The organism is Synechococcus sp. PCC 7336 (genome assembly GCF_000332275.1).
Taxonomy (GTDB): Bacteria; Cyanobacteriota; Cyanobacteriia; order Thermostichales; family PCC-7336; genus PCC-7336.
The window spans coordinates 3,930,055-3,987,725 of record NZ_CM001776.1 but is presented as its reverse complement, the minus strand read 5'-3'; the positions used below and the strand labels follow the sequence as shown (position 1 = coordinate 3,987,725).

The 57,671-nt window shown below is 55.5% G+C and carries 44 protein-coding genes and 2 CRISPR repeat arrays (2 of these 46 only partly in view); of the genes, 37 read left to right on the top strand and 7 right to left on the bottom strand.

The features are described 5' to 3' along the window. The 3 genes from SYN7336_RS18900 to SYN7336_RS18890 all read right to left on the bottom strand — a co-directional run. Positions 1 to 805 carry the 5' portion of a S1C family serine protease gene (locus SYN7336_RS18900; protein WP_202951119.1) on the bottom strand. 158 nt of this gene lie to the left of the window's left edge, so only the first 805 of its 963 coding nucleotides appear in the window; it begins with the start codon at positions 803 to 805; its stop codon lies off the left edge, out of view. Positions 806 to 988: 183 nt separating this feature from the next. Continuing rightward, positions 989 to 2,383 carry a 30S ribosomal protein S12 methylthiotransferase RimO gene (rimO, locus tag SYN7336_RS18895; protein WP_017327500.1) on the bottom strand — a complete coding sequence of 465 codons (1,395 nt, stop codon included), beginning with the start codon at positions 2,381 to 2,383 and terminating at the stop codon, positions 989 to 991. 55 nt (positions 2,384 to 2,438) lie between these two features. Continuing rightward, positions 2,439 to 3,161 (bottom strand): hypothetical protein, encoded by a 723-nt coding sequence (locus SYN7336_RS18890; protein WP_017327499.1) that lies wholly within the window; start codon positions 3,159 to 3,161, stop codon positions 2,439 to 2,441. Between the two features lie 124 nt (positions 3,162 to 3,285). On the opposite strand from SYN7336_RS18890, the gene SYN7336_RS18885 reads away from it, so the two are divergent. The 8 genes from SYN7336_RS18885 to SYN7336_RS18850 all read left to right on the top strand — a co-directional run bounded on the left by SYN7336_RS18885 (position 3,286) and on the right by SYN7336_RS18850 (position 15,186). Beyond that, a complete protein-coding gene (locus SYN7336_RS18885) occupies positions 3,286 to 4,041 on the top strand; it encodes a precorrin-2 C(20)-methyltransferase (protein ID WP_017327498.1) in 756 nt (251 codons plus the stop codon). Positions 4,042 to 4,071: 30 nt separating this feature from the next. Continuing rightward, positions 4,072 to 5,151, top strand: coding sequence for a hypothetical protein (locus tag SYN7336_RS18880; protein ID WP_017327497.1), 1,080 nt, complete (start codon positions 4,072 to 4,074; stop codon positions 5,149 to 5,151). 5 nt (positions 5,152 to 5,156) lie between these two features. Then, a complete protein-coding gene (locus tag SYN7336_RS18875) occupies positions 5,157 to 6,140 on the top strand; it encodes a glycosyltransferase family 2 protein (RefSeq protein WP_038027311.1) in 984 nt (327 codons plus the stop codon). 9 nt (positions 6,141 to 6,149) lie between these two features. Continuing rightward, entirely contained in the window at positions 6,150 to 6,887 is a 738-nt protein-coding gene (locus SYN7336_RS28285; protein WP_017327495.1) for a bifunctional 2-polyprenyl-6-hydroxyphenol methylase/3-demethylubiquinol 3-O-methyltransferase UbiG, read from the top strand. Positions 6,888 to 6,902: 15 nt separating this feature from the next. Then, complete coding sequence (locus tag SYN7336_RS18865; RefSeq protein WP_017327494.1) at positions 6,903 to 8,765, top strand: 6-pyruvoyl-tetrahydropterin synthase-related protein; 1,863 nt, start codon at positions 6,903 to 6,905, stop codon at positions 8,763 to 8,765. A 230-nt stretch (positions 8,766 to 8,995) separates the two neighbouring features. After that, positions 8,996 to 10,018, top strand: a complete 1,023-nt coding sequence (locus tag SYN7336_RS31200) for a calcium-binding protein (protein ID WP_017327493.1) — start codon at positions 8,996 to 8,998, stop codon at positions 10,016 to 10,018. Positions 10,019 to 10,067: 49 nt separating this feature from the next. Beyond that, positions 10,068 to 11,324 carry a hypothetical protein gene (locus tag SYN7336_RS26740; protein WP_017327492.1) on the top strand — a complete coding sequence of 419 codons (1,257 nt, stop codon included), beginning with the start codon at positions 10,068 to 10,070 and terminating at the stop codon, positions 11,322 to 11,324. An 82-nt stretch (positions 11,325 to 11,406) separates the two neighbouring features. Further along, positions 11,407 to 15,186 carry a hypothetical protein gene (locus SYN7336_RS18850; protein ID WP_017327491.1) on the top strand — a complete coding sequence of 1,260 codons (3,780 nt, stop codon included), beginning with the start codon at positions 11,407 to 11,409 and terminating at the stop codon, positions 15,184 to 15,186. A 14-nt stretch (positions 15,187 to 15,200) separates the two neighbouring features. Here the strand turns inward: SYN7336_RS18850 and SYN7336_RS18845 are convergent, their stop codons facing one another. The 4 genes from SYN7336_RS18845 to SYN7336_RS18830 all read right to left on the bottom strand — a co-directional run bounded on the left by SYN7336_RS18845 (position 15,201) and on the right by SYN7336_RS18830 (position 17,764). Further along, complete coding sequence (locus SYN7336_RS18845; protein WP_017327490.1) at positions 15,201 to 15,866, bottom strand: Uma2 family endonuclease; 666 nt, start codon at positions 15,864 to 15,866, stop codon at positions 15,201 to 15,203. Positions 15,867 to 15,895: 29 nt separating this feature from the next. Next, on the bottom strand, positions 15,896 to 16,105 hold the full coding sequence (locus SYN7336_RS26735) for a hypothetical protein (protein WP_017327489.1): 210 nt from the start codon (positions 16,103 to 16,105) through the stop codon (positions 15,896 to 15,898). Further along, positions 16,102 to 16,983 (bottom strand): 16S rRNA (adenine(1518)-N(6)/adenine(1519)-N(6))-dimethyltransferase RsmA, encoded by an 882-nt coding sequence (rsmA, locus tag SYN7336_RS18835; RefSeq protein ID WP_017327488.1) that lies wholly within the window; start codon positions 16,981 to 16,983, stop codon positions 16,102 to 16,104. Before rsmA ends, SYN7336_RS26735 begins: the two co-directional genes overlap by 4 nt. A 103-nt stretch (positions 16,984 to 17,086) precedes the next feature. Continuing rightward, complete coding sequence (locus SYN7336_RS18830) at positions 17,087 to 17,764, bottom strand: metallophosphoesterase (protein ID WP_156820406.1); 678 nt, start codon at positions 17,762 to 17,764, stop codon at positions 17,087 to 17,089. A 59-nt stretch (positions 17,765 to 17,823) separates the two neighbouring features. On the opposite strand from SYN7336_RS18830, the gene SYN7336_RS31565 reads away from it, so the two are divergent. The 29 genes from SYN7336_RS31565 to SYN7336_RS18645 all read left to right on the top strand — a co-directional run. Further along, a complete protein-coding gene (locus SYN7336_RS31565; RefSeq protein ID WP_162139122.1) occupies positions 17,824 to 18,009 on the top strand; it encodes a hypothetical protein in 186 nt (61 codons plus the stop codon). Further along, entirely contained in the window at positions 17,954 to 19,228 is a 1,275-nt protein-coding gene (locus SYN7336_RS18825; protein ID WP_017327486.1) for an esterase-like activity of phytase family protein, read from the top strand. Before SYN7336_RS31565 ends, SYN7336_RS18825 begins: the two co-directional genes overlap by 56 nt. Before the next feature lie 526 nt (positions 19,229 to 19,754). Next, entirely contained in the window at positions 19,755 to 19,916 is a 162-nt protein-coding gene (locus tag SYN7336_RS31195) for a hypothetical protein (RefSeq protein WP_156820226.1), read from the top strand. 212 nt (positions 19,917 to 20,128) lie between these two features. Further along, positions 20,129 to 21,337 carry a glycosyltransferase gene (locus tag SYN7336_RS18810; RefSeq protein ID WP_051039935.1) on the top strand — a complete coding sequence of 403 codons (1,209 nt, stop codon included), beginning with the start codon at positions 20,129 to 20,131 and terminating at the stop codon, positions 21,335 to 21,337. 38 nt (positions 21,338 to 21,375) lie between these two features. After that, positions 21,376 to 22,374 (top strand): glycosyltransferase family 2 protein, encoded by a 999-nt coding sequence (locus SYN7336_RS18805; RefSeq protein ID WP_026101143.1) that lies wholly within the window; start codon positions 21,376 to 21,378, stop codon positions 22,372 to 22,374. Between the two features lie 52 nt (positions 22,375 to 22,426). Then, positions 22,427 to 23,809 (top strand): oligosaccharide flippase family protein, encoded by a 1,383-nt coding sequence (locus tag SYN7336_RS18800; RefSeq protein WP_202951118.1) that lies wholly within the window; start codon positions 22,427 to 22,429, stop codon positions 23,807 to 23,809. Positions 23,810 to 23,854: 45 nt separating this feature from the next. Continuing rightward, positions 23,855 to 24,739 (top strand): polysaccharide pyruvyl transferase family protein, encoded by an 885-nt coding sequence (locus SYN7336_RS28280; RefSeq protein ID WP_017327480.1) that lies wholly within the window; start codon positions 23,855 to 23,857, stop codon positions 24,737 to 24,739. Positions 24,740 to 24,753: 14 nt separating this feature from the next. Beyond that, positions 24,754 to 25,800, top strand: coding sequence for a glycosyltransferase family 2 protein (locus tag SYN7336_RS18790; protein ID WP_017327479.1), 1,047 nt, complete (start codon positions 24,754 to 24,756; stop codon positions 25,798 to 25,800). A gap of 56 nt (positions 25,801 to 25,856) precedes the next feature. Further along, on the top strand, positions 25,857 to 26,936 hold the full coding sequence (locus SYN7336_RS18785; RefSeq protein WP_017327478.1) for an NAD(P)-dependent oxidoreductase: 1,080 nt from the start codon (positions 25,857 to 25,859) through the stop codon (positions 26,934 to 26,936). A gap of 9 nt (positions 26,937 to 26,945) precedes the next feature. Continuing rightward, the gene (locus tag SYN7336_RS18780) at positions 26,946 to 28,220 is read left to right on the top strand and encodes a glycosyltransferase (protein ID WP_017327477.1); all 1,275 of its coding nucleotides are present in this window, start codon (positions 26,946 to 26,948) and stop codon (positions 28,218 to 28,220) included. 940 nt (positions 28,221 to 29,160) lie between these two features. Continuing rightward, the gene (locus SYN7336_RS18775; protein WP_017327476.1) at positions 29,161 to 30,360 is read left to right on the top strand and encodes a WecB/TagA/CpsF family glycosyltransferase; all 1,200 of its coding nucleotides are present in this window, start codon (positions 29,161 to 29,163) and stop codon (positions 30,358 to 30,360) included. A 39-nt stretch (positions 30,361 to 30,399) separates the two neighbouring features. Then, positions 30,400 to 31,113, top strand: coding sequence for a sugar transferase (locus SYN7336_RS26725; protein ID WP_083885812.1), 714 nt, complete (start codon positions 30,400 to 30,402; stop codon positions 31,111 to 31,113). A 326-nt stretch (positions 31,114 to 31,439) separates the two neighbouring features. Continuing rightward, positions 31,440 to 33,671, top strand: a complete 2,232-nt coding sequence (locus SYN7336_RS26720; protein ID WP_071590907.1) for a polysaccharide biosynthesis tyrosine autokinase — start codon at positions 31,440 to 31,442, stop codon at positions 33,669 to 33,671. 10 nt (positions 33,672 to 33,681) lie between these two features. Further along, positions 33,682 to 34,731, top strand: a complete 1,050-nt coding sequence (locus SYN7336_RS18760; protein WP_162139121.1) for a sulfotransferase domain-containing protein — start codon at positions 33,682 to 33,684, stop codon at positions 34,729 to 34,731. Between the two features lie 63 nt (positions 34,732 to 34,794). Further along, a complete protein-coding gene (locus SYN7336_RS18755) occupies positions 34,795 to 35,697 on the top strand; it encodes a sulfotransferase (RefSeq protein ID WP_026101141.1) in 903 nt (300 codons plus the stop codon). Between the two features lie 45 nt (positions 35,698 to 35,742). Next, positions 35,743 to 36,945 carry a Gfo/Idh/MocA family protein gene (locus tag SYN7336_RS18750; RefSeq protein ID WP_017327471.1) on the top strand — a complete coding sequence of 401 codons (1,203 nt, stop codon included), beginning with the start codon at positions 35,743 to 35,745 and terminating at the stop codon, positions 36,943 to 36,945. Between the two features lie 53 nt (positions 36,946 to 36,998). Then, positions 36,999 to 37,643, top strand: a complete 645-nt coding sequence (locus SYN7336_RS18745; protein ID WP_156820225.1) for a sulfotransferase family protein — start codon at positions 36,999 to 37,001, stop codon at positions 37,641 to 37,643. 176 nt (positions 37,644 to 37,819) lie between these two features. Next, complete coding sequence (gene galE / locus SYN7336_RS18740) at positions 37,820 to 38,860, top strand: UDP-glucose 4-epimerase GalE (RefSeq protein ID WP_017327469.1); 1,041 nt, start codon at positions 37,820 to 37,822, stop codon at positions 38,858 to 38,860. Then, complete coding sequence (locus SYN7336_RS18735; protein WP_017327468.1) at positions 38,860 to 41,280, top strand: glycoside hydrolase family 9 protein; 2,421 nt, start codon at positions 38,860 to 38,862, stop codon at positions 41,278 to 41,280. The genes galE and SYN7336_RS18735 overlap by 1 nt, the downstream gene beginning before the upstream one ends. Further along, on the top strand, positions 41,277 to 42,596 hold the full coding sequence (locus SYN7336_RS26715; RefSeq protein WP_017327467.1) for an O-antigen ligase: 1,320 nt from the start codon (positions 41,277 to 41,279) through the stop codon (positions 42,594 to 42,596). Before SYN7336_RS18735 ends, SYN7336_RS26715 begins: the two co-directional genes overlap by 4 nt. A gap of 2,382 nt (positions 42,597 to 44,978) precedes the next feature. Next, positions 44,979 to 45,300: direct repeats of the CRISPR family, unit length 35 nt; unit sequence TTTCCAACTAATCCGATCGCAAAGAATCGGTGAGA. A 216-nt stretch (positions 45,301 to 45,516) separates the two neighbouring features. Continuing rightward, entirely contained in the window at positions 45,517 to 45,885 is a 369-nt protein-coding gene (locus SYN7336_RS18690) for a hypothetical protein (protein WP_017327461.1), read from the top strand. Positions 45,886 to 46,053: 168 nt separating this feature from the next. Continuing rightward, a complete protein-coding gene (locus SYN7336_RS18685) occupies positions 46,054 to 47,856 on the top strand; it encodes a type III-B CRISPR-associated protein Cas10/Cmr2 (RefSeq protein ID WP_017327460.1) in 1,803 nt (600 codons plus the stop codon). Next, positions 47,847 to 48,959: a hypothetical protein gene (locus SYN7336_RS18680; protein ID WP_017327459.1), complete on the top strand. Its 1,113-nt coding sequence runs from the start codon at positions 47,847 to 47,849 to the stop codon at positions 48,957 to 48,959. Before SYN7336_RS18685 ends, SYN7336_RS18680 begins: the two co-directional genes overlap by 10 nt. Before the next feature lie 99 nt (positions 48,960 to 49,058). Beyond that, a complete protein-coding gene (locus SYN7336_RS18675) occupies positions 49,059 to 49,913 on the top strand; it encodes an RAMP superfamily CRISPR-associated protein (RefSeq protein ID WP_017327458.1) in 855 nt (284 codons plus the stop codon). A 3-nt stretch (positions 49,914 to 49,916) separates the two neighbouring features. Continuing rightward, a complete protein-coding gene (locus SYN7336_RS18670) occupies positions 49,917 to 50,309 on the top strand; it encodes a hypothetical protein (RefSeq protein ID WP_017327457.1) in 393 nt (130 codons plus the stop codon). A gap of 51 nt (positions 50,310 to 50,360) precedes the next feature. Further along, a complete protein-coding gene (locus tag SYN7336_RS18665; protein WP_017327456.1) occupies positions 50,361 to 52,046 on the top strand; it encodes a hypothetical protein in 1,686 nt (561 codons plus the stop codon). 222 nt (positions 52,047 to 52,268) lie between these two features. Beyond that, positions 52,269 to 53,456: a CRISPR direct-repeat array (repeat unit 36 nt; unit sequence GTTTCCAACTAATCCATTCCAACGAATGGGAAAAGG). Positions 53,457 to 53,731: 275 nt separating this feature from the next. After that, the gene (locus SYN7336_RS18655) at positions 53,732 to 54,592 is read left to right on the top strand and encodes an Rpn family recombination-promoting nuclease/putative transposase (protein WP_017327454.1); all 861 of its coding nucleotides are present in this window, start codon (positions 53,732 to 53,734) and stop codon (positions 54,590 to 54,592) included. A 241-nt stretch (positions 54,593 to 54,833) separates the two neighbouring features. Then, a complete protein-coding gene (locus SYN7336_RS31915) occupies positions 54,834 to 56,603 on the top strand; it encodes a porin (protein WP_156820224.1) in 1,770 nt (589 codons plus the stop codon). Beyond that, positions 56,596 to 57,671, top strand: the 5' portion of a protein-coding gene (locus tag SYN7336_RS18645; protein WP_156820223.1) for a tetratricopeptide repeat protein. Its footprint extends 1,081 nt past the window's final position; 1,076 of the gene's 2,157 nt are visible here — the first part of the coding sequence; it begins with the start codon at positions 56,596 to 56,598; its stop codon lies beyond the right edge, outside the window. The genes SYN7336_RS31915 and SYN7336_RS18645 overlap by 8 nt, the downstream gene beginning before the upstream one ends.

Sequence of the window (57,671 nt, the reverse complement as noted above, 5' to 3'; positions counted from 1 at the left end):
AATCGGCTAGCGATCCGGCTTGGACGTTTTGAACGGTGAGGGTGCGAGGGTCGAGGGTGACACCCAATCGCGGCGGCGGGCTGCCCGCACCCAAGCGGGGAGATGGCAGTGTGGATGGAGCCGATGGCGCAGCCGCTATAGCATTATTGGCTTGACCGATAAAGTTTTGAGCCACCAGAACGCTGGTGGCAAACCCAATCCCGATGTTGCCTCGGCCGCCGGGACTGAGAATGGCTTTATTGATGCCAATCAACTCGCCACGAGAATTGAGCAGCGGGCCGCCGGAATTGCCGGGGTTGATGGCGGCGTCGGTTTGCAGATCTCCATTGCGGCCCACGCGGCTGAGGATACCAGTCGTGAAAGTCCCCTCTAGACCGAAGGGATTGCCGATCGCAAACACCTGCTGGCCCACTTGAATATTCTCCCGAGGGGCAAAGGGAATGCTGGGAAAGGTGCGGTTGGCGCTGACGCGCACTAGGGCGAGATCGTTGACGCGATCGAGCGCAATCACTTGACCGCGATAGCGACTGCCATCGAGCGTTCTCACCTCCACTTGGCCGGAGCCGCGCACCACATGTTCGTTGGTCAAGACAATGCCAGAGGGGTCCACAAAGCTGCCGGTGCCGGAGCCGCCGCGATTGCTGACTGTGACGACGGCAGGGCGAGCGCGGTTGTAGACATCGATCGCAATTTGCTCTTCTGCTCTAAATTGCGCGGCAGCCGGTGGGGCCGTCAGAGACAAGCTCGTGGCGCTGCCGAAGAGCAATAGCGGCAGTAAAGACAGCCCGAGGTACTTTGCGTTCACGAACAGTACTCCAGATAAGATTGCTGTGACAGAGAACATTGCTGTGACAGAGAATATTTCTCTGGCAGATAACATTTCTCTGATAGATAACATTTCGTGACTCGATCGTAGCTCGATTCCGAGGCACCCTCAGAGGTCAAGCCACCCAACTGATTGCGCAAAGTCGCACAATTGCGAGGCCATCTACTGCCGACCGGCCCAATTAAAACCTGCGGGTAATTCAGTCAAAATCTCCCCAAACAAGTCATAGGGCTCCGCCGCCGTAATCCGCACCGGCACCAGCCCCCCCAAACGCCCCCGACCGCGCACGTAGATGACGCCATCCACCTCCGGCGCAAACTGAGGCGATCGCCCAATAAACACCCCCGTACTGGGATTCTCTTGCTCCAGCAGCACCGGCACTACATTGCCCACCTGTGCCCGGTGCCGCTTAAACGAAATCCCCTGCTGCAAGGTCATGAGGCGATCGCGGCGATCGTCCATCACCGCCTGCTCTACCTGCCCCGGCATCTGGAAAGCAGGCGTCCCCTCTTCCGGCGAAAAGGTAAACGCCCCCACCCGATCGAACTGATGCCGTTCGACAAATGCGAGCAAATGCTGAAAATGCTCTTCTGTCTCGCCGGGGAATCCCACAATAAAGGTCGTCCGCAGCGTCGCACCGGGCAACAACTCCCGCATCTGCTCGATAATGCGATCGTTCACCTGTCCCTGCCAGGGACGATTCATCGACTTCAACACCTCGGGATGGCTGTGCTGCAATGGCAAATCGAGATAGGGCAAAAAGTTCGGCGTCTCGGCGATCGCCTGCAAGACTGGCTCCGTCAGTCCCGTCGGATAGGCATAATGCATCCGCACCCACGGAACTTCTACCTCTCCCAAGGCCCGAATCAACTCCGCCAACTGGGGCTTGCCGTACAAGTCCAGCCCGTAATTGGTCGTGATTTGAGAAATTAAGACCAGCTCCCGCACGCCTTCAGACGCGAGCTGCTTTGCTTCGGTCGCAATCGACTCAATCGAGCGCGATCGCTGGTTGCCGCGCAAATGCGGAATAATGCAAAAGGCGCAGCGATAATCGCACCCCTCTGCCACCCGCACGTAGGCAACCGCAGCATTGGTGGTGCGATAGCGAGGCACTGTCTCATCCGCAATGTAATTGAGATCTGAGGTGACGGCGTTGACCCGCTCGCCTCGCTCCACCCGCGCAATCACGTCGACAATATTGCGATAATCCCCCGTTCCCACCAACGCCACCGCCTCGGGCAGCTCGTCCAACAAATCCTGCTGAAAGTGTTGTGCCATACACCCGGCAATCACCACTTTTTTGCCTGCCTCTGCCAAATTCACCAGCGTGCGCACCGACTCCGCCCGCGCTTCTGCAATAAAGCTGCAGGTATTCACAATGGCGTAATCTGCCTCTTCTGCACTGACGCTAACGTCATATCCTGCCTGGGCCAATAACCCCAGCATGTGCTCGGTATCCACCCGATTCTTTTCGCAGCCGAGATGGGCGATCGCGATCGAGGGCTGATGGGCCGTTTGGGCAGCGGGAGAGTCAGGAGCAATCTGGGCAGAAGTCATGAAGAAATGTGTGCATAGCCTTACGATTTTAGCTCGGGATTCGACGCGCGCAGTTTTATCTCTTTTCTCTGCTCTGTGGCGGAATATCGAACAGCTCAAAATCGACGGCTAATTTGCGGTAGACCCACCAAGTGGGACGACCTCGATACTTCATGGTGTATGCAGCCGCTTGTCCCATGCCAAAGGCATTGCTGTGGTATCGATTGGAAAGCTTATTAACGATCCAAAGTTTGAGTTGTTCCAGCACCATCTCGGGGTACCAGTCTTCAGGCTGGCCCGGATATTTTTGCTTTAACTGTCCAATTAGCCGCTCTACCGATTGGCGATCGCCATCTAGCAACTCCAGGAGTTGATCGTAATTGGAGAGGGGTTGAACTGTTTGCGATTGGGATTTTTGCCATTGATGCCAGCGGCGTCTGAGGTGCAGCATCTGGAATCGCAATAGCGAGCCCGCCGCGAACAATATTCCTCTCAACGGGATCGCCAGAGATAGCAGGAGCATCTGGCAGTACCATTCTTCAGGCTCGTCAGGATACGTTTGCTTTAAGTGCTCGATCAATTTTGCAAGTGTTTGGCGATCGCCATTCAGCACGTCCAACAGTCGGTCGTAACTGGATAGACGCTGGCGGCGGGGTTGCTGCTGCACTTTGTACCGTTGCCGCCAGCCGCGAACCGCCTGCACGGCCACAAACCGCAGCAATGGCCAAGCCGCAAACCACAAGCCCACTACAGCAATGGTCAGCAACACCACAAAAACAACAACATTGTCTACCTGCATTACACTCGACAGGTGCAGCTCTCTCCATCTTGCCCGCTAAAGCGAATGTTCAGCAGCCATCGTGGCTACCAGATACCGGACTCAGCTTCGCATTATCGTTGATTGTCGAGATCGAGGAGATGGCATGGACAAATCGTTTGGAACGTTGTGGGGGGTCAGTGTGGGGCCGGGTCGTGCCGACTGGCTGACGATCGCCGCTCGGCACGTCTTAGAAGACGCGAACGCGATCGCCTGTCCCCAAGATCGCCAAGGCAATCCGGGCATGGCCTATCGGATTGTGCGGGAGTTTCTATCGGGCAATCGCAAGATTTTGGCCCTCGATATGCCCTTTGTGCAGGACTCAGCGACCTTGACAGCAGCTTGGGATCGGGCGGCCGCAGAATTGCTCGCAATTCTGAACTGTGGTGGCGATGTGGCGTTTATTGCCGAGGGGGATGTCAGTTTCTACAGTACGTTTACCCATTTAGCCCGAACCGTGAACGAGCGATCGCCCCACATTCCCATTGAGGTCATTCCGGGCGTGTGTTCGCCACTGGCGGCGGCGGCAGCGTTGAAAATGCCGCTGTCCACTTGGGATGAGAAGGTGGCAATTGTGCCTGCAATGCACGGCCTGGAGGAATTGGAGCGAGCTTTGGATTGGGCAGATGTGGTGGTGTTGATGAAGGTGGCCCCCGTCTTCGATCGCGTCTGGCAAATGTTGCGCGAGCGGGGTTTGCTGGCAGAGGCAGGGTTGGTGGAATGGCTGGGATGGCCGCGGCAAAAGGTGTTTGGCTCTTTGGCAGGGTTGCAGGACTATCGACCGCCCTATTTTTCCATGGTTATTGTGCGATCGCAGCCCATGCGTTTCGGCAGACTCGACCTCGACCTGCCAGTGCTGTAGGGTGAGTGAAACGTTTTGTTCGCCCGAGACATGACCTCACCCCGAGCAGACTTCGATACTCCCTGGAAAGAAGTGCTAGAGCGTTACTTCGAGCCCTGTCTGCAACTTTTCTTCCCTGCCACCCACGCCCAAATTGACTGGTCGCGTCCCTACGAGTTTCTCGATAAGGAATTACAGCAAGTCGTTCGCGATGCCGAACTGGGCCGTCGCTATGCAGACAAACTGGTCCGGGTCTGGCTGCTCGACGGACGGGATCTGTGGATTCTTATCCATATAGAAGTGCAGGGCAAGCCAGATGCCTCTTTCCCCGAGCGCATGTACATCTACAACACCCGCATTGCCGAGCGCTACGGTTGCCCGGTAGCGAGCTTGGCTATCCTCTGCGACACCAGCCCCAATTGGCATCCCAGCGAATTTGTTCGCGAGGTGCTGGGTTGTCGTTTAGAATTCCGCTTTCTCACAGCAAAATTGTTAGGCTACAGGCAAAGATGGGCCGAGTTGGAGGCCAGCAGCAATCCGTTTGCGACCATTGCGATGGCTCACCTACAAGCGCAAGCCACCCGTCGCGACGAGCGCGATCGCCTGCAGTGGAAGCTGCGGTTGGTTCGTCGACTGTACGAACGGGGCTTCGAGCGTGAAGATATTATCCAGCTATTCCATTTCATCGATTGGGTGATGGCATTGCCAGAGGAGTTAGAACAAGAGGTCTGGGAAGAGATTCGAGCTTACGAGCGGGAGCAGAGGATGCCTTACATCAGCAGTGTGGAAAGAATTGGTCTGGCAAAAGGACTCGAACAGGGGCTCGAACAGGGGCTCGAACAGGGGCTCGAACAGGGGCTCGAACAGGGGCTCGAACAGGGGCTCGAACGGGGGCGACAACAAGCGCTTCGCATGCTGCTTCGCTTAATAGAAAGTCGGTTTGGCTCAGTTCCGAGTTCACTTCAGACCCAACTTCAGGAGCTGACCGTAGTACAGCTAGAGGAGGTGCTCGATTTAGCCCTAGCCACTGACTCACTCGAACAACTTTCCGAAGACTTGACCCAAAGGTCCTCTGACCCGCAATCCTCAGACTTAGAGGGCGGCCTCCCCCACGAATCATTTGATGGATGACCTCTATGCCTGACTCTAGGCCCGTGCTTTCGATTGTGGTGCCCCTGTATAACGAGGCCGAAAATCTAGATTATTTGTTCGAACGCTTGGAACGAGTCTGCGATCGCCTGCAGGTCAGCTACGAAATCATTTGCATCGATGATGGCAGCCGAGACGGCACCCTCAATCAGCTGCGCGCCCATCACCATCGCAATCCCGCCATTAAAGTACTGGGGCTCTCCCGCAATTTCGGTAAAGAACTGGCTCTGTCGGCGGGGCTAGATTATGCCAGTGGCGATGCAGTGGTGCCGATTGATGCCGACTTGCAAGATCCGCCAGAGTTACTCGAACTGTTAATGGCAAAGTGGCGGCAGGGATACGATGTCGTGCTGGCTACGCGGCGATCGCGGGCGGGCGAATCCTGGTTGAAACGGCTTACAGCCAGCGGGTTTTACAAGACCATTGGTCGCATGAGCCCCATCTCTATTCCCTCCAATACCGGCGATTTTCGCTTGATGGATCGGCGGGTGGTGGAGGTCTTGCAACAGATGCCCGAACGCACTCGGTTTATGAAAGGTCTTTTTGCCTGGGTGGGGTTTCGACAAACGGCGGTGGAATACGATCGCCAGCCCCGCTATCGCGGTCGCACGTCTTGGAATTATTGGCGGCTGTGGAACTTTGCCGTCGATGGCCTGACCTCCTTCAGCCTGCTCCCCCTCAAGGTCTGGAGCTATGTCGGATTGCTCATCTCCGCGCTGGCGTTTTCCTATGCCACTTTTTTAGTGGTGCGAACGGTGTTGTTCGGAGTCGATCTGCCGGGATTCGCCTCAATTATGGTGGCCATTCTGTTTATCGGCGGCATTCAACTGATTAGCTTGGGGGTTTTGGGAGAATATTTAGGTCGAGTCTACGAAGAAGTGAAGGGACGCCCGCTGTATATTGTGAGAGACCGCTACGGTTTTGAGGGCGATCGCCTCCCTAGTGGTTTTAAGGATGATGTCTCTCGGTAATTTGTCCGCATGGAAACAGCTATTTATCGCAATAATTTCGAGCTGGAAACCAGCCATTGGTGGTTCCAGGGCCGCACGGCAATTGTGATGGGCCTGCTGGACAGATATTGCGACATTTCGCCAGGGGAGACTGCGATCGATATTGGCTGCGGTACGGGCATGATTTTGCAGCAGCTCAACCAGCGCTATCGGGCGATTGGCATCGACACCTCCCCGTTGGCCGTAGATTTTGCCAAGCAGCGGGGCAATCAGGAGGTGTTTTGCACCTCTTTGGAGGAGGCTGCAAACAAGGATTGGCAGCCTCGGGTCGCGTTGATGCTGGATGTTGTGGAACATATTCGCGATGATGCCAGTTTCCTCAGGCAGGTGTGGGAGGTGTTGCCCGAGGGCGGTCAGGTCTTAATTACGGTGCCCGCCTACCAATGGTTGTGGAGTGCCCACGATGTCATGCACCATCACTTCCGTCGCTATCGGGCGGAGCAGATGCGGGAGCTGTTGACCCAGACGGGCTTTGAACTGCAGAAATTAAGTTACTTCAATACACTGCTGTTCCTGCCTGCACTGCTACAAAAATTGTCTCAGCGCAACCGCGAACCTTCCCCTCAGGACAGTATTCCGACGGTACCGAGTTGGATGAATGCGATCTTGCAATCTATCTTTGCCTTCGAACGCTTTCTGTTGCCTTGGTTCGACTTTCCCTTTGGGATTTCGATTGTGGCGATCGCCCAAAAGAAACGGCCAATCTAGCTCCGGTCCCTTGCAATGCCCGGACGATTTCTCCTGCGAGGCAGTCTAGCAGCGGCGATCGCGGCAGGTCTGGCGGTTCTGCTGACCCTCCCGATGTTACAGCAGGGCTATCCCCTCACCCACTCCACCCATTTCAATTTGAGTTGGGCCTTTCAATACCAAGCCCAGATGGCTGGGGGACAGTGGTATCCCCGCTGGTTGGAATACTCGAATTTTGGCTTTGGCAACGCCACCTTCGCCTTTTATCCGCCTCTATGCATGGTGGCGACCGTGCTGTTTCGGGCCTTGGGTAGCGATCTGCCCCAATCGCTGATTGGCAGCATGGGGTTAGCCATCTTTGTTTTTGGCCTGGGGCTCTATCGCTACGGGCGTTGTTTTTATCCGCGCTGGATTGCCGCGATCGCCGCCACCCTCGCGATCGCCATGCCCTATTTCTTGGCAAACATTTACTGGCGAGGCAGTTTGGCAGAAACGTGGGGGATTGCCTTCCTCCCATGGGTGTTATGGGCATCTCAGCGGGTGGTGGATCGCCCTCGGGATTGGGGGAGAGTGGGGATGTTGGCACTTGCCTACGGGTGCTTGGCGCTCTCCCATCTGCCCACTTTATTGCTCTTTTCAATCGGATGGGTGATGTTTCCTTGGCTGGTCTCCCCTAGAAGTCAACGGCCTGAAGCGGTGCAGGGGAATTGTCTTGGGGGATTGCTGGCGGTGGCTTGGACGGCATTTTATCTATGGCCAGTGCTGCGCGATCGCCATTTCGTCCAGATCGATTGGGTGAATGCGCTGGCTGACTATCGCCCCCAAAACCGCTTGATGCTGAAAGGGCTACTCTCCCTGCAGCCCCAGTTTGCCGACCATTGGTTCGATCGGACATTACTGCCTTTTTGGGGAGTTGCTGTGGCGATTGTCCTCTTCGGGGCAGTCGTTTACTTCGGCACAGCCTTGCGATCTCGCCACCCCCATCGAGATCGCGCCGACCCTATCGATCGACACGGCAGAATTCAACGAGCTGCCCGCTACTGGTTGCTGCTGAGCGCGCTCGCCATCCTAATGACCACCGACCTGCTGAGCTGGACCTATGACTTTGCATTACCGCTGCAGCGAATTCAGTTTTCTTGGCGATGGCTGGTCTTGCTGTGCGTCACCCTGCCCATGTTGTTGGGATATGGCTTGGAGGTCGCTGCGGGGGCAGGCCAGTCTCGCGCCGTTACCGCAGTGTCGGGGAGCTTCGTTTTGCTATTGGCGATCGCCACCCTCTGGCAAGCAAAAGGCGTTATCGATACCGCCGCTTACGATGCCCAAACGATGCAACGCTTCGCCACCCTTGCCGCCGCCAAGCAGTTCCCGCAGGAACCCGGCCAACCTCCCGGGCAACCCTTTCTGTACTGGCACTGGATCTATGCCGACGGCATGGGCCTAGTGGATGTGTGGGAATATCGAGCCCAGCCCGTATCGATGTCCATGCCCCCCGATCGCTCCCATCCTCTGGTGGAATGGCAGGATGGCTCGACTGCTGGCCTTCAGACCGAACTCTGGGACTACGGCAGGCGCTCGGCGATCGCCCGCAACGCCACTGCTGTTCCCAAAGTCATGCTAGTCAGAACGTTTTACTATCCCGGCTGGCATGCGCGTTTGGATGGCGACCGAATTTCTACGGAAGCAACGGCTTTCGGTCAGATTCAAGTGACGATTCCAGCGGGCGTGCATCGGGTGGACTTAACTTATGCGGGCACAACAGCAGATGGGGTCGGACGAGCGATCTCTGCTGGCACGGTTGTGGCGATCGCAGCGGCCAAATTATTGGGATTGCGACGGCGACGGCGATCGCTACAGCCAGATCGTTCGACAATATCGATCGGTACCAACCCAGCCAGATAAGAGATCTAGTACAAAACTAAATACTTTTGACAGCCATCTCGTACTTTCACGGACGCAAAAAAGAATCAATTCGGACAATAATAGCGACAATTCTTACTCCTTACCATGCCGTCAAGCGGCTGTCACCATGCCGTGCCTCCCTTTGTTTCAGGCACTACTGGTATTCGAAGGGGGCGGTATCGGCAGACTCACGACCTGTAGTTCCATTGCAACGAGGCAAATTAACTTCCATGTTCTCATCCACGTTTCTTTATACGAGCGATCTTGCTGTCCTCGATGACCTCGACAGCATCACCTTGCTGGGTACCGCCGAGGCCGACACTCTGGTCGGCACTGCTGGCGAAGACGTTATCGCAGCCCTCGGCAGTCAGGATGTTATCTTTGCTGGCGAAGGCAGCGACCTTGCAGATGGTGGCGAAGGTAATGACGAACTCAGTGGCGGCGATGGTAGCGATACTCTGCTGGGGGGCGGCGGCCAAGATACGCTGTTTGCGGGTACTGGCGACGACTTAGTCTATGGCGGCACTGGTGACGATTCCCTCTTTGGCGCGCTGGGGAACGACACTCTGCTAGGCGGCACAGGTCAAGATGAGGCTTTCGGTGGCGATGGCGACGACCGGTTAGATGGTGGCGACGGTGACGATACCCTCAACGGCGGTCGAGACAATGACAGTTTGCTGGGCGGCCAGGGCCAAGATAGTTTGTTAGGCAGCACTGGGGGTGACACCCTCAGTGGCGGCGATGGCGACGACACGTTGCGCGGCGGCCACGATGCCGACCTCCTGTTTGGCGATGCGAATAACGATTCTCTCCGGGGCGGAACCGGCGACGATACCCTCATCGGCGGCAGCGGTGACGATTTTCTCATCGGCGGCGGCGGCAACGATCGCCTCATCGGTGTAGGAGAGGAACTCGGCCTCAGTTCCCGCGACACCTATAGGGGCAGTATTGGCGCAGACAGCTTCGTACTGGGCACCGCCAGCGACATTTTCTACGATGACGGCCAGCCCGAACTGAACGGGACGGGAGACTTTGCCGATATTACCGACTTCCTGTCCGGTGTGGATACGATCGAGTTGAATGGGTCGGTCAGCTACGTGCTGGGAAGTTCGCCTTTTGGTGGCGAAGTCGATGCGGGGCTGTATGTCGATAGCGACGGCAATGGCGCGATTGGGGTTAGCGACGAGTTTATTGCGGTGATTCGCGATGGCGCAGGCTTGAGCCTGGACAGCACTGATTTCACTTTCGTGTAGATATCTCCGAACTTGAATACCACTCAAAGGCTCCTCGAACGAGGGGCCTTTGCCGTTTGCCACAGCACAGCACCCGTGGCGTACCGCCATCGGCTATGCTCGGGTCAGTTTGCATCGGGTCGCCTCCATGCTCGATCGCCTCACCCACTGGTTTCCATCCAAATCCGCTCCCGCCACAGATCCATCTGTCGCCACCCCAATTCCCACAGGTATCGCCACTCAATTGCAGCAGAGCATCGATCGCCTACCCGTCCCCGAACCGTTTATCCTTGCTTTTCAAGACGCCCTCGCCGAGGCGATCGAGCGTTGGCGCGCAGAGCCCAATCGGACAAACGCTCTGATTGTCTCGGGCAGCCCAATCGATCCGCTTGACAATATCATTCGCAATAGTTTGGAAGCGAGTCTCAGTCTTGATGCGAGATCGCTCAAGATTCTCCACTGGCACGCTATTCCGGCCCGGCCCTCCGCTTTCGTCAGCGGTCTGCGCAAAGACATCTCCGAGCAACTCAAAACCGATGCCAAACCCTCCAAAGCGGTTCCCTTGCGGTTTAGTGCCGATGGCGTTCAACTGGATACCCAACCCCGCGCACAACGGACGGTCGTACTGCCCGACTTGACGCAATGCTTTGTCCGCTGCATTGAAGGCTTGGAAGGGGTTCTCTATCTGCGCAAAGAAATTCTCAAAGACCCAAACCGCTTCTGGATTGTGGGCTGCAACCATTGGGCCTGGGAATACCTCAGCTATGCCTGTCAATTAAACGCCTACTTCGATTGCTCTTTCTCGCTGCCCTTTCTCAGCGGGGCAGAATTACAAGCATGGCTCACTCCCACCCGCAAGCTTTTGACCCAACTGATGCCCCAGGTTACCCCCCCCGACGATCGCTTGGAAGAAGCATTTTTCGATAAACTGGCCTGCACGACGATGGGGCTGAGCTCTGTAGCGCCACAGCTCTGGTTGACGTCCTTGCAACTGGACGAGAGTAAACCTGCTGCTGAGGAGGAGGGTCAACCAACTGCTGCTCCAAAAATGACGTTTAGCCGCCCCTCGGCCCCCAAATTACCCTCTGTGGCACATGGCGATCGCTATTTGCTCTACTCCCTCCTCTTGCACAGCGGCCTGCAACTCCAGCATTTAGCCCTCAGTTTGGGAGAGTCAGAAGGTCTGATTCAGGCCCGAGTTAAAGAGCTATCGCGCGCTGGCCTGATAATACAGCGGCAGCGGGTCCTGCGCATTCATCCCTACTATTACCCCGCGCTCCGCTCCGATCTATCGGGCAATAATTTCCTGATTGGAAAAGACGGCTAGCTGAATTGAACGCGGCTGGCTCGGCAGCAAAATCCTCCACTCGGGTAATAAGCTGGGGTACATCCGGTTTAGTGCGTTACCGATGTCTTCCAACTACTCGCTCTGGCTCGAACTGGCCGTCGATCCGCAAACCTCGCCAGAGATTGTTTTCGTCGGTTTAGAGAAATGGCTGGAACTGGGGCTGATTGGCGATGCAGAAGTGCAGAGAATCTGTCGCGATACCTTGAGTTGTTCGCTGGCCGATGCCCCCGCTCCTATCCGAACTGACATTCCCGCTCGTTCGCCAGCCCCTCCACCTGCGGTCGAGCCCAGCAACCGCCAGCCGACTTCACTGGCACAGATAAGACAGTCACTCGCAACAGAATTGAGTCTGAACTGGCTGCTGGCTTTGGGGGTATTTGTGGTGGTGGTCTCTTCGGGAGCTCTAGCTGCCAGCCAGTGGCAGCGGGTTTCCAGCATCGGCCAATACTCGATTTTGTGGGCCTATACACTGGCGTTTTTGGGGGCGGGATTGTGGGCCGGACGTCAGGAAAAATTGCCACTGACCGGTCGGATGCTGCGATCGACGGCGGTTTTGCTCGTACCGATTAACTTTTGGGCGATCGACGGACTCAACCTCTGGAATAGTGGCCCGGGCTGGCTCGTAGCTGTTTTTGCAGGGATAAGTCTGACGCTGCTGACCAGCCGCTTCCTGCGTCCCGTGTTACCGGTATCGGCTTGGGTGTGTACGCTCTGTCTCAGTTGGCTGCACTGGGGCTGGGGCATTGCCGGTTGGCCGCTATTCGCCACCTATCTGGGCGCGATCGCCACAGCGGCCTGTCTGTTCTACAGCAATCGCAACGCATTCCGCCCCAATGCAGACCTGTCTGAAATCGAGCCCCTCCCACTGTCACTTTCGGCACAGGCGATCCTCGCCACCTGCGCCATGCTGCCGATCGCCAGAGCGTTGCTCGTCGTCGGAATTCCCATCCAGCAATTGGGACTGCTGTTGGGGGTGTTGGGCTGGCAACTGTGTTGGGTGGGGCGCTCTCGGGCAAAACCGGTTGGCTGGTTAGTGGTAGGAGGCGTGTTGCTGGTGGCGGGCTGGCGAGTGACGGTGACGGATCTTCCCCTACAGGCTCTCGCCATCAGCGGTCTAGCTACATGGATTTTGGCGGAGCGCCTGCAACGGCTCTGGCGCGTAGCAGAACTCTTGCTGCTGTTTGGCGTCGGCCTACAAGGCATGGGATTGCTGTGGCAATTAGTGCCAGCCGCCGCTCGGCAACAGATCGTCGTGCTGGCAACGGAAACATTCGGCGCGACGGGGATGCCTTGGGCTCTCGTAGCCCTTGGGTTGATGCCTTACCTATGGTGGGTGCTGGCGGGAACCGCATGGCTGCGAGCTCGACAACAGCCTCGATTGGCACTGCAGTTGGAAAGAATGGCGATGGTGTTGGGGGCCATCTCGACGCTGGCCGGTGCCATCAACCCGGGGGTGCGATCGCTGAGTTTATTCCTCACCGCTGGGACCTTAGCAATCGTCACCCGCAAACGATCGTCAGCGTCTCTTCCACTGATTTATCTCACCCACCTGTTTGGGGTCGCGGCAACGATCGCCGGGATCGATTTCGTCTTTCCAGGCATTGGCCTGTCGGGATGGGCGGCGATCGGCTTGGGGATGGCGATCGCCGAATGGAGCTTCACAAGCGCGTCCCCAAACTGGCCTCTTTGGCGGCAAAGTACTTGGTATGTAGGGCTGGGATTGGCGGGTCTGAGTTACATTGGCTTCCTGTTCGGGGTCATCGAACCGGGGGAGAATTGGGGCTGGCTGTGGTTGGCAACGCCCATTGCAGCAGCAGTCGCGGACTGGCGCGGCAGAGATCGCTTCCAGCTCGAACCCACTTGGATTGCGATCGGCGGACTGTTCCTCGCACAGGTTTTAACGGCAGCCTCGCCGATCTCGCGGCTGTTTAGCTTGGCAGTAGCAACAGCCTTAATGGCATGGCTGGCCGTTCGCAAACCCAATTCTGTCTGGTCTGCTCTGACGGTTGGATTTGGTCTCGCCCTCGTATTGACCGGTTTTTGGCAGCTTGCCCTCGTGCCATTGAATTGGGAATGGTGGATGGTGACAAGTGCCGCCCTTGCCCTGCTGCTGTGGTTGCTCCACCCTCAAGTGGCGAAGCGGGAAGGAGCATTAGCGGGCTCATTTGCGATCGCTGCAAACGGCTGGGCGATCGCGCTAGTTGTGCCGAATTTGTTGCTCTTATTCACATACAATCTGGAGCTTTACTGGACGGATAGTTTGTCCGCCAGTTCGTTGCCCATCGCTGCTGCGCTCCTGACCGTCACTGCAACCGCTTACCGGGCATGGCATCGACCGGCAAATCTGGAATTCTACGCTCTAGCATTCGGCCTGGAAATGGTGGGAGCGAGCGCGCTAGCGTTTGCGGAACAACCCTTCATTCCCTTAGCACTGTTCAACCTGGGCCTGGGATTGGCACTGCAGGTGGGGGGGGATTGGTGGGTTCGGCGAACCGGGCAGTCCTATCTCCTCAGTTGGCACGTCGTTCCTGCTGCCTATGCTTTACTGGGAGCTCTCCTACCGCTGGGAGAGTTCGCGGCGGTTAGCGGACTCTATACTTTGGCCTTCGCCTTCGTCTCGATCGGTTTGGGCCGCCGACACATCAGCTTGCGGCCATTCTCCTACGTCGGGCTGGCGGCGATCGCCGTTGCTGCTTATCAACTACTTGTCTACCAACTCCTGCAGGTGTCAGGAGGAGAGGTGGGCGATGGCGTCGGACTGCTGGCACTGCTAGCGGTGGCGATCGCCACGCTCTACCGCTTGTTTTCGAATTGGATTGCTGCCTATACCCGTTCCAGCGACAGGGCACTCGCAGCAATTGCCGACATTCATTGGGTTGGCTGCAGCCTGCTGCTATGGGTGGCGTTGATGCTTCCCGTCAGCTATCTCGGCCACTGGATTTGGTTGGTCGGTGCAATGACGGCAGCCCTTTACGGCGCGATGCGCGGACGAATTGAAGCGCCGATCGCTGGCGGAATCCAGCTGGATTTCTGGATCTATGGAGGAATGCTGTGGGGGGTGACGGCGATCGGGTACGGCTTGTACTGGACAGTTCCCGAGCCAACACTGTTGCTGCAGTGGGCGGGTGCCCTGGCTGCCGCACTATGCTTGCTCCTCTACCGTCTCCCTTGGGGTGTCTGGGGATGGTCGCCCCAACCCTGGCAGCGAGCGGCCCTAGTTTTGCCCGGACTGGTTGTGGGGGTGACCGCCCTGGGTGTCGGCTGGCAGAGCTTGCTGTCGGTGGCTGCTTTTTATGCCTCGATGGCGAGACTGACCCGTCGCGTCAGACTCAGTTATGGGGCTCTAGTGCTAGCTGACTGGGGGATCGTTCAGCTTTTGGAAGTGTGGGGATGGCTCGATTTTTTCTGGCTGGTATTGCTGCTGGGGGGCTCGGCCCTCTACGCCATTCAAGTGGAACCATCGCTGGCGTCAGCAACGCGGCGAGAAACCCGACACTGGTTGCGGTGTTTGGCGATCGCGCTAATCTGCGCAACTGCTCTGATTGAGGCGGAATCCGTCACTGGCGGAGGTTGGTTGGGGGTTGCGATTGGCTTGGCCGTGGCGATCGCCGGAGTGCTGTTGCGGACGCGGGCATTGTTATATGTGGGCACGCTGTCCTTTGCGATCGCCCTACTGCGAGAGACTTGGCTGGCGATCGCCACTTCTGCCGCCGCCCTGTGGAGCATTGGCATTCTGTTGGGCTTGACCCTCATCTGGGTTGCAGCCACCTTCGAATCTCGCCGGGGGCAAACGTTGCAGGGCATGCAAGCTTGGTCCGAGGCCCTGGAGGAATGGGAGTGACAGTTGAATGGCCATCAGCCCTTGCCTCCAGCGGCGAAAATCTCCAGCAACCAGCGGTTAATGGCACCATCATCCTCAGCTTGACTGCGTTTCAAAGCCTCTTCCAGCACAGAGATCTGCAATCCTGGCAGCACCCGAGACGCCTGAATGCGACCGCTACGCCCCTGCTCTGAAATCTCAAACGCAATCACTTCGCTCGCCTGCACGTCAACCACCCAATATTCCCGCACCCGCAACTGCTCGTAGAGCAGACGCTTTTGCCCTAAGTCGTCGTTGAGACTGGTTGACGCAATCTCGATCGCCAAAGTCGGCGGCTCTACCGCTGCCAAATCGATCGGTGCAGTTCCCCGAGCTGGAAACTCGACCTCGGCACCAATGTAATAAGCAATATCCGGCTGAAACTCAACCTCCCCAGTCTTTCTGAAACTTGCATTCCCTAGCTCTTTGAACCGCACATGATTTGCTGTTGCATATAAGCTCACCACTCTCGACACCACAGGATCGTCTTGGCCGTGGGAAGAACCGATGGGTGGCATCTCAATCCTCATCCGACCGCGATCGTAATAAAATCGCCCCCCTTCCAATGTGGGGCTATCGAACAAAGCTTCAAATTCAGCCCAACTCGCCCTCACCCACCGATCGGTCTGAATGATTGGCGGTTGGGGAGAAACACTCACCATTGCGGCTGACCTCCACAATCTCAGTGTATTCAAACTGAAGAGGATTTCCCTTGCAAGCGCCAGAGGATGGCCGCAACGGCGATCGCTGGCGTGACGATTATCCCGATCGCCACCGTCGGTCGCTCGGGAACGTGCAAGTAAGGGCCGCCATATTTCACAGCCACGGACAGCAAAATGCTGCCCAAAGCCAGTTTGAGGACATAAACAAGCGATCGCTTCAACGGGTCGGATTGAGTCACGAGATAGCAGATGGCGATGAATCAGAGGGTTGGCGCTCTCCAGTTGATTCGACAGCGCGCCTGGATAATAACGCATCGCTGAGCGCAATCCAATCGCTAACACTTAGGGCCTCGGCGCGACTGAGGGGATCGCGATCGATGCTTTCGAGTGCCGCGTAGATGGCGGGCTTGTCCGCTAAAGATTGGAGGGCGTTGGCTAAAGTCTTGCGGCGAGTGGCGAAGCCCTGTCGCACCAAAATGGAGAACCAATGGATATCGGCGGGCACCGTCGGGAAAGAACGGGGGGTCAGGCGAATAATGGCCGATTCGACTTTGGGAGGGGGTTTAAAAGCCGTGCGAGGGACAGACTGGAGGGTTTCGCAATTAGCCAGATAGCGCGATCGCACCGTCATTGCCCCATAGGCCTTAGTATTCGGTTCGGCAGAGAGGCGATCGGCCAGTTCTTTTTGGACTAGAAGGACAATGCGATCGAACTGCCCCACGGGATGTTCGGGAGAACCCAACACCCTATCCAATAGGGGGCTGGTGATGTTGTAGGGAATATTGGCCACAATGAATCGCGGCTCGGCGGGCAGCGGCAGTTGCAGGATGTCTCCTTCCAAGAGCGCAAACCGATCCTCATCCCCCAACAGTCGTCTGAGGCCGTCGCACAGATCGCGATCGAGTTCCACCCCAATGACCCGCGCCCCCGCTGCCAACAGCCGTCGCGTGAGCTGTCCGGTTCCCGGCCCAATTTCCAACACGCAAGGGGCAGCCTCTGGCAATGCCGCCTGCCCTGCCATCGCCTCTACATTCAATCCTGCTGCTGCAACCATTGCCCGATGCACGCTACTATCCTTGAGCCAATGTTGGCCAAAGCGCTTGCGGGGATAGGGCATACAGGGGTGTCTCCGTCAGGGATAGGGGAATCGGTGCGCGATCGGTCGCCATCGCGGATGCTCGCCGGATTGGCCGACTGGACGAAAGACAAAGCACGAGCACTTACCCTAACCCCAGATCTAGCTCGATCGCAAGATTGTGTTTGGCCGCATTCACAAAGGTCGTGCCATTTTTCGTCTCGGTTTGACCGCCATCGGCATGCATGTGACCGCAAAGATAATAGCGCGGGGACAGGGCTCGTACCACTGGCAGTAGAGTGGGGGTTTGGGCTCGATACCATTGTCCTCCTTCATCCAAGACGCCTTTGGGGGGAGCGTGGGTGACGAGCATATCCACATCTGTATCGCTGTAGATTTGGGTCACCTCTTCGACATGCTCGCGACTGAGGGACCAACACCAGCCACAGGGGGGCGTCCAGGGCACCACCAGCACTTGCAAGGGTCCCAACTGCATCAGTTCGGTTGCTAAACTGAGGCGGCCGTTTTGACAGCCCGATTTTTCGTACAGGCCAGCCAGCGTTGGGGCGGGAGGCTCGTGATTTCCCGGCACGAACAGCCACGGTTTTCCGATTGCGTCCAGCCGCTGCCAAAACTGTTGCAACTGGTCGAGTTCCCCCTCTCCCCGAGGATGGACCCCCAACCGCTTCGCCTCCGGCAAACGCCCTGCCTGAGTGCAAAAATCGCCGCAGTTAATGTACCAATCCACCTCTGGCAACAGAGCGATCGCTTCTGCCTGTAGTTGAGGATCGCAATGGTAATCCGATCCCACTAAGATTTTCATGGAGCCCTCTGCCAAACTGCCTCCATCATAAAGAGACTTCCTCTCAGACCTCGCACGAATTGCCAGCTCTTGCCGCAGGATCGCCCACAACCGAAGCGATCGCCGATTTTGCCTGTGCCTTCCGCTCGATGCAGGCTCGGTCGGTGGTGCAGGCGATCGGAAGGCAAATATTGATGGAGCCACAACCCTATGCCACGCTCGAAACTGATTGGCTTTACCTCGCTTCCGGCAGACACCTTTGCTGAAGGCCCCCAGTCTGGGGCAGACAACGGTAGCGGAAAACCCATTTCTGCCAACGGTCGCACGGGACCATTTGACGGCCAGCCCATACAAGGCTTTAGTGGGGTTCAGTTCTTTCCCGCTGAAGCAGGCTCTTTTTTGTTTCTGTCCGATAACGGTTTTGGCGCACAAATCAACAGTGCAGATTACCTGCTGCGTCTCTACCGAGTTGCTCCCAGCTTTGCTGGAATTGAAGGGGGAGACGGTGGTGTCGAAGTCCAAAGTTTCATCCAGCTCTCCGATCCCGACCATCTGATTCCCTTTGACATCGTTAACGAAGACACCGAAGATCGCCTTCTGACTGGCGCAGACTTCGACATCGAGTCTTTCATCATTGCCAACGACGGCAGCTTCTGGATTGGAGAAGAATTTGGGCCATTTTTACTACACTTCGACAGCAGTGGCAAGCTAATCGATGCCCCTATTCCCACCCCCAACATAAGCGCACTGGGGATGGCTGACGACTTCGTGCCCAACCTGCCCCAGTCGCGCGGTTACGAGGGCTTGGCCTTCAGCCCCGATCGCACCACCGCCTATCCGCTGTTAGAAGGAACGGTGGAGGGCGATCGGGCAGGAGCGCTGCGCATCTATGAATTTGACTTAATGGCTGGCAAGTTTGCGGACGAGCTGGCGGGCTTTTATCAACTGGCCGATCCCAGCCACGCGATCGGCGACTTCACTCCCATCAACGAGGACGAATTCCTCGTCATCGAGCGAGATGGGTTGCAAGGGGCTGCAGCCGAGTTCAAGAAGATCTTTAAAATTGACCTCTCCGAGGTTGACGATAACGGCTTTGTGGCCAAAGAGGAGCTGGTCGATCTGTTGAATCTCGACGATCCGAACGATCTAAATGGCGATGGCAGCACCCGCTTCGATTTCCCCTTTGTCACCATCGAGGCTGTTTTGGTCCTCGACAAGAACACCATTCTGGTGGCGAACGACAATAACTATCCTTTCTCCGTCGGTCGAGGTCCTGACATCGATGACACCGAAATTATTATGTTAGAGCTAGAGACCCCTCTCAATCTCGATCCTCGCTTGGGGACTGACGGAGAGATACCCCTGACAGTTCGTGGCAACAACGGCGCTGATGAGATTATCGCTAATCCTGAGTCAACCTTATTGATGCTGGTCGTGGCAGCGACATCAATCTACTGGAAGGCAATATTGGCGACGATGAATTAAGGCAGAGAGTTTGTAACTTATCGAAATTGTGCGAGAGACACATTCTCAAAACTACGGGTCTCTGCTTAGACGGGGGTTATCTAGGCGCACAGGCGATCGCAATTTATGCGATCGTACAGTCGATCTCCCGAAATCCCCCCGGTGAGTTTTTAGATTAGCAGCATTGGTTTCTCAGAGCTTCGGGCTCGAAGAGAAAACAAGAAAATCCCGCTGCCCCTGAAGGGGCTGGTCGATGGCGCTATCCTGCCACACCAGCCCTACAGTTTCTTGATTCTTTCTATACATTAGATTGTCACGATCTGCAACTCAAATTTGAACTTAAGAGGAAAAATCAGTAATTTCACGGATTCAACGAACTTCATGAAGGCTTCATAATCCGAAGCAGCTTCATAGAAACTTCATAAAAGGAGCGGCTGCAATGTTGTCTGTATTAACTAGGTCTTTTCAAGGCTCTCAACCACTATCCCGCGCAGTTGCTCCCGCTCCCCGACACCTCAACAGAAGATGCTTACTCGAATTCATTCGAGTGGCCTATCAACAATCCGATGGGGAGCGGGAGAGCAAGCGTCATGCCTACCGCCAACTGGTCTACCTCGCACGAGTCACTCCCCCACAGGCTCAGCAACTGCTCGAGCACTGGGATGCTGACACTGTCGAACTGTCGTTCCCTGTTGCCCAGCGAACTTAGGGTGGCGGCATTGATGTCCCCGGAACTTCGGAGTTTAGGAGAAAACGGCTGTTTTTTCGACGCCTCAGTATCGATACCTGTCCTGCAAATCACGTCCTGAAAATGATTCTGAAAATATTGCCGACCTGTAGAGGTCTCTTTTCGCCCTGCGAAAAAGGAGCCCGTCACACCAACGGGGATATTCCCACAGCTAACTTCTCGGAGGTGCTGTGGTGGATTTAGGGAGCATTGCTGGCGAAGTCATCTCATTTTTTCTCTTCATTCTTGCGGTCGCGGCCTTGCTATTAAGTGCCACATTTTGCCTGGAATGTCTGGCAGCTCTATCGCGGCAACGGTCGAAGCGCTATTTTTTGCCGTCGCGTCCTCGCATCGCAGTTCTCGTTCCCGCCCACAACGAAGCAGCCGGAATTGGAGCGACGCTGGCAGCAGTGAAATCGCAGTTGGGCCAAGGCGATCGCCTGTTAGTTGTGGCGGATAACTGCAACGACAATACAGCAGCCATTGCTCGGGCAGCGGGGGCGGCAGTCGTTGAACGGCAGAACCCTCAACTGCGAGGGAAAGGATATGCGCTCGATTGTGGCCTCGCGTTGCTGGCGGAGGATCCGCCGGATGTGGTGGCGATTGTGGATGCCGATTGTTGGGTGGCTCCGGGGGCGATCGCCAAAATTTGCCTGCAGGCTGCGATCGCCGGACGTCCGGTGCAGGCTCAATACCTGTTGGACAAACCCCCTGTTCCCAGCGCCAAAGATGCGGTTTCGGCCTTTGCCTTTCGCGTCAAGAATTTGGTGCGACCTCTAGGGTTAGCTCGGTTGGGGCTGCCTTGTTTGCTGACGGGCACCGGGATGGCATTGCCTTGGGTGGCGATCGCCGCCGCGAATTTGGCCAGCGGCGACATTGTGGAGGACATGACGCTGGGGATCGACCTGGCCTGTGCGGGATTTGCACCCATGTTTTGCCCGTCAGCACGGGTGGTGGGTCGCCTGCCCGATCGCCAACAAACGGCTAAAACCCAACGAACTCGGTGGGAACACGGTCATTTGCAGTCGCTGCTGACCCATTGCCCGCGACTGCTGCGGGAAGCGTTTCGGCAACGGCGGTTCGAGCTGCTAGCGCTGGCGCTGGAATTGGGGGTGCCGCCGCTGTCGCTGTTTGCACTGACGATCGCGGGATTGTCAGCGATCGCCGGACTGGTCGGTCTGCTGGCGGGTATTTGGCTGCCCGCAACAATTTTGGGCGTGGCGAGCGGATTGTTGGCGATCGCGGTTGCGCTGGGTTGGTGGAGGTTTGGCAGACAGGATATTTCACTGCTGACCCTGCTTTCCATTCCCGCTTATGTGGCGTGGAAGATGCCGCTGTATTTCAGCTTTTTAGTCAATCCAGAACGGCAATGGATTCGCACAAAGCGTTTGTCTGAATCTTGAGTTGAAAGTTTGTTTGATGTGACGAGTGGGATAAACCGATGAGAAGAGTTGGCGTCGTGGCGATCGGTCGAAATGAAGGCGTGCGTCTGGTGCGCTGCCTGACCTCTTTGCGCGAGAGATTATCTCGCGAGATCCCGATTGTTTATGTGGATTCCGGCTCGACGGATGGCAGCGTTGAAATGGCGCGGAAATTAGAGGCGATTGTCATCGAACTCGATCGATCGCTGCCATTCACGATGGCGCGCGGTCGGAATGCTGGGTTTGATTATTTGGTCGAGCATTTCCCCCAACTGGAATACGTGCAATTTATTGATGGGGATTGCGAGCTTGTGGATGGATGGCTCGAACGGGCGATCGCCAAGTTAGATGGCGATGCTACAGCCGCCGCGGTCTGTGGCAGGCGGCGGGAGCGCTTTCCAAACGCATCGATCTATAACCAGATGGCGGATATGGAATGGGATACCCCTGTGGGCCAAACCAAGGCTTGCGGAGGGGATGCTCTGGCGCGGGTGGTGGCGCTTCGAGAAGTGGGCAGGTTTGATGGCAGCTTGATTTGCGGCGAAGAGCCGGAACTGTGCATTCGCTTGCGACGGCGGGGGTGGAGCATCTGGCGACTGGAGGCAGAGATGACCCTGCACGACGCCGATATGCAGCGCTTTTCCCAATGGTGGCAGCGATCGCTGCGGGGCGGTTGGGCTGTGGCCGAGGGCGCGGCCATGTATGGCAATTCTGCCGAACGCTATAGGGTGCGCGAACAGTTGAGCGGTTGGATTTGGGGAGCAGTCGTTCCGACAGTTTCCTTCGCTTTGGCAGCCATCACCTCAGGGACTAGTCTGCTGGCGTTGGGGGCTTATCTCTGGCTGGGCCATCGAGTTTATCGGTACCGGCGGCGGCAGGGAGGCGATCGCGCTCGCGCCAGGTTGTATGCAGTCTTTTGCGTGTTATCCAAGCCAGCTCAAGCCATGGGACAACTGAAATATTGGCTGCATCGATGGCGAAAACAACCCGCCCAATTAATCGAATATAAGTCTGCTTAATGGTCATTGCCAGAACTGTCTAGAGCCATTTCTTAGCTGTGTTGAGAGCGGTATGGAATCTACAATTGCAAAGTCGAAGCCAATGTTTTCCCTCAGCAGTCCGGCGGTACGCGGGGTGTTGTGGACGGTGGCGGCCTATGGCTCCAGCCAGGTGTTGAGATTTGGCAATAATTTAATTCTGACGCGTCTTTTAGTGCCGGAATTTTTTGGCTTGATGGCGCTGGTTAACTCTCTGCGCATGGGCTTGGAACTGTTTTCCGATGTGGGTATCGGTCAAAACATCATCCAAAGTCCGCGTGGCGATGAAAGCCAATTTTTAAATACAGCCTGGTCGATACAAATTTTACGGGGAATTGTGCTCTGGTCTGCTTGTCTGCTGGTGGCTCAGCCAATGGCAGAGTTTTATGACGAACCGCAGCTAGCAGGTCTGATTGCCGTCGTCTGCCTCACTCTGCTGTTAAGCGGTTTTAGTTCCACCAAGCTTTACACCCTCAACCGCAAGATGACGCTGGGGAAATTAACGGCTCTGGAGTTGAGCAAGCAATCGATCGGTCTGGTGGCGATGTTGGTTTGGGCGTTAGTTAGCCCCACGGTGTGGGCACTGGCGGCGGGGGCGATCGCTGCAGGGGTTTTTAAGTTGGCCTCCTCCCACCTACTGATTCCCGGCAAACTCAATCGGCTGGAGTGGGATGGCAGTGCCGCGCGGGAGCTGCTGTCGTTTGGCAAATGGATTTTTATTGCCTCCATCATGATGTTTTTGGCGGAGCAGTCCGATCGCCTGATCCTCGGCAAGTTGCTGTCGCTGGAGATGTTGGGGGTGCTGACGGTGGCGTTCGTGCTGGCGGAGCTGCCCAAGCAGGTGTTGAAACGGATTGGCTTCAAGGTGATTTTTCCGTTGGTGTCGCGCAAGGCGGCATTACCTCGGGCACAACTGCGAGCCAGGTTTTTGCAACAGCGCAAATACATTCTGCTGGGGGTGGTGGCGCTGCTGCTCTTGCTCGTCGGTTTCGGCGATGTGCTGGTGGGGTGGCTGTACGACGATCGCTACGCGGATGCCGCCTGGGCCGTACCCATCCTCAGTTGCGGGGCATGGCTCTCGGCCCTGTTCTATACCAGCAGCCCCTGTTTATTGGGCCTCGGCAAGCCCCAATACAGTGCCCAAAGCAATTTTCTGCGCTTCCTCGCCATTGTGGTGGGGGTGCCGGCGGGCTTTTACGTGGCAGGCACCTTGGGGGCGATCGTGGCGATCGGCACGAGCGATTTGCCGACCTATGCGGCCATTCAGGTGGGGCTGACGCGAGAAAACATTTCTACTCTGCGACAGGATATGGCCTTCACGGGCCTGTTTGTGGGGGCACTGGCAGCGGTGCTGCTGCTGCGGTTGCTGCTGGGAATTGAGTTGCCGTTCGATCGCCTCGGCGGATTTCTGCCCTAACCGGTTTCTGACTTGTCAAACCATTGTTTTAGTGGAGCTTGAATCGTGATTCGCCAACACTTGAGAAGCCAATATTTGCGCACCAAGTCTTTCATGCAAGCGCCTGTATGGAATACTGTTTGGTCCGACCACATTAACTTCCTCTGGTACGACACCAAAAATTGGGGAGATGCCCTCAATCCAGTCCTGATCGAACAGATCTCCGGTCGCAAGGGGCGGGGGTTTGACATCAACCTGAAGAGCGAATCTGGCGGCACCTATCCCGGCGACGTGGGTGACTTGCACCTGCTCGTCGGCAGCACATTGCAACATGCCGATGCCAACACTGTAGTGTGGGGGGCTGGGTTCACCTCCAACACCTGTCTGTTTGCGGAAAAACCCAAGCAGATTTATGCGGTTCGCGGTCCTTTAAGTGCGGCCCACGCGCGATCGCAAGGGGTTAGCTGTCCCGATATTTTCGGCGATCCCGCCCTCCTGTTCCCCCGCTATTACCATCCCAAACCGCGCAAGCAATACAGCCTCGGCATCATCCCCCATTACCTCGATAGCCGCGATCCAAAGATCGAGCGCTTCCGCAGTCGGCCGGACATTCTCGTCATTGACATCAAAGATCCCATCGAAAAGGTGGTGGACGACCTGTGCAAGTGCGACTGCGTTGCGTCTAGCTCCCTGCACGGTTTGATTGCTGCAGATGCCTACGAAATCCCTTCTGCCTGGATTAAGGTTTCCGCAAAAATTCCTGGCAATGACTTTAAGTTTTACGACTACTTTGCCTCGCTAGGGCTGATAGGTCTCGAGCCCATTGACTTGACGGAAGCTACGACGGTTTTCGATCTCATCAATGGCTGCAACCTGCGGGAGGTCACTCTCGATTTGGATCGGCTGTTGGATGCCTGTCCGTTCAGTCGCGATCGCGCTCTGGTCGCTTAGGGGAGGTTGGTGTGATGAAACCGGCAATCAGCATTGGCATTTTGGCCCACAACGAAGCTAGCAACATTCAGCGCACGCTGGAGTCGCTGTTTCGGCAGACGGTGTTCCACAAGGCGGAGATCGCCAGTGCCGTTGAGGTGATGGTGGTGGCGAATGGCTGTGGCGATCGCACGGTGGAGATTGCCACAGCGGCACTGACTCGCTTGGCCCGCGAGATCTCGATTCCGCTGCTCAGTTGGACAGTGCTGGAGATTGCCGAGGCAGGCAAAAGTAATGCTTGGAATCTGTTCGTTCACGAGCATTCCGCTGGGGATGCGTCACTGCTGTGCTTGATGGATGCCGACATCCAGTTTTTGCAGGACGGCACGATCGAACGGGCGATCGCCAAACTAGCCCTGGCTCCCGAAACTTGGGTGGTCACCGATTTGCCGCTTAAAGACATTCAGCTCAAACGGCAGAAGGGACTGTTAGCACAGGCGTCGCTAGCCAGTTGCAGCCCCCGCCCGAGTGCTTTGTGCGGGCAGTTTTATTGCGGACAGGCGGCGGTGTTGAGGCGGATTTGGATGCCGAAGGGGCTGCCGGTGGAGGATGGTTTTTTGCGGGGGATGGTGTTGACCGATCGCTTTACCGGGCCGGAAGTGGAGCATCGGGTGCAGCGGGTGGAGGGGGCTGCCCACCTGTTTGAAGCCTATGTGGGGTGGCGATCGCTGCTGCGGCACGAGCGGCGGCTGATTGTGGGGGATGTCATCAATAGCCTGCTGTTTCGGTATTTGTGGGCGAAATGTTCCCCACGGCAGGATGCGGGAGAGCTGATTCGGCGGAATAACCATCGCGATCCCGACTGGCTGGCCCGCTGGCTGCGGGAGGTTGCTGTTCGCAAGGGAGGTTGGATTGTGCCCCCCCGACTGCTGTTTCGCAGATTTCGCAAACTGAAAAGCCATTCGCTGTTGGGGGCGATCGTGCGACTCCCGATCGCCCTCAGTGCATTTGTCGCCGACCTCGCCTTATTTGTCCGAGCCAATCGCCAAATTCAGCAGGGAAGGGGACTGGGTTACTGGTAAGACCGATCGTCCCCTCCATAGCAAGGGCGGCATAAACGTTTGAAGGAGAACGACGCATGAAAGTACTGATTACGGGTGCAGCAGGATTTTTGGGACAGTACGTGGTGGCAGAGGCGCTATGTCGCGGACACGCCGTTCGAGCAGTGGTGCGACCTTCTACAGATCTGTCGCAGGTGAGATGGCGCGATCGCCCAGATGTGGAAGGGGTGCGCTTGAATCTCAACGACCGCGAGGGACTGTACCCCGCCGTGCGGGGAGTAGATGCCGCGATCCATTTAGCCGCTGCAAAATCCGGTGACTTTGCCAGCCAATTTACCGATACGGTCGCAGCCACCCAAAAGCTGCTGGCGGTGATGGGGGAATTGGGCCTGACTCGCCTTGTGGCGATTAGTAGCTTCTCGGTGTACGATCGCCTCCACCCGCCAGAGGGAACTCTTTTGGATGAAAGCAGTTCTCTAGAACCGGCTCCCCAATATCGCGACGCATACGCCCAGATGAAGCTGTTGCAAGAGCGGCTGGTGCGTGCCTTCGAACAGAACCGCAACGGGGCGGTAACGCTGTTGCGACCGGGGGCGATCTACGGGCGGGAGAATTTGTGGAATGCCCATCTGGGGGCCAAGCTACAGGAGGATCTGTGGCTGGCCGTTGGCGATCGCGCCCGCATTCCCCTTACCTATGTGGAAAACTGCGCGTCAGCAATTGTCAAAGCCCTGGAGTCGCCCGAGGCCATCGGCCAAACCCTCAATATTGTGGATGACGACCTGCCCACCCAGCGGGAGTTCGTCGAGCTGTTGGCCGCACAAGGGGTGGAGATGCCCCGCACCATCCCGATCGGCTGGACAGCCATGCGCCTTCTAGCCCGCGCTGTGTGGACCCTCAGCCAAAGCGCAAACCATCCCTTCGCCCTTCCCGGCATTCTCACCCCCGCCCGCCTCCACGCCCGCTTCAAGCCCCTCAACTACAGCAACTCCCGCGCCAAACAACTGCTGCGGTGGCGGCCCAGCTATTTTCTGGCAACGGCGATCGCCCGCAGTCGCGGCAAGTTCCCTTTGCCCGAACTGCCGACCCCAAGCATGGTCCAACCGAGATCTTCCCAAACCTCACCCCGCACTCCCGCCAAGACCCCTACCCTCTAGGAGCCTGCTATGCGTCTTGCCTACCTCACTGGAGAATATCCCCGCGCCACTGACACCTTTATCCAGCGGGAAGTGGAAACCCTGCGCGAGCTGGGGGCTGAAGTATTGACCTGTTCTGTCCGCCCCACCGGCAGCGAGCATTGGGTGGGGCCAGAGCAAAGGGCCGAGCGGGAACGGACGTTTTACATCCTGCCGGGCAATCCCTTGGAACTGGCGATCGCTCACCTGCAGTTGGCGATCGCCAATCCTCGACGCTACTGGCAAGCACTGCGGCTGGCGATCGCCATTTGTCCTCCCGGCCTGCGGGGAGTCCTGTACCAACTGTTCTATTTCGCCGAGGCGGGATTGCTGGCCCGTCACCTCCAGCGGGAGGCCGTCCGACACCTGCACAACCATTTCGCCGATTCCAGTTGCACCGTGGCTATGCTCGCTGCCGAGTTGGCGGGCATTCGCTTTAGCTTCACCCTGCACGGCCCTTACGTCTTTTTCGAACCCCACCGCTGGCGCATCGACATCAAGATTGCCAAGTCTCTGTTTGTCTGCTGCATCAGTCACTTCTGTCGCAGCCAAGCGATGTTGTTTTCCACTCCCGACTGTTGGGACAAACTGCACGTCGTTCACTGTGGGGTGGACCCGAGCGAGTTTCGTCCCGCAGATCGCGATCGCCTCGGTCGGCATCTACTCTATGTGGGTCGCCTAGACGCTGCCAAAGGGTTACCCGTGTTATTTGACAGTCTTGCTGCTTTGAAAGAACGCCACCCCGATCTGCTGTTAACGGTGGTTGGGGATGGCGGCGATCGCCCCCAATTAGAGGCCAGGGTTCGGCAGTTGGGAATTCGCGAACAGGTTCGGTTTGTGGGATACAAGTCGCGATTGGAGGTGCGGCAGTGCTTGCAAGAGTCGGACCTGTTGGTGTTGCCCAGTTTTGCGGAAGGGGTGCCGGTGGTGTTGATGGAGGCAATGGCAGCGGGATTGCCGGTGGTGGCAACGCGGATTGCCGGCATTAGCGAGTTGGTGGATGACGGCGAGAGTGGATATTTGGTGCCGCCAGGGGATGCGCTGGCGTTGGGCAATCGCATCTCCACGCTGTTGGGGGACGATCGGTTGCGATCGCGGCTGGGAGCGGCGGGGCGAGCGAAGGTAGCGGCAGAGTTCGACATTGCTCGCGAGGTGGCGTGGCTGTATCGGGTGATGGGCAGTCGGCTGGCCGGACAGGCCGAGCCTTTGCGTCCCGAGGGCGATCGGCAGGTAGAAGTTTTGCAGCCACTGGGGCGTGGAGTGTAGCGTCCTCAATCTATGAGTTGCAACAGACCGCGCTAATTCTCCCGTCTAAAGGCGGGAGATTTTTTTGACGGTCAGCGCTCTTTCTGCAGAAAGGCTCGGGAATCTCAACCTCCAAAAAACTGACCAATACAGCATAGGTTATTTCCAGAAACTCCAACAAAGTTTTCCCAAACACCTATCCGAAGTAGGCAAAAATGCAAACATAGGGACTTATATTTAGCAGGATATTGACGAACACAATTAAATCGGAAAATCAGAACAAGTATTGACAAATAAAAGAAAAATTAACTACAGATTTAAAGACCAAAAATACTCATATTTAAAAATAGAATTACTGATACAAAAGAACTTTTCAAGAAATACGTAAAAAGTAATCTATGCAACTTTACATTAGCTTCATCTTGGCCTAGGATATATTCAGCTTAGAAAGGCGATCCCGAGCGCAATTCTATAGCTCTAAACCCCGTCTAAGTAGAGACCCATAGTTTTGAGAATGTGTCTATTAGACCCTCTCACTGGCACTGTGGTTCGCTGCATTAGCCCCCTAAATCCCCCATTCTGGGGGACTTGAGTACAGTTCCAGTTGAAGGTTGGGAGGCAGGGAAGGCGATGGAGATCGCGATCGTTAAAGTTGTAGAACGAAGCCAATAGCCTCTCGGAAGTCCCCCACTGGTGGGGGATTTAGGGGGCCGAGTGCAATGTCTGAAAACTCCAGATCTCAATATGGATGGGGTTTATGTATTCCCAGCAAAATCCAGACCAGATCGACAAATACCTATCAATAGCTCGATCGTTTGACATGGATACCATCTTTTTTCTTAGAAATTACTAATAATTTTTCATCCCTTTTGATAAGGGCGATCGCTCCTTGGCGATCGCAATATTTAGGCTGCTCGCTGCTAGAGATTGGTGCTCACTTGACTCGATAAAGGAGGTTAATATGGAACAAGTCAAGATCCTCAATGCTTCTCTGGACAATATTTATAGCCATCAATTGCTAGAAAACCTGCGACACGGCGGCTCGGTTTTCACGCTGAATGTCGATCACCTGATGAAGCTTCAAAAGGATTGGGAATTTTATCGAGCCTATACATCTGCCACCTATCGCGTCTGCGACAGTCAAATCCTCAAGTATGCCTCGACTCTATTGGGTCAGCCAATCCGAGAAAAAATCTCGGGTTCAGACCTCCTGCCATCTTATATTCGACACTACCAAAACGACCCAAGTGTCACGCTATTTTTGCTCGGGGCTGGGTCTGGAGTCGCCGAGATTACTCGACATAGAGTGAACGAGATGACAGGTCGAATGATGGTCGTCGATGTCTACTCTCCATCCTATAGTTTTGAAAATAATCCTGGCGAGTGTCAGGAAATTATTGAGCGGATTAACCGTTCGAGAGCAACTACTTTAGCGATCGGATTGGGCGCACCCAAGCAAGAGATCTGGATCTACAAGAATCGCCACAGATTGACTGGCATTAAAGTATTTCTAGCCATTGGTGCCGCGTTAGATTTTGAGGCAGGAACCCAGCAGCGATCGCCCCGCTGGATGAGTGAGAGCGGTTTGGAATGGCTACACCGCCTGATGAGCGAGCCCAAACGATTGTGGAAGCGATATTTGTGGGAAAGTCTGCCACTGTTCTGGTTGTTGCCCCTACAAATGCTGCAACTCTACCGACCCCCCGAACGCCTCGGCCTCGCGGCGAAAACTGCGATCGCCTCTCAAAACTGCGATCGCCTGCTCTATCGAGCTGGCCTACTGTCCCCCCAACAACTGGCGATCGCCCAACAGCTCCAGGCAGACTATCCCCACCTCAAATGTGGCGAAATTATCGGTATCAAAGGCTGGCTCAGCAAACAAACCGTGGACTTTTTCGCCCATCGGCTACCCCAGCTCGCCTCGGACATGCGCCAGCGACCGTTAGGGGAATACCTCAGGCAAGCCGGTCTCCTGAACGAGGGGCAAATCCGCCACCTGCTAGAGGAACACAAACATTACCGGATTGGCTTTGGAGAGTTGGCGATCCGTAAGGGCTGGGTGTCGAGAACGACCGTGGATTTCTTTCTGCGGTATGTCGCCCCCGAATGCGAAACACTCCCCTACGCTGCCTTTTCCACCCCACCGTTATTGTCTGCTTAAACCCAAAGACGGTTCACTCACGCTTAGAGGGATTGCAGTATGAAACCCATTTCATCCCCAAAACTGGCCCGAGATTCCCCCATCGCAGCCATCTCGTCGAGGTCTGGCCGTCAGACCCCACAGATATGCTGGAACGTCGCAGGGATTCACCCAGCCGCGAGCAGCGGGCTCAAACGAACCCTCGATCTGATCGGTTCTTCAGTCGGCCTATTGCTCACATCGATCTTATTTGTCCCCATTGCGATCGCCATTAAGCTAGACAGTCCCGGCCCCATTCTCTTTTCGCAGCGGCGATGTGGCCTGCAGGGAAAGCCCTTCCGATTGTGGAAGTTTCGCTCGATGGTTCGGGATGCAGAGGGCCTCAAGCATCTCGTCAAAAATGAAGCAGAAGGCCATATTTTCAAAAGTAAATGCGATCCTCGCACCACCCGAATTGGACGTTTTTTACGTCGCACTAGCCTGGACGAATTGCCGCAGTTTTGGAATGTTTGGCGCGGGGAAATGAGTTTAATTGGCACACGTCCCCCCACCCTAGAAGAAGTCAGCCAATACGAACCCCATCACTTTCTCAGACTGCGGGTCAAGCCCGGAATTACAGGGGAATGGCAGGTTTACGGGCGATCGCAGGTGCGAGATTTCGAAGACATTGTGGCACTAGATTTGCGCTACCAACAGCGATGGTCCATCGGGTACGACCTCAACCTCCTGCTCAAAACCTTTTGGATTGTCCTACAACAAAAAGGAGCCTGTTAAACCGCATCTAGTCTGAAACCCGTAGTTTTGAGGAGATGCCTATTAGCCGATCTCACTAGCGCTGTCACTCGCTGCATTCGCCCCCTAAATCCCCCATTCTGGGGGACTTGACTACAGGACTAGCTGGCTTTGGGAGACGGGGAACGAGATCGCTGTTTTTGAAGCTGTAGAACGAAGTCGAGAACCTTTCACAAGTCCCCCACTGGTGGGGGATTTAGGGGGCTGAGTGCAATGCCTAAAAACTCCAGGTCTCAACATGGATGAGGTTTAGTCCGATGATTTTCTCCGATCGATCCCAAAACCCTGACGAACTGAGGATGAATCCCGTGTCTGCCGAACTGCGTCACGAAGACATCGAACTAGAAGAATATTGGCTGGTGCTGAAACGCCACTGGAAGCCCGCGATCGCGGTGTTTCTGTCTCTACCGGTTCTCACTGCCGCAGCGATTGTGCTGCAGACCCCCGCGTACGAGGCCGAGGGGAAGCTATTGGTGGAAGTGGATCGAACAGCCTCGCTGACGGGCTTGGGGGGGACATTGGGGGAAGTGGACACGCTGGGATTGCAGAATAATCCGGCTGATACTCAACTGGAAATTTTGCGATCGGTCACTGTGGTGCAAGAGACCATTGCCGAGCTGGGCTTGCAAACAGAAGAAGGCGAACCGCTCTCTTACGCCACATTTGTGCGCAATCTCTCCACTGACTCCGTGCTCGGTACGGATGCGATCGCCGTCAGCTACCTCAGCCCCGACCCGCAAATGGCTGCGCGGGTGGCAAACAAACTGATGGAGGTCTATCTCGAAAACAACGTTCGAGCCAACCAAGCCGCCGCTGCCGCCGCCCGCCAATTTATTGAAACTCAGTTACCCCGCAGCGAAGCCACCGTGAATGAAGCAGAAGCAGCGCTGCGGGCATTTAAAGAGGAGCACGGCATCTTAGACCTGCAGCAGGAAGCCAATGCAACGGTGGGAACGCTGAATGCCCTCAAGGGTCAGGCGGCTCAGCTCAATATCCAGTTGGCAGCGATGGCGCGGCGAGCGGAAGCCTTGCGCAACCAGCTCGGACTCTCCTTCGAAGGCGCCCTCGAAGTGGTGGATGTGGCCCGTTCCCCCGGCGTGAACGACGCCCTGGCGCAAGTGCAAGACATCCAAGCGGACTTAGCCGTCGAACGCGCCCGCTTCCGCAGCGATAGCCCCGTAGTTCTGGGCTTGCAGGCCGAGCTGGAGCAGTTGCAGCAACTGTTAGATACCCGCGTAGCCGAGCGACTGACCCACGGGACGACCGCCGCTGTCGGGGGATTGCAACTGAGCGATCTGCGCACCAATCTGATTGGGGAATTCGTGCGAGCGGAAATCGAACGCCAGTCCCTCAGCAGCCAAATTGCCGCAGTCAATGCCACTCTAGCCGCCAACCGCGAACGGGCTAGCAGCCTGCCCGAACTGGAGCAAAGCCAACGGGAGTTGGAGCGCCGACTGCAGGCCGCGCAAAGCACCTACGAGGCACTACTCGGTCGCCTGCGGGAAGTGCAAGCTGCCGAGAACCAAACCATTGGTAATGCCCGCGTGATTTCTGCCGCACTGCCGCCCACCAGTCCTACGGGTCGCAATGGCAAGTTGTTGGTGGCAGGGGCAGGGGTGGCCGGTGGCTTATTGGCGATCGCCACTGCCTTCGCCCTCGACCTGCTGGACCCATCCGTTAAAACTGCCCGCGATATCAAAAAACTATTTGCCTATCGGTCTTTGGCGACCATTCCCGATCTAGACTCCCTCCAGCTCGATCCTCGCCAACCTTTATTTCAACTGGCAGGCGGCGATCGCTCTTCTGCGCCTGCTTCCTTCACCCCTGCGAGTGCTGCCTACCACGCCCTGCAAACCAACCTCAACTTTGCTCAACTGGACAATGCCCCCCAAATCATTGCCGTGACCAGCGCCCTGCCGCAGGAGGGGAAAACCACCGTCGCGGCTAACCTCGCCAGCGTCATGGCCCAAAACCGCTATCGTACCCTCTCGATCGACGGCGATCTCTTCCGCCCCGCACAGCACGAGATCTGGCAGTTGGATGGCGGCATCGGTTTGAGACAGGTCTTGCAGGGGAGTGCCCAACTGTCACAAGTGATTCAACCGGTCTCGCCCCATCTGGATGTGCTGGCAATGGGCGATCGCCCCAGCCCCCCTACGCTCGACTACCGCAAATTCAGATCGATGTTAGCCGTCCTCTCCCGCCACTACGATCGCATCGTTTTGGACAGTCCGCCCCTACTCGCCACCGCCGATGCGGGCATTTTGGCGAGCATGGCCGATGGGGCGTTGGTTGTGGTCCGTCCCGGCCTGCTGGATGTCGCCAGCGCCAGCGCTGCCAATGATTACTTGGTGAATTCCAATATCTCTGTTTTGGGTTTGGTGGCGAACGGGCTCGCGCAAGCTGCCGATCTGTACACCTACTATTACCCTCCCCACCTGACGGGCACTCAATTGCAAGCTTCGCGAGCGAACCCCAGCGATCGCTGCCAAGCCGTAAAAACGGGTCAGTTGTTTGCCAAAATCGAGCATTTTCATTGAGGTTTTCACTGTGATAGACACGCTTTCCCTTCACTCCGCGCAGCATTCATCAGCCGCTGCCGCCGCCCCTGCTTCCCCACTCAACTACGTTCTGATTGCAGGACCGGGGCGATCGGGCACCACTTGGCTGTGCCAAATCCTCAACACCTACGAACATTGCCTGCTCAAATACGAGCCGTTTCTGTCGGCGAAACCCTCCCCCTACACCGACTGGAAGGATGACTTGGCCCGTGGAGAGGTGCGGGAACTGCGCGATCGCTTTGATGCCCTCTGCCGCGACTGTCACATGGCGGTCGATCTGCCCCCTTTCCCCGCCAAAAGCTTTCGCCAGCAAAGCTCCCAACTGCTACACCTCTTGTTCGGCGCGGGCAAGCGTCTCGACGCACTCAAATTTCTCTACGAAACTTACGGGCGCGTTCCTTTGACCTCCGCCACGCCTGTCTTGATTAAAGAGGTCAACTTCCCCAGCTATTTGTTCCCAAAGCTGTGCGAAGTGCTCAATCCCATGACGATCTCCACCGTTCGCAATCCCTTCGCCACCCTCGCGTCATTTCTTAAGGGTCGAGAACTGGGCTTGCACTCCCACAACGATCGCTCCCAACTGATGGCCCGAGTCCGTCAGGGCATCGACAGTTTGGCGGGGGTGTATCTGAGCGAATATCGCGATCGCCTTGCAGACTTGTCCGAAACCCAACTGCATACCCTCAACTGGCGACTGCTGGCGGAACCCCTGGTTGATTACACCCTACGGAACCCTCGTGCTGGAGTGCTGGTGTACGAAGACCTCTGCCGAGACCCTCAAGCCACTGTCGCATCTCTGTTTGAATTCCTCGGTTGGGAACTCGGAGCAGCCACCCGAGCGTTCGTCGATCGAACCCGTGCTGGCGATCGCAAATTCCGCAGCCAGTCCAAGGCTTATTTCAGCGTGTATCGCGACAGTAAAACTACGCTAGATAAGTGGCAAAAGCAGCTTTCAAAGCAACAGAAAGACGACATCGCCTCAATTGTTCGGGACTCGCCGCTGATGGTGATGTGGCCCCAGCTAGAACTGTCTGTCTAATTCTATTGAGACCGCGATCGATCGCCGATCTCCATCTATCCTTTCCTCTTTCCAAACACCCTTATGTCAATGCCAAACTTCCTGATTATCGGAGCAGCCAAATCCGGCACAACAGCTCTCTACCAATATCTCAACCGACATCCAGAGATCTATATGAGCCCCCACAAAGAACCCAGGTTTTTTGCCTTTGAGGATCGACCTTTAGAGTTTAGGGGTCCGAATCAACGCGACATTAACGACGACACCATTACAGACTTAACCACTTATCAATCCCTGTTTGAGGGGGTCTCCAACGAAGTGGCGATCGGGGAGGCATCTACTGCCTATCTTGCCGTTCCCGAGGCCGCCGATCGCATCCACCAGCACATCCCCAACGCCAAACTGATTGCCATCTTGCGCCAGCCCGCCGATCGCGCCTACTCCAGCTACCTCCACCTCAAACGAGACAACCACGAACCCTATGCCGACTTCGGTCGAGCCCTGCAGGCGGAACCCAAGCGCAGGGCACAAAATTGGGAATTTCTCTGGCGTTACAAAGAATTGGGCTTTTATTTCCAACAACTGCAGCGGTATTACAGCAAATTCGATCGCGATCGCATTCGAGTGTATCTCTACGAGGATCTGTGTAGCGACGCGATCGGCTTAGTTAAAAATATTTGTCAGTTTTTAGGGGTTAGCGATGCCTTTACTCTCGACACCTCGTCCAAACATAACCCTTCAGGAATTCCCAAAAATCGCGGCGTCTATAACTATCTTCTGAAAGAGAACGACCCCCTCAAAACGATTGTCAAAACCTTCCTGCCAGAATCCGTCCGTCGCCCTATTGTCAATAGTCTGATTCAGCGCAGCTTGCACAAGCCTCAGCTCTCGCCTCAATTGCGACATCAACTCATGCAAGAGTATCGCCAGGATATTTTCCAACTCCAGGAATTGATTCAGCGCGATTTAAGCCACTGGCTGGCCTAATGCTATTTCGACATCACTAGACCAAATTTTAGGAGCATGTAAATCGTGAATATTGCCTTTGTTGGATGCGGCTTTGTGGCCGATTACTACGCCAAAACCCTCAAGAATCATCCCCAGCTCCGTCTATTGGGCGTGATGGATCGCGATCGCGATCGGGCCGTTCAGTTTAGCGATCGCTATGCCGTACCGGTCTACGAAACCCTCGCGGATCTGTTAAACGACGATCGCATCGACATCGTTCTCAATCTCACCAACCCCGACAGCCACTACGAAGTGTCTAAAGCCAGCCTGGAAGCGGGCAAACACGTCTACTCCGAAAAGCCGCTAGCCACAGACATGACCCAGGCACAGGAACTGGTGGCGATCGCCGAAGATCGCAGACTCTGCCTCTCCTCCGCCCCCTGCAGCCTACTGGGAGAAACCGCCCAAAGCATCTGGAAAGCCCTGCGAGAAAACCACATCGGTCAGGTGCGCCTCGTCTATGCCGAAATGGATGACGGGCTCGTGCATCGAATGCCCTACCGCAAGTGGTATAGCGACTCGGGCATCCCTTGGCCCTATAAGGATGAATTTGAAGTGGGTTGCACCCTCGAACATGCCGGATATTACGTCACCTGGCTAGCCGCCTTCTTCGGCCCCGCCCTCTCCGTATCTGCCTTCTCCTCCTGCCTCGTCCCCGACAAACAAACCGATATCCCCCTCGATCGCAACGCCCCCGACTTCTCCGTTGCCTGCATCAAATTTGCCTCCGGCGTCGTTGCCCGTCTCACTTGCAGCATCGTCGCCCCCCGCGATCGCTCCCTGCACATTGTTGGCGACGAGGGTATTCTCTCCACAAAAGATTGCTGGGATTATCGCTCCCCCGTGCAGATTCAACGCCGCATCAAGATCCGCCGAAAAATGATGCTCGCCCCCTGGAAAGAGACCCTGCCGCTGGCGAGACCGGCGAGCCGCCGCCATCGTTCTAACGTCTCGCAAGTCATGGACTTTTGCCGGGGGGTGGCTGAAATGGCCGACGCGATCGGCCAAAACCGCCCCCAGCGCCTGTCTGCTCGCTATTCCCTTCACATCAACGAAATTGTGCTGGCCATTCACAACGCCCTAGACACTGGAGCCTCCTATCCATTGCAAACTAGCTTCGAACCTATTCTCCCGATGGATTGGGCCAGCTCTCCTGCGGTCACAGAACCGCGATCGCCTTACCCATTCAAGCTATTCCAAAAGCAGCTCGAACTTCTAAGAGCTTAGATTTATTTGTAATGTTATTCTCAGTTTTCATTAATGGAGGTTATCGGCATCTCATGAACAAGATCTTCGGAATTGGCATGCCCAAAACAGCAACCACCAGCTTGCATAATGCCCTAAAAATGCTTAATTATCGCTCAATTCATTTCGTTCGCGATCGGAAAACAGTAGCTGAACTTAGATCGGAGAACTACCGCCTATCGATCCTCGATCGCTACGATGCCATCTCTGACGCCCCTATTCCAGCTATTTTCAAACAGTTAGATGAATGCTGGCCCAATTCAAAGTTTATTCTCACAGTTCGTAGCCTAGATAAGTGGATCGATTCATGTAGAAGCGCCCCCTTTAATTCAGACAAGGCAGTGCCTAGCAGCAACCACTACCGTCATTATTATCGTACTTTGATATACGGCCAGACGACCTTTGACGAATCCGTGTTTGCCCGAGCATACCAGTCCCACAACGATCGGGTTCGTAGCTATTTCTCTGGAAATAAGGCATTGCAATTGCTTGTCATGGACATTACAAAAGGAGACGGATGGGAGAAGCTTTGTCCTTTTTTAAATGTTTCAATTCCCGAGCGAGACTTTCCCCGTTCAAATTCAAGAAAGTTCGATCCCCTAACCTTAAATCCAGCCAACATCTCCCACAATCTCAAGAAAGTAATGTGGTACTGTCGCAAACGCCTGCCGCAAGCTTGAAATGTAGCGTTTTCATCTCGACACCAACCGAGTTCATCGTCAAGCCAAAAAGGATTGAGGAATATCACTCCCCTCTCCCTGGGGAGAGGGGCCGGGGGTGAGGGCCAAAAGCACTAGTTGAGTTGAAAAAACACTGAGCTCTCAGTACACAAAATTCACCGGAGCGTAAGTTGACCATGCCAGAAAAAATCCTAGTCACAGGTGGTGCAGGCTACATTGGCGCTCACGTCACGAAAGTCTTGTTGGAGGCAGGCTATGACGCGATCGTTCTCGATAATTTGTCGAACGGTCGCGGAGACTTTGTCCCGGACGGACGCCTGGTGGTGGGGGATATCGGCAATAGGGCGTTTCTCAATCATTTATTTGCAGCCCATTCCTTTGCCGCTGTCTGCCATCTAGCCGCATCCATTCAAGTGGGAGAATCCACCCTTTTGCCCAGTCTGTACTATCGCAACAATGTCGCCAACACCCTGACATTGCTAGACGCGATGGTAGCGGCCAACGTCAAACAGTTGGTCTTCCCCTCCACCTGCGCCGTCTACGGTGCCCCCAGCATTCAACCCATCCCCGAATCCCACCCCCTCAACCCCATCAGCCCCTACGGAGCGACCAAGTTGATGGTGGAGCGCATCCTGCAAGATTACAGCCGAGCCTTCGAGCTCCAGTCGGCGATTCTGCGCTTTTTTAACGCGGCTGGGGCTGCCCCCGACGGCAGCATCGGCGAAGCCCACGAGCCAGAAACCCATCTGATTCCGATCGCGATCGAAGCCGCCCTCGGCCTACGATCGCACCTGAAAATCTTTGGGGACGACTACAACACCCCTGACGGCACCTGCGTGCGCGATTACGTCCACGTGATGGATTTAGCCGAGGCATTCAAACTCTCGCTGCGCTATCTCCAGCGAGAACAGACTTCCCTAACCTTGAATTTGGGCAATATGCAGGGCTTCTCTGTGAAGGAAGTTGCCGAGACCGTCATGCAGGTGTCCGGGCGATCGTTTGACGTTCGAGTTGCCCCCCGTCGGGCGGGAGATCCCCCCTTGCTGGTGGGCAGCAACCAACGCGCCGCTGAAATGTTGGGCTGGACCCCTCGCTATAGCGATTTGAATACGATTGTTCGCCATGCTTGGCAGTGGCACAGTGGCGAGAGATTGCCTGTTCCAAATCCGCTGCCCCCGAGTGCAATATCTAACAACCTCTTAGGTCTTCCCTACTGATGAAATGGAAATCGTTTTGGCTGGGCAGTGTCGTCGCCGTCCTGTTCGTCTCGGGGCTATTTCGGTTTGGCTCTGGGGCTGACACCCTTCAGTCCAATTCCCTCACAGCAGCCGAGACCTCCGCTCCCCAAATCGCCCGAGTGTACCCGGTGCGAGAGGATGTATTGGCGCTTGAAATCGAGACGGGGCGGGTTATCAGGGGAGAACAACAGATTTACGTTCCCGATCCGAGGGATGAGATTGCCGAAAATGGTAAGGGGGAGGCTTGGGTGACGCGCAATGGTCGAGCCCTTGGCGTCTTGGTGGGGGACGATCGCCAAATTCTCTATTCCCTCGATCGCTTTGCCGGAGACCCCCTAGACACCGACTGGGCCGATCGCCCTCAAAGTTACGCGATCGCCTCCCCAAACGATGCCCACTATCTCGACAGTCGCTCTCCCACAACCGTCTTTCGCAAGAGCAAGCCCACCGATTCAGCTCGTGTAGGAAGCTGGGATTACCGTTGGGCCATGTCCCACACCCTTTATTTAGACTTGCCGCAGGCACTTGAGGAAGGTCAAACCTACGCGATCGCCTTTCCCAACAGCGACCTTCCCCTCCAAAACTTCGCGTTCGATTCGTCCCGTTCTGCGAGCGAAGCCATCCACGTTTCACAGCTCGGTTTTCGGCCCTCCGATCTGGCTAAAGTCGGCTTTCTATCCACCTGGATGGGCAATGGCGGCGGACTCGATTACCCCGAAGGCGTCCCATTTTCGATCATCGATAATGCCACCGATCGCGTTGCCTTCAGCGGCACCACCCAACTCTCCAAACCCGAAGTCACCCCAGAAGATCCCCGAGGGCGCAACTACAACGGTACCGATGTGTATCTCGCCGACTTCAGCCCGTTGCAGCAACCGGGAGACTATCGCCTCTGTGTCGAGGGGGTGGGATGTTCCCAGTCATTTGCGATCGCCGAAACGGCTTGGCAAGACGCTTTCTATGTCTCCGCCCGAGGGCTGTACCACCAGCGCAGCGGCGTCGAACTGGGACCGCCCTACAGTGACTACCGCCGACCCCGAGCCTTTCACCCCGACGATGGCGTCGAGGTCTACCAGTCGCAAGTGTCGTTGATGGACACGACGATGGGCCTGGGCGATCGCAATGTCTTTGAAGCGTTGCAGGAAACCCGAACCGATGAGGTGGTGGCCGACGCCTGGGGAGGATATTTCGATGCGGGGGACTGGGATCGCCGCATTCAACACTTGCGCGTGGCACGACTGCTGTTGGAGCTAGCCGATCTGTTTCCAGACTATTTTGCGCGGGTCAATTTGGAGATTCCCGAGTCGAGTAACGACCGGCCCGATCTAGTGGACGAAGCCCTGTGGGGGGTGGATTTCTTCCGGCGACTGCAAACGGCTGAGGGAGGAATTCGCGGCGGGATTGAATCAGGGGCTCATCCCAAGTTTGGGGAAACCAGTTGGCAAGAATCGCTGGATGTGATGGCCTATGCCCCAGATGTTTGGTCGAGCTACGAATATGCCGGGGTAGCGGCTCGGGCGGCTCGTTGGTTGGAGGCGACAAGCCCGGATAGCGCTGCAGTTTATCGAGACAGCGCGCTTAAGGCAATGGACTATGCAGAATCTCACTCGGGTGAGGCGATCGCGTCTTATCGGGTGACAGACAGCCGGGATTTAGCGGCGATCGAACTCTATGCCTTGACGGGGGACAAGCGCTGGCATCAGCTCTTTCTCGATACCACTGTCTTTGTGGAGGGCGATCGCGACACTTACCAATGGCAACATCACGATCGGCGGGATGCCGCCTACGTTTATGCTCGCCTGCCCCAAGCAAGCGTGGATCGGGAGGTGCAAGCCAACGCAGAGTCAGCCCTACTCAGAGAGGCCAATCGCGCTCTCAGTCAAGGGCAAGACACCGCTTTCAAATGGACGAAAGTCGATCCCCATACTCCCATCGGCTGGGGCAATAGTTTTGGCACCCCCAAGGCGATCGCCCTCCTGCGAGCCCACTCCTTAACCCAAGAGCCCCGCTATTTAAAAGCCGCCCAGCTTGCCACTCAATTTGCGGCAGGAGCCAACCCAAGCAATACCGTTTTTACGACGGGCTTGGGCCATCGCAGTCCGCAACATCCCCTCATCGTCGATGCCCGTATCGCCAACCCATCGCCCCCACCCGGCATCACCATCTACGGTCCCCTCGACCTAGTTCAATTCGCAGACTATTGGTTTGTCAAGCAACTACTCGCCCAGCAACTCATGCCATCTCCGCAAGCATGGCCCGCTGCTGAAGCCTATTTCGATCTCTACCACTTCCCTGCCGTCTCTGAATTTACGATTCAGCAAACCATCGCCCCAACAGCCTATACCTGGGGCTATCTCGCTGCTCAATCCACCCATTCAGCATCTGAGCCCTCGCCATGATTGACCATCTCCCAAGGGCTTCTGCCCAATCCAGTTCAGTGGCCTGCCGCTTGAAGGGACTGAGGCAATTGAAGATTTCCTCGGCATTTTTCGATCGACTGGAAATTCTCTTGGCGATCGCTGGTATCGCACTATTCTCTGGAGTTTTGCCTGCCATTCTCCCCGGCATTGCACTCAAACTCGCCCGTTACGCCATTTGGTTGGCTGCCCTCGGGTTCTCAGTCTTTCGCCGCCCCGCCAAAACACTTCAAGTGCTGAGTAATGATTACTTCATCTGCATATTAATCGTGCTATCTTGCCTTTCTTTCCTATGGTCTGACTACCCCCAGAACACCATCAGCCGAGCAATTGAGCTTTTGCGCATGAGTACATTTGGAGTCTATCTGGCTGCAACTTTTCGCCCCGAAGATCGCCTCAAAGCTCTCTCGTGGGTTCTAGCTTTAGCTGCTGTTCTCAGCGCTATCTACGCATTCATCTTGCCCGGTATTGCCATTCACTATGTCGATCATCCCGGAGCGTGGAAAGGTATTTACGAGCACAAAAATACATTGGGTGCCGTAATGGTTTTGAGTGCGATTGCGTTCTATCTAAAACTGCTGTTTAACCCAGTGAACTCGATCTCTAAATGCTGGCTGGATTGGGGAGGGCTGGGGCTATCGATCCTTTTAATACTCCAGACGACATCGAAATCTTCTCTCCTGTTATTGTTTTTTATTCTAGCTGCCATCTATCAGTTTAAGCGGTATCGCTGGAGAGGCAAAACCACAATCCTTTTCTTATCTTTGGGGTTATTGTTAATCGGTAGTGTCACTGCGATCTCGATCGCTAACTGGAATGAAATCCTGCTCGGCTTAGATCGCAATCCTACACTGTCTGGGCGCACGTTGATTTGGGATTATGCCTTCGAGCGTTTGAGCGATCGCCCTTGGCTGGGGTTCGGTCGCGGGTCATTTTGGACTGCGGGAGGGATTTATCAAATCGAGGCGGGGCAGAGATTTTCGTTGGGTCTCGAATACCTGCCGCCCCATTCCCATAATGGGTTTATTGACATGCTATTAGATGTAGGTGCGATCGGGTTTGCTTGCTTTGTCTTGAGTTGGGGAATTGGCTACTGTCGCGCCTTATCTAAGGCCTATTACTCAAATAGGGCCGGAGATTGGTTCCCCCTTTGTTTTCTCACGACGATCGTTGCCAATAACTTTACGGAAAGTCTTTTGATGAGGGATGCCTCAATTAATATCTTTTGGGTGCTATACCTAGCATCAGTATTTTCTCTCGGCCAAGCTCGGCCAAGTTTGTCGCGCGATTCAAAATAGCCAGCAGTAAATGGTGTTTTCAACTAATTCGATCGCAAAGAATCGGTGAGACGCATATGGAAATCTGGAGGAGGTTTCATTAACTCAAGTTTCCAACTAAACCGAGTCTGGTTTGAAACCCTTAGTTTTGAGTTTTTCCTACTAGCGCTGTGGTTCGCTGCATTAGCCCCCTAAATCCCCCATTCTGGGGGACTTGTGTGCAGTGCCGGTTGGAATTGGGAGACGGGGAAGGCGATCGGCGATCGCAGCGATCGACAGTTGCAGAACGAAGCTAATAGCCTCGCGGAAGTCCCCCACTGGTGGGGGATTTAGGGGGCTGAGTGCAATGTCTGAAAACTCTAGGTCTCAACATGGAAGAGGTTTAATCCGATCGCAAAGAATCGGTGAGACGCATATGGAAATCTGGAGGAGGTTTCATTAACTCAAGTTTCCAACTAAACCGAGTCTGGTTTGAAACCCTTAGTTTTGAATTCTTCCTACTAGCGCTGTGGTTCGCTGCATTAGCCCCCTAAATCCCCCATTCTGGGGGACTTGTGTGCAGTGCCGGTTGGAATTGGGAGACGGGGAAGGCGAGCGGCGATCGCAGCGATCGACAGTTGCAGAACGAAGCCAATAGCCTCGCGGAAGTCCCCCACTGGTGGGGGATTTAGGGGGCTGAGTGCAATGTCTGAAAACTCTAGGTCTCAACATGGAAGAGGTTTAATCCGATCGCAAAGAATCGGTGAGACGCATATGGAAATCTGGAGGAGGTTTCATTAACTCAAGTTTCCAACTAAACCGAGTCTGGTTTGAAACCCATAGTTTTGAGTTTTTTCTACTAGCGCTGTGGTTCACTGCATTAGCCCCCTAAATCCCCCATTCTGGGGGACTTGTGTGCAGTGCCGGTTGGAATTGGGAGACGGGGAAGGAGATCGGCGATCGCAGCGATCGACAGTTGCAGAACGAAGCCAATAGCCTCGCGGAAGTCCCCCACTGGTGGGGGATTTAGGGGGCTGAGTGCAATGTCTGAAAACTCTAGGTCTCAACATGGAAGAGGTTTAATCCGATCGCAAAGAATCGGTGAGACGCATATGGAAATCTGGAGGAGGTTTCATTAACTCAAGTTTCCAACTAAACCGAGTTTGGTTTGAAACCCTTAGTTTTGAATTCTTCCTACTAGCGCTGTGGTTCGCTGCATTAGCCCCCTAAATCCCCCATTCTGGGGGACTTGTGTGCAGTGCCGGTTGGAATTGGGAGACGGGGAAGGAGATCGGCGATCGCAGCGATCGACAGTTGCAGAACGAAGCCAATAGCCTCGCGGAAGTCCCCCACTGGTGGGGGATTTAGGGGGCTGAGTGCAATGTCTGAAAACTCTAGGTCTCAACATGGAAGAGGTTTAATCCGATCGCAAAGAATCGGTGAGACGCATATGGAAATCTGGAGGAGGTTTCATTAACTCAAGTTTCCAACTAAACCGAGTCTGGTTTGAAACCCTTAGTTTTGAATTCTTCCTACTAGCGCTGTGGTTCGCTGCATTAGCCCCCTAAATCCCCCATTCTGGGGGACTTGTGTGCAGTGCCGGTTGGAATTGGGAGACGGGGAAGGCGAGCGGCGATCGCAGCGATCGACAGTTGCAGAACGAAGCCAATAGCCTCGCGGAAGTCCCCCACTGGTGGGGGATTTAGGGGGCTGAGTGCAATGTCTGAAAACTCTAGGTCTCAACATGGAAGAGGTTTAATCCGATCGCAAAGAATCGGTGAGACGCATATGGAAATCTGGAGGAGGTTTCATTAACTCAAGTTTCCAACTAAACCGAGTCTGGTTTGAAACCCATAGTTTTGAGTTTTTTCTACTAGCGCTGTGGTTCACTGCATTAGCCCCCTAAATCCCCCATTCTGGGGGACTTGTGTGCAGTGCCGGTTGGAATTGGGAGACGGGGAAGGCGAGCGGCGATCGCTGCGATCGACAGTTGCAGAACAAAGCCAATAGCCTCGCGGAAGTCCCCCACTGGTGGGGGATTTAGGGGGCTGAGTGCAATGTCTGAAAACTCTAGGTCTCAACATGGAAGAGGTTTAATCCGATCGCAAAGAATCGGTGAGATGCATATGGAAATCTGGAGGAGGTTGCATTAACTCAAGTTTCCAACTAAACCGAGTCTGTTTTGAAACCCATAGCTTTGAGTTTTTCCTACTAGCGCTGTGGTTTGCTGCATTAGCCCCCTAAATCCCCCATTCTGGGGGACTTGTGTGCAGTGCCGGTTGGAATTGGGAGACGGGGAAGGCGAGCGGCGATCGCTGCGATCGACAGTTGCAGAACGAAGCCAATAGCCTCGCGGAAGTCCCCCACTGGTGGGGGATTTAGGGGGCTGAGTGCAATGTCTGAAAACTCTAGGTCTCAACATGGAAGAGGTTTAATCCGATCGCAAAGAATCGGTGAGACGGAGAGAACACAGACAGTGGTGCTCGCGTGTTTGTTTCCAACTAATCCGATCGCAAAGAATCGGTGAGATGCTCACTGTTCTGAACGAGAGGTGGCGTTTAGGACTGTTTCCAACTAATCCGATCGCAAAGAATTCGGTGAGACCTACCGGCAGACTAGCCCATTCGTAGCTGAGATTTTTCCAACTAATCCGATCGCAAAGAATCGGTGAGACCGTTTAGGATTTCGATGTAAGTGGATTGCATTTGCTTTTCCAACTAATCCGATCGCAAAGAATCGGTGAGACGTAGGTGATGCCGACAAAGCCAATGCCAAATAAGATAAGATCGGACTGAAACGCTACGAGCTAGCGGTTTATGGACTCCTGATAGCTCTGTCTGTCACCCTTGCTTTAGTTGGCGATCGCTTCTTTCAAGGAACTCTCCAGGCGATCGCAATTAACCTGTCATCAGAACTTCTGGCAGTTGGTATACTCTTCTTTTTCTTGAATCGCATATTTGTCTTGGGTGAAGGAGAATCTTCCAGAGCTATTTTGCAGAAGATCGCAAATTTAGAACACAGGTTCGAGCAGGAGAAAGAGCATCAGAAAAAGCTTCAGCACCAAAAGGTAAAGGTAATGCTGTGCTATGGCGATAATAAATTTGAATTACCCCTCGAACTACGCCGTTCAGAGCTCACACGAGCTGAAGTCTTAGGGCGCATTGGCATGATTCCATTAAAAGGAGAAGAAAAAAAATTCTCAATTCGATTCTTTAATACCCCAATTTTTCTACAGCAAATCCATGAGATCCAAGAAGGCGATCGCGATTCAACGTTGATGATTCCTTGCAACCAAGAAGAATTCGAGCAATTCGACCTAACACAGAAATAGCGGGAGGTATTTCTCGTTCTGACTCTTAGACTCATCGCAAGACAATCGAACGTTACGCATCGTGGCACTCAGTTGAGAAAAATCACCAACTCTGAAGAAAGCATTAGAATCTCCCGTTCGAGCTAGACAAGCAAATTATCGTCAACTCACTCCCTAAAAACCGTTCTGATGGATAGTGACAGCAATATCTACACTGTCGTAACCTTTGCACCAGTGCAAGGCTTTATCGAAAAATCTCGCAAGCTGAGAGATTTGTACGGTAGCTCCTATCTGCTATCACTCCTATCTTGGTCCGTCTGTACCGCAGCGAATCGCCACAACTACACCGTCATCTCCCCCGCCCTCCCCAACATCGCCCAAGGCTTACCCAACCTCATCCTCATCGCAGGCACAACCCCCTTCCCTCACGACCTCGCCCACCAAAGCTTTTCCCTCACCTGGTCGAGCGCGATCGACACCTGCCGCGCTTGGATCGCAGAACGCGTCCAGTCAGACGATTGGACCTACGGCGAAGGCTGGCAACGAGCCTGGAGCCACTGGCGCAACCATGCCTGGGAATTTTTCTACGCATCGGGAGTTGCCGGAGACAGCATCTCCGCCGTGCGCCAAAAATTGAACAACACCAAGCGATCGCGCGACTGGGTAGGCGTTAACTGGACGGGCGAAAGCTCGACCCTCTCAGGCGCAGACGCGATTGTCAGACCGGGAATGGGCCGAGAAGGCGATCTCAGACAACTCAACTACGGTCGAGCCAAACTCGAAGCGACAGCCTTTGCCCGCAAACTCAGCGCCGAACTGGGAGAAGCCTATCTTTTGCGACGCAAGAATGGGACTTCCGGTCGAGACAGAGAAACCCTCAAAGCAAGCATCGGTCAAGCCTTTCTCGATCCCGATGAAGAACTCAGCATTCCCGAACTGGTCAAGCGCCTCATCACCCACGAAGCCATTGGCGAACAGTTTGTCGATCGCCTCACCACCGCCCTCGATCGCCCCGCAATAGGCTGTTCTGAATTAAGCGACCTGCTCGCCAAACTCCAAAACGAACTCAACCCAGATAGCTTTCGCGATCTCAATCGCTTAGCCAAACCCAATGCCAAAATGGAGAAAGAACCCAAATTCTGGACCGGCTGGTTTCAGGGAGACGGCGACTCTGTCGGACAGTATCTCGAACGACAACAAAACAGCCAGTCTCAATCCACAGCCGCCCAAAACACGCAAGCATTTAGCGCGCTGATGAGAACTTGGGGACACGAGTTGGTACAACAAGACCTTCCTCCCGGCGGACGCACCATCTACGCCGGAGGAGACGATTTTTTAGGGGTTTTGTATCGCCCGCAAGCACAAATTCTGGCCAAAGACTGCGTGAATTGGCTGCAAACCTTCAGTCGCGATGTCTGGCACGGCAACAGCCCCAAACCCATCACCGTCAGCGTGGGATTTGTCTGGTGCAGTCCCCGCGTGCCCCAGCGGGATGTCTTGCAACACTGCAAAGCCGCCGAACAATCCGCCAAACAACTGGGACGCGATCGTCTCGCCCTGCGCATTTTATTTGCCGGAGGCAACACATTGGAGTGGGTCTGCCCCTGGCACTGGCTGGAAAAAGACTTGCTCTCGGGCTACCGCGATCGCGAAGGCGGCCAAAACTGGACTCATTTCTATAACGACGTTGTCGAGCTGGAAAGCCGCCACGCCTTTGAGGGCAACCCAATCGAGGTAGCCACCGCACTCTTCGAAGTCTACTTCCCCGATTTCCGCCAAGCAGCGAATCCCCTGTCAGAACAGCATTGGTGGAATGTCGATGGCGACGAAGGTCGAGTTTCATCGGGCATTTTGGGCGATCCGCAACGATTTTTGCTCCCCGATCGCGCTGACGAGGCGATCGCGCAACTGTCTTCTAGCCCCAACGTCCGACGCGCCCTCAACCAGTGGGTGACTAACCTTGCCAAAGTGGGATTTCATCTATGCCAGTAACCGAACGCTCAACCCCGGCCTCCCCAGCGGAATCTGCCCTCAAAACGTTCCGGTATCTCATTGCGATCGAGCCCTTGGGCTTGCTTTACGGCAGCACCGGACGGTTTCTATCCCCCGAAAATCTCGTGGGGCGATCGGGCCAACATTTTCCCCCAGACACCCCCACCCTATCTGGCTTGTTTGCCGCAACCCACGGCAATGCAGAGGTGCAGTCCCTGTATTTAGCCGGACCGTTTTGGAGCTTCCGATCGCAACCGCAAAACTTCTGCGTCCCCACTCCTTTTTCGATACTGGCTCGACAACTCCCGCCGCAAGACGCGGATGATGAAACCGAGCCAGAGCACTACGCCATCGTGCAAGCGCTGCGCTGGAGCGGGCAGCCCGGAGCGGAAGGAGAATGGCTGGACTTCGATGGCAACATGCCGTCTGGCAAATTTAGTTCTCACACCTGGGTGCCCCTCTCCGCTTGGGATCGGCTCGGCGATCGCGATCGTTGGCCCGAACTCAAACTCTACGGCGAGCCCTGGCAATTTGTCCCCCACCTCCACCCCCGCCTAGAAACCGAGCAGCGCAAGGTAGATATAGAGGAGGGCCGAGGCGGCTTATTTCTAGAAAATGGCGTGCAGATGCACCCCGACACCTGTCTCGTATATCTCGCCAACAAGTCTCTGAGGTCAGGATGGTATCGATTTGGCGGCGAAGGACATCTGGCATCAGTGGATTGCCAACCCTTGAGCCAGTCCACCGCACAGTTACTCGATCGCGATTTGGGCCATAGTTTTGCCACCATCGCCCCGTCAGTCTGGGGCTCTAACCGCCTGTCGCGACGCTATCCAACCGCTTGGGAGGGTCGAGTGGCTTTGCTGACGGAACGACCCGAGCCCTATCGCTACCGCATGGGAGGCAAAGGACATGTCAAGCGCTTGTCCAGAGGGCGTTACACCACGCCAGCAGGCAGCGTATACGTGTTAGCAGCTCCCCAACCCGCCTGGAACCACTGGCCCAACCAGTGGTTCCCCAAAGAGGGTCCCCATCTCAGCCGCTGGGGATGCGGTCTAGCACTGCCACTACCAGCAGCATTTCACCCCACTCCAACAAACTGAGATTCCAACCTCTTCCTCCCCTCTCCCCAGGGAGAGGGGCCGGGGGTGAGGGCAATGCAGAGCCACTCAATCAATATCGAGTCTTCATCAAGGTGACCCATGTATTCCAAAGCTTACGGAGTGATTCATACCGAGGCTCCAGTTCACGTCGGAGCCAGCGCGGGAGAGGAGACAGGCAATCTCAACTTAATTTTCCGCGACCAATTCACCCAGACAGGCATTATTCCCGGCAGCTCCATTCGGGGACGATTCCGGGCGGATATGCGCGGCGACAATAGCGCGGAAAATCAGCGGAATGCAAATAACTGGTATGGACGAGCTGCTACGTCAGACAGTAAGGAATCCTCCGAAACGTCGCAAGAGGAGAATAAAAATTTTGAAGCTCTGGTCAAGTTCGAATATGCTTCCATTGTCTGGCTGCCCATCTTCTGTCCCGGCCAGCCCATTGTGTGGGTGACTTGCCCCAGGTTATTGGCCCGCTATCAGCGCATCCGAGGGCTCGATCGGCAATTGCCCAAAGCCTACACCGCCCCCAAAACCCTTCAGGGCAGACAAATAGGCTCTGGACCCAGCAAGCAAAGAGTCCTGTTCTTCAATCTGGGCTTTTTAGAAATCGAGCACGAAGCCGATCTCTCCGATTGGGTGCCCGAAGGGGTCGATCTGCCAAGCGATCGCCTCGTCGTCGTCGACGACAACGACATCGGCATGTTGCACGACATGGCCCTCTACCGCCAAAGCCGCGTCAAGCTAGCTGACGAGCAAAAGAAAGTTGAAGACGGAGCCTTTTTCAATGTGGAAGCCTTGCCCGAAGGCACGGTGTTGGTGTTTCCCATCGCCTTGAAAGAAACCGGCTGGGCGCCGTTTGGGGAGAAGAGCGAAGCGGAACTCTATTTTGGCGGCCTGGAATCAATCGGCTTCGGTCGCTGTCAGGTGTTTTTAGGAGGAGACTTATAAGCGATGGCATGGAAATCTTACGGCCTCGATCGCGAGGCGCAAAAATTGGTGTTGGCAGCCAAACAAAACGACCCCAACAGCCTCAATCAGTCTTACAAAATGCGAATGGCGATCGCCTACGGTTTGGAACGGTTTTGGGGCGAGCAACTGCGCTTGCGCGGCAAGGAACAGGCCAAAGCCGATTATTGGAAGGCCACTTGGGATGCATTTGTTGAGATTGTCGCTGCTGCTGGCTTAGAGATTCCCAATGACGATGTAGACGCGAACGATACTGCACAAGTGTTGGCGATGTCGGCAAGGCTGTGGCAGATCGAGACCGAAGAGCAGCGGGTGGCGTTGGCGGTGCTGATGCAGTTGTGCGACTGCTTGGTGTGGTGGACGCAACGGTACAAGTAACCCGAGAGCAAAGCGAGCCCGAATTTCGTCGCCCATGAGAGGACTACTGATATGACGGTGATTCCCAATGCTCATACAAAAGTACCGATGATGTTTCGGGCACAGGCGCAGGGGCGCTGTCAGGTGCAGCGGATTCTGAATCGAGCGGGGCAGGAGGAGGATATTCAGCGCTGGACAACGGAGTGGACTTGGCAGATCGATGAGGCGGTGCCGCAGTTTGGCGATCGCGTTCAAACGCGGGACTATCAGGTGAATTGGCGGTTGCTGACCAATGGCGGCCAGGACGATACCGTTATTCGACCGCTGTTGGGGGCGCGGGGTTGGCCGTTTTTCCCCGGCAGCAGTATGAAGGGTTTGTTCCGCCGAGCCTGTTCGGGCGAACAAGCGAAGGATTATTGCGGGTTGCAAGCGGCAGACGGTTACGAACCGGGGAGTTTGCGGTTTCACGGCGGCTATCCGACTGATGCCAGTTGGACTGAGAGGCTGGAGGATATCGTTCACCCGCAGCAGGACTACCAGGTAGGGATGTCGGGCAATAAAACCGGAGCGTTGGCAGCGATCTCGCTCTATCGTCCGCTGATGCGGTTTGGCATTTCAGCGGAGAAATCGCTCTCGGATTCGCAATGGCAGGAGGTTTGGCAGATTTGGGAGCGGGCGATCGCCTCGGGTCTCGGCGGTCGTACTTGTGCCGGATACGGTCAGGTTGTGGGTCGCGCCCAGGGGACGCTGTTGTTTCGCGGTTCGCTGTGGGGGCAGGGGGCGGCGGCGAAGTTATTGGATGGTTCGGGGGAGTTTCGGCCCAATCTGTTTCGGGCGGCGCTGCGGGGTCATGCATTACGGATTTTTGGCGGCTTGACGACAGAGGAGTCGGCAGTACGGTTGGTAGAGAAGTTGTTTGGCGGCGTGCGGGGTGGGGCGACGGTGGGACTGTTGGGGATGGAGTTCGAGCTGCGAGCTTTAGAGATGGGCTCGTTTGGGCGCGATCGCTATCGAGTGCCCACTTATGAAGTGACGGGGGAGTTGCGCTGGCGGTTGCTGAGGGAGTTGCCGGAGGAGAAGCGCAGGGCGCTACAGCGGTTGATGGTGTTCTTGACTCGGTTTGCGGTGCTGTTGGGTGGGTTTGGCAAGTCTTGGCGGCGGGCGGACCATCGTTTGTTTTTTAAGGAGTATTACCCCAATTGGTCGGAGGGGATGGGGAGCGATCGCAAGCCTTTGATTGGCTGTCAGTGGGATTGGGCGGATGGGCGATCGCTGCGGCAGGGGAGATTGAAACTTCAGAGTGTGGGCAAGTTTATTGATGCAGTGCGGCAGGCTGCTGCCAAGTGGATGGAAGAGTGCGAGTTTTCTGTGGAGGGGCCTTACCCACATTGGCGAGAGGTGTGGCATCCCGAGACAGTACAGGTTTGGGGGCGGCGGGCGGTGAATCCGCATCTCAACCCCGAGGAATGTCATGCAGCAGCTTGGTTGCACGGGCCGTATCGATCGCCGAATTATACGATCGCCAAGTCATCGGTGACGGGTCATTTGGGGCAGGTGGGGCGGTTGTGGCATCGGCTGTATGCGATCGCGGTCCCGAAAGATCGCAAGGCGGACCCAAAGACGGCGGAGTATGTCAAAACGAAAAACTATAACGAGTTGCTGACTTTGTTTCCCGATGGGTCTGAAACGTTTGATGAGTTTTTAGAGTTTTTGGAGACTCGAAGTGAGTTTGAGAAGTTGTGGCCACTGGAGCAGTAAGACGATCGCCTGTTTGCGTTCAAATGTTGCGATCGTCCTCCTCAAAAGCTCGATAGCATAGAGCCTTTAAACCAGGTATTACGCGATCGCCAGCAACCCCAAAGCAATAGCAAATCATCTCTCACAAGTCCCCCAGAATGGGGGATTTAGGGGGCTAATGCAGCAGCTTAGAATGCCAGTCCGAGTCATCTTCGATCGCACCAGTCAATTTTAGGCGATCGCATCACCAACTAATCCATTCCAACGAATGGGAAAAGGGCGGACATGAGGTCAAAAAGGCCCGCAGTAAGACCCGTTTCCAACTAATCCATTCCAACGAATGGGAAAAGGCAATCTCGAAGTACCAAATCACCACCCTTTACCCCTGTTTCCAACTAATCCATTCCAACGAATGGGAAAAGGTCGAAATAAAGAGCTCAACGAGCGCCTGTCTGTCTTGTTTCCAACTAATCCATTCCAACGAATGGGAAAAGGTTATTTATCCCGCGCAAAGCCTCAAAGTCTACCATTGTTTCCAACTAATCCATTCCAACGAATGGGAAAAGACGATTATGTAGCAGTCCATTTTAAAAAGGAGGAAGCCGTTTCCAACTAATCCATTCCAACGAATGGGAAAAGGGGTATAGATCATCTGATTTGGTTTGATATAGATAACGTTTCCAACTAATCCATTCCAACGAATGGGAAAAGGGAAACACCTGAGGTTCTATTCGATGGGATGCTATATGTTTCCAACTAATCCATTCCAACGAATGGGAAAAGGGCTCTCCAAAGTGTACAGCTTCTCACATGGGAGACTTGTTTCCAACTAATCCATTCCAACGAATGGGAAAAGGGAATCAACTCACCTATATAGATACCAGTAGAGACACGTTTCCAACTAATCCATTCCAACGAATGGGAAAAGGAATAACATTGAACTATTAGAAGAAAATTTCGGTGGGTTTCCAACTAATCCATTCCAACGAATGGGAAAAGGGAAAATCATTTCGTAGGTCAACTATCAGTTTTGACGAGGTTTCCAACTAATCCATTCCAACGAATGGGAAAAGGTATCGATCCGCCCAGACGAATGTTTTTTTGTTAAGTTTCCAACTAATCCATTCCAACGAATGGGAAAAGGATGTCACCCACTATCGTCTTTTCCCGCTTGAGCTGGTTTCCAACTAATCCATTCCAACGAATGGGAAAAGGTTAGAAAGTAGGGTACTCTATTTAGAAAATATAATAGGTTTCCAACTAATCCATTCCAACGAATGGGAAAAGGCTGAAACTCAAAGTCAAGGATACGGTCTTACTGCTTGTTTCCAACTAATCCATTCCAACGAATGGGAAAAGGACTTCTTTGGACACAAATGGTGTGCGCAGTTATTTGTTTCCAACTAATCCATTCCAACGAATGGGAAAAGGGGCGAGCTCTGAGAGCCCCACCATACAAGGATTCTAGAGCCAAAATTCAAGGGGGTGCAAGTCGCCCTCAAAATAATTGAGAATAGCATCAACAACCAATCCAAAAAACAGCCTCAACCCCTTACCCCACAAGCGATTCAAGGGGGTCAACGAGAGAATGCGGGTTTCAGCGATCGCCCGACCCCCTTGAAACCCACAGCGATCGCCCCAAATTTACGTTGGTTATCCCGCCTCAATTCCGATACAGTTCCCCCAACCCCCCAGACCCCTCCACCGTGCGAACCGACTCCATCTTCTACACCCTATTCGCCACCTACCCCGCCAGCTTCTTCCAACTGCAAGGCCAAACCGATACCGACGCCGACGCCTACCGCTTCGACTCCATCGAAGTCAAACAAACCGTCTTCGTCCGCGACAAAGCCTTTCGCATCGACGGCGTCTTCGTCCCCAAAGACGAGCGATCGCCCAAACCCGTCTGGTTCTGCGAAATCCAATTCCAACCCGAAGACAAAATCTACCGCCGCCTCTTCGGCGAACTCTTCCTCTACCTGCGCTACCCCGATCGCATCCCCGACTGGCGAGCCAGCGTCATCTTCCCCAGCCGCCGCGCCGACACCCACGACACCCACCTCTACAGCGACCTCCTGCAAAGTCCCCGAGTCACCCGCATCTACCTCGACGAACTCAACCCCGATCGCCTCCCCCTAGGAGCCGCGATCGCCCAACTCACCATCGAACCCAACACCACTGCCCCGCAACGCTTTCAACAGGTGATGCAACAGACACAGGCGATCGGCGATCGCGCCATCAAGTCAGACATAATAGAGCTACTGAGAAAGTTAGCCATCGAAAAGTTTCCACAATTAAGCAAAGGAGACATCGAGCGCATGTTGGGATTGAGCAACCTAAAAGACACCCGCGTCTATCGCGAGATCGAAGCCGAGGTTCTAGAACAAGCAACAGCAGAAATTCAAGCAGAGGCTCGGAGAAAGGCAGTCATGGAAATTGCCGCTAACTGCTTACAAGCAGGGATTCCTCTTGAAACAATCGCAAAGGCGACGGGATTGTCCCTCGAACAGCTCGCAGAGATTGCCGATCGAGTTGATTCCAGCCAAGAGCCCGACACGAAACAGTGAAGTTGAGCGGCAGTCAATAACCTCGAAGTCACCGCCAAGAAAGGTCGTTAGGCACCGATACCGAAGAGCCCACCAACACCCCGATCGACAGAAAGATTGCTGATTTGCTTGAGAAATACCTGTCGGGCTGTAACCCTCGGCTGAGCTAGGCCCCATATCTAGCATTTGATTGATAGACTAAGCGCTAGCTGTAGTGTCCACATCAATTGTGGCGCTGTAGTGGCAGGATTCTTGGAAGTGCGTGCGTTACCGTATCCAGCCAGGTCGATATTGGCCGCTCGGCAGTTGGTCAGCCACTGCAGTCTGTCGGGACTTTACCCTGCAGTGGCGATCGCCTTTGGCTGCACTGGTGCTCTTAAGCACAGGCGTTGGAGGATGGCAGGGACGAGCTTTCGGCACAGCCGCGCTCGAAGAGGAACCAGCGGACGTTGCGGTTAGGTTGCACGGGATAGCGATCGCCCAAGCCTTGCCCTCCGAGCGAGAGCGAGCGGCGACACGCGATCGGCTCGATTCGGCAGACCGACAAGCCCGAGAAGACGAACTGATTCGCCAAGTCTTGCGATCGCCCCTCTCCCCACCGGCAACAGCCCCCCTCTCAGCTCCGCCTCCCCCCCCTTCAGACCTACCTCCGGCAGCACGAGGCGTGACAGAATTTTTTTCGCCCTCTTTCGCTCGCGCTTCCGAGAGCAACCCCCACAGCTCGGAGGCGATCGCGGGACTGAATTGCTCCGTCTGCGATCTCACTCCCCCTCCTCCCAACCAGCAACTCAATGCCAATCTAGAACGAGCCGAAACGAGACTCCCCCTCGCCCCCAACACATTGGCTGGAGGCGGTCCCATTATCTTCGACCCGCCGTCCCCCCCGCCCGCTGCCCCCGTTGCCCCCGTTGCCCCACCAGCTCCCCCCGACGCGCCGCCGCCGCCTGCCCGAGCCCCCGCCCCTCCCGTTCCGCTGGCGGAATCGGAACTGGAGCCCCCTCCCTTAGCGGAACCTCCCCTGGAAACGCCCTTCGACATCGCCACGCTGCCAGAATTTCAGCCCACCCTAGTCGTGGATGGATTGGGGATTCAACTGGGGGATACCACCTCCGTGCGGGTGCGGGTGCGGGGTGACGTGCCGATTAATGCCAATGTGCTGATCGGCGGAGCAGTCGATTTTGCCGAGGGCAGCGAACTCTCCAGTGCCTTTTTAGATGGCTTGACCGTCAACGAGTTATTTGTGGCGGTAGCCCCTCCAGGGGTACCCAACCTGCGCTTGATTCTCGGTCAAATCGATCTGACGTCGTACTTCGATCGCAATAGTTTTGCCAAAGATGTGGGCACCCACTTCTTCGATACGGTCTTTCAGACCAATCCCGCCCTTGCGGCTGCAGGCTTGGAGGCCAGCACTGGTGCGTTGCTCAACTGGACTGCGACGGACCAATTGGAGGTCAAGTTAGGCACCTTTTCATCCTCCCGCCGCTTGGATGAGTTCGACCTGGATGGGTTTGTGGGGGAAGTGGCGTTTCGAGTGGGCAATGCGATTGTGCGCGCCACCTACGTCACGGGCACCGATGCCGGGACCGAGACAGCCTTTCCGGCAGCGTTTTCAGTACCGCGAGGAGACGGCGCGTTTGGCCCGCTACCGGACGATCGCGAACAAGCCTACGGCATTAACTTCGAGTATTTTGCCGAAAGCATCAATTTGGGCATTTTTGGCCGCTTCGGCCAGTATTTCAACAACGATCTCGACGTCTCCGCCATTACAGCTAGTGCTGGAATTAACCTATTCGACATTGCCCTGCCCGAAGACCGCTTGGGTCTGGGGATTGGTTTCGGCTTAGACAATAATGATTTGCGAGAGGATCTAGACGAGCCGTTTCCCAGCGTTGTGGAAGCATTTTATGATTTTCAACCGCTCGATAATTTCCGGGTGGGGTTTACCGTTGTGGCGCGGGATGAGTTTAGCGAGGTGGATCTGGGGGTGCGGGTGAGAACGACGCTCGATTTGTTGAATCGCGAGTTTGAGTGAAGTATTTGAACTGATGGCAGGATGCAGGCGGGTTAGGGGAATTGGCAGGTTCGGGAGATTCGCGGCAGTGGTGGCGATCGCCTGCAGCAGTTGCTCGGCCATTACGCCCCTCGCAGGGGCTCGAGTGCCGCCCGTGCCGGCTCCAGTCAGCCAAGCCTATGAGGTTTTACAGCAGGGGAATGTAGTGTCGGCGATCGCCCAATTCGAGACGGCAGTGAGAGACTATCCAGAATCGCTGCAGGCCAAGTTCGGTCTGGCGATCGCCTATCGTCGGGCGGGGCGGGAAGCAGAGACTTGGGCGGCGTTTCAAGCGGTGCTGCACCAGGATCCCAGCCACGAATTGGCCCTGGAAACGGTTGGGTTGCTGGCGCTGCTGGAGCCGCAGCGGTATCGCTCGGGGGTGGCTGCTCTAACTCAACTGCTGGAGCGATCGCCCGATCGCGTGGAGGCCAGAACCCATCGGGCGCGACTCTATTCCCTCTTGGGGCTCTATAACGAGGCTTTGGCCGATTACCGCCTTGTGGTGGCGGCAGGAGCTGTCGAGTCGCAGGTGCTCTTGCAGGCGGCGGAAGCTGCGGTGAGGGGGGAGGGGTTTGCCGCCGCGATCGCCTTTTACGATCGCTATCGCCAAACGGGGCAGGCGATTTTGGGGGAAGATCTGCTCTTATACCTGCGGGCTTTGCGGGCCGATGCTCGGACCCTTACTGCCCTCGATCTCGCCCGAACTGAATTGGCCTACGTCGATGGGCGCAGCGAGTTGGGGGTGAGGTTGCAGGTGGCGATCGCCGAAAGCTATTACTTCTCGAATCAACCCCAAAGTGCGATCGCCACCCTGCAGCCTTTAATCGACGATCCCGGCACCGCAGTCAGCTTGGCTCGCGCTTTAGACGAGGTGGCCCAACGTCCCGAAGTATCGCTGAATTTCGAACTGGCTGCCATAGACCTCTATCGCCAGCTCTTGGCTCGCCCCTCCCCCGATGCCGCAGTGCTGCAGGCCGCTGCCCAGTTTATGCGTCGCCGCCCCGAACTGCTAGCAAACGCCCATCAGCTCTATCGCCACCTACTCCA

What these genes read in the sequence shown, in the direction of transcription:
- rimO (WP_017327500.1), bottom strand. Translation starts at nt 2,383, where the DNA reads ATGACTTCTGCCCAGATTGCTCCTGACTCTCCCGCTGCCCAAACGGCC.
- SYN7336_RS18890 (WP_017327499.1), bottom strand. Translation starts at nt 3,161, where the DNA reads ATGCAGGTAGACAATGTTGTTGTTTTTGTGGTGTTGCTGACCATTGCT.
- SYN7336_RS18885 (WP_017327498.1), top strand. Translation starts at nt 3,286, where the DNA reads ATGGACAAATCGTTTGGAACGTTGTGGGGGGTCAGTGTGGGGCCGGGT.
- SYN7336_RS18880 (WP_017327497.1), top strand. Translation starts at nt 4,072, where the DNA reads ATGACCTCACCCCGAGCAGACTTCGATACTCCCTGGAAAGAAGTGCTA.
- SYN7336_RS18875 (WP_038027311.1), top strand. Translation starts at nt 5,157, where the DNA reads ATGCCTGACTCTAGGCCCGTGCTTTCGATTGTGGTGCCCCTGTATAAC.
- SYN7336_RS28285 (WP_017327495.1), top strand. Translation starts at nt 6,150, where the DNA reads ATGGAAACAGCTATTTATCGCAATAATTTCGAGCTGGAAACCAGCCAT.
- SYN7336_RS18865 (WP_017327494.1), top strand. Translation starts at nt 6,903, where the DNA reads ATGCCCGGACGATTTCTCCTGCGAGGCAGTCTAGCAGCGGCGATCGCG.
- SYN7336_RS31200 (WP_017327493.1), top strand. Translation starts at nt 8,996, where the DNA reads ATGTTCTCATCCACGTTTCTTTATACGAGCGATCTTGCTGTCCTCGAT.
- SYN7336_RS18850 (WP_017327491.1), top strand. Translation starts at nt 11,407, where the DNA reads ATGTCTTCCAACTACTCGCTCTGGCTCGAACTGGCCGTCGATCCGCAA.
- SYN7336_RS18845 (WP_017327490.1), bottom strand. Translation starts at nt 15,866, where the DNA reads ATGGTGAGTGTTTCTCCCCAACCGCCAATCATTCAGACCGATCGGTGG.
- rsmA (WP_017327488.1), bottom strand. Translation starts at nt 16,983, where the DNA reads ATGCCCTATCCCCGCAAGCGCTTTGGCCAACATTGGCTCAAGGATAGT.
- SYN7336_RS18830 (WP_156820406.1), bottom strand. Translation starts at nt 17,764, where the DNA reads ATGAAAATCTTAGTGGGATCGGATTACCATTGCGATCCTCAACTACAG.
- SYN7336_RS18825 (WP_017327486.1), top strand. Translation starts at nt 17,954, where the DNA reads ATGCCACGCTCGAAACTGATTGGCTTTACCTCGCTTCCGGCAGACACC.
- SYN7336_RS18805 (WP_026101143.1), top strand. Translation starts at nt 21,376, where the DNA reads ATGAGAAGAGTTGGCGTCGTGGCGATCGGTCGAAATGAAGGCGTGCGT.
- SYN7336_RS18800 (WP_202951118.1), top strand. Translation starts at nt 22,427, where the DNA reads ATGGAATCTACAATTGCAAAGTCGAAGCCAATGTTTTCCCTCAGCAGT.
- SYN7336_RS18790 (WP_017327479.1), top strand. Translation starts at nt 24,754, where the DNA reads ATGAAACCGGCAATCAGCATTGGCATTTTGGCCCACAACGAAGCTAGC.
- SYN7336_RS18785 (WP_017327478.1), top strand. Translation starts at nt 25,857, where the DNA reads ATGAAAGTACTGATTACGGGTGCAGCAGGATTTTTGGGACAGTACGTG.
- SYN7336_RS18780 (WP_017327477.1), top strand. Translation starts at nt 26,946, where the DNA reads ATGCGTCTTGCCTACCTCACTGGAGAATATCCCCGCGCCACTGACACC.
- SYN7336_RS18775 (WP_017327476.1), top strand. Translation starts at nt 29,161, where the DNA reads ATGGAACAAGTCAAGATCCTCAATGCTTCTCTGGACAATATTTATAGC.
- SYN7336_RS26725 (WP_083885812.1), top strand. Translation starts at nt 30,400, where the DNA reads ATGAAACCCATTTCATCCCCAAAACTGGCCCGAGATTCCCCCATCGCA.
- SYN7336_RS18755 (WP_026101141.1), top strand. Translation starts at nt 34,795, where the DNA reads ATGTCAATGCCAAACTTCCTGATTATCGGAGCAGCCAAATCCGGCACA.
- SYN7336_RS18745 (WP_156820225.1), top strand. Translation starts at nt 36,999, where the DNA reads ATGAACAAGATCTTCGGAATTGGCATGCCCAAAACAGCAACCACCAGC.
- galE (WP_017327469.1), top strand. Translation starts at nt 37,820, where the DNA reads ATGCCAGAAAAAATCCTAGTCACAGGTGGTGCAGGCTACATTGGCGCT.
- SYN7336_RS18735 (WP_017327468.1), top strand. Translation starts at nt 38,860, where the DNA reads ATGAAATGGAAATCGTTTTGGCTGGGCAGTGTCGTCGCCGTCCTGTTC.
- SYN7336_RS26715 (WP_017327467.1), top strand. Translation starts at nt 41,277, where the DNA reads ATGATTGACCATCTCCCAAGGGCTTCTGCCCAATCCAGTTCAGTGGCC.
- SYN7336_RS18685 (WP_017327460.1), top strand. Translation starts at nt 46,054, where the DNA reads ATGGATAGTGACAGCAATATCTACACTGTCGTAACCTTTGCACCAGTG.
- SYN7336_RS18680 (WP_017327459.1), top strand. Translation starts at nt 47,847, where the DNA reads ATGCCAGTAACCGAACGCTCAACCCCGGCCTCCCCAGCGGAATCTGCC.
- SYN7336_RS18675 (WP_017327458.1), top strand. Translation starts at nt 49,059, where the DNA reads ATGTATTCCAAAGCTTACGGAGTGATTCATACCGAGGCTCCAGTTCAC.
- SYN7336_RS18670 (WP_017327457.1), top strand. Translation starts at nt 49,917, where the DNA reads ATGGCATGGAAATCTTACGGCCTCGATCGCGAGGCGCAAAAATTGGTG.
- SYN7336_RS18665 (WP_017327456.1), top strand. Translation starts at nt 50,361, where the DNA reads ATGACGGTGATTCCCAATGCTCATACAAAAGTACCGATGATGTTTCGG.